General features: G+C 35.6%; 52 protein-coding genes, 4 tRNA genes, 1 pseudogene and 1 riboswitch (1 of these 58 only partly in view). Of the genes and pseudogenes, 28 read left to right on the top strand and 29 right to left on the bottom strand.

What is annotated here, in order from left to right; all coding sequences use genetic code 11:
- The first annotated feature begins 93 nt into the window (after positions 1 to 93).
- From QWZ06_RS24505 to QWZ06_RS24430, 16 genes are all read left to right on the top strand, one after another.
- Positions 94 to 456 carry a hypothetical protein gene (locus tag QWZ06_RS24505; protein WP_290301741.1) on the top strand — a complete coding sequence of 121 codons (363 nt, stop codon included), beginning with the start codon at positions 94 to 96 and terminating at the stop codon, positions 454 to 456.
- A 169-nt stretch (positions 457 to 625) separates the two neighbouring features.
- Positions 626 to 898, top strand: coding sequence for a YHS domain-containing protein (locus QWZ06_RS24500; RefSeq protein WP_290301740.1), 273 nt, complete (start codon positions 626 to 628; stop codon positions 896 to 898).
- Entirely contained in the window at positions 885 to 1562 is a 678-nt protein-coding gene (locus QWZ06_RS24495; RefSeq protein WP_290301739.1) for an SCO family protein, read from the top strand. The genes QWZ06_RS24500 and QWZ06_RS24495 overlap by 14 nt, the downstream gene beginning before the upstream one ends.
- A gap of 183 nt (positions 1563 to 1745) precedes the next feature.
- Positions 1746 to 2420, top strand: coding sequence for a superoxide dismutase (locus QWZ06_RS24490; RefSeq protein ID WP_290301738.1), 675 nt, complete (start codon positions 1746 to 1748; stop codon positions 2418 to 2420).
- Positions 2421 to 2423: 3 nt separating this feature from the next.
- Entirely contained in the window at positions 2424 to 2795 is a 372-nt protein-coding gene (locus QWZ06_RS24485; protein ID WP_290301737.1) for a hypothetical protein, read from the top strand.
- A 266-nt stretch (positions 2796 to 3061) separates the two neighbouring features.
- Positions 3062 to 3985, top strand: a complete 924-nt coding sequence (locus QWZ06_RS24480; RefSeq protein WP_290301736.1) for a hypothetical protein — start codon at positions 3062 to 3064, stop codon at positions 3983 to 3985.
- Between the two features lie 4 nt (positions 3986 to 3989).
- Positions 3990 to 5969 (top strand): TonB-dependent receptor plug domain-containing protein, encoded by a 1980-nt coding sequence (locus QWZ06_RS24475; RefSeq protein WP_290301735.1) that lies wholly within the window; start codon positions 3990 to 3992, stop codon positions 5967 to 5969.
- Between the two features lie 44 nt (positions 5970 to 6013).
- Positions 6014 to 6880 carry an MbnP family protein gene (locus QWZ06_RS24470; protein ID WP_290301734.1) on the top strand — a complete coding sequence of 289 codons (867 nt, stop codon included), beginning with the start codon at positions 6014 to 6016 and terminating at the stop codon, positions 6878 to 6880.
- Positions 6881 to 6896: 16 nt separating this feature from the next.
- Positions 6897 to 7916 (top strand): cytochrome-c peroxidase, encoded by a 1020-nt coding sequence (locus tag QWZ06_RS24465; protein ID WP_290302378.1) that lies wholly within the window; start codon positions 6897 to 6899, stop codon positions 7914 to 7916.
- Between the two features lie 130 nt (positions 7917 to 8046).
- A riboswitch (cobalamin riboswitch) is annotated at positions 8047 to 8233 on the top strand.
- A gap of 113 nt (positions 8234 to 8346) precedes the next feature.
- Positions 8347 to 10389: a TonB-dependent receptor plug domain-containing protein gene (locus QWZ06_RS24460; protein WP_290301733.1), complete on the top strand. Its 2043-nt coding sequence runs from the start codon at positions 8347 to 8349 to the stop codon at positions 10387 to 10389.
- A complete protein-coding gene (locus tag QWZ06_RS24455; protein WP_290301732.1) occupies positions 10386 to 11522 on the top strand; it encodes a YncE family protein in 1137 nt (378 codons plus the stop codon). Before QWZ06_RS24460 ends, QWZ06_RS24455 begins: the two co-directional genes overlap by 4 nt.
- 14 nt (positions 11523 to 11536) lie before the next feature.
- The gene (locus QWZ06_RS24450; protein ID WP_290301731.1) at positions 11537 to 12754 is read left to right on the top strand and encodes a cell surface protein; all 1218 of its coding nucleotides are present in this window, start codon (positions 11537 to 11539) and stop codon (positions 12752 to 12754) included.
- Positions 12755 to 12783: 29 nt separating this feature from the next.
- On the top strand, positions 12784 to 15066 hold the full coding sequence (locus QWZ06_RS24445) for a T9SS type A sorting domain-containing protein (RefSeq protein WP_290301730.1): 2283 nt from the start codon (positions 12784 to 12786) through the stop codon (positions 15064 to 15066).
- 307 nt (positions 15067 to 15373) lie between these two features.
- Positions 15374 to 16735, top strand: a complete 1362-nt coding sequence (locus tag QWZ06_RS24440; protein ID WP_290301728.1) for a hypothetical protein — start codon at positions 15374 to 15376, stop codon at positions 16733 to 16735.
- 608 nt (positions 16736 to 17343) lie between these two features.
- Positions 17344 to 18621, top strand: a complete 1278-nt coding sequence (locus tag QWZ06_RS24435) for a phage tail-like protein (protein WP_290301727.1) — start codon at positions 17344 to 17346, stop codon at positions 18619 to 18621.
- Positions 18622 to 18635: 14 nt separating this feature from the next.
- Positions 18636 to 19193 carry a phage tail-like protein gene (locus tag QWZ06_RS24430; protein ID WP_290301725.1) on the top strand — a complete coding sequence of 186 codons (558 nt, stop codon included), beginning with the start codon at positions 18636 to 18638 and terminating at the stop codon, positions 19191 to 19193.
- A gap of 76 nt (positions 19194 to 19269) precedes the next feature.
- Here QWZ06_RS24430 and QWZ06_RS24425 read toward each other — a convergent pair whose 3' ends face one another.
- The 15 genes from QWZ06_RS24425 to QWZ06_RS24355 form a co-directional block, all read right to left on the bottom strand.
- The gene (locus QWZ06_RS24425) at positions 19270 to 19494 is read right to left on the bottom strand and encodes a T9SS type A sorting domain-containing protein (protein WP_290302377.1); all 225 of its coding nucleotides are present in this window, start codon (positions 19492 to 19494) and stop codon (positions 19270 to 19272) included.
- A 29-nt stretch (positions 19495 to 19523) separates the two neighbouring features.
- Positions 19524 to 21161, bottom strand: coding sequence for a LamG-like jellyroll fold domain-containing protein (locus QWZ06_RS24420; RefSeq protein WP_290301723.1), 1638 nt, complete (start codon positions 21159 to 21161; stop codon positions 19524 to 19526).
- 109 nt (positions 21162 to 21270) lie between these two features.
- Positions 21271 to 22050 carry a T9SS type A sorting domain-containing protein gene (locus QWZ06_RS24415; protein WP_290301721.1) on the bottom strand — a complete coding sequence of 260 codons (780 nt, stop codon included), beginning with the start codon at positions 22048 to 22050 and terminating at the stop codon, positions 21271 to 21273.
- 257 nt (positions 22051 to 22307) lie between these two features.
- Positions 22308 to 23024 carry a hypothetical protein gene (locus QWZ06_RS24410; protein ID WP_290301719.1) on the bottom strand — a complete coding sequence of 239 codons (717 nt, stop codon included), beginning with the start codon at positions 23022 to 23024 and terminating at the stop codon, positions 22308 to 22310.
- A 508-nt stretch (positions 23025 to 23532) separates the two neighbouring features.
- Positions 23533 to 23607: transfer RNA gene (locus tag QWZ06_RS24405), tRNA-Glu, on the bottom strand.
- A 65-nt stretch (positions 23608 to 23672) separates the two neighbouring features.
- Positions 23673 to 23744: transfer RNA gene (locus QWZ06_RS24400), tRNA-Glu, on the bottom strand.
- Positions 23745 to 23826: 82 nt separating this feature from the next.
- Positions 23827 to 23898, bottom strand: a tRNA-Glu gene (locus QWZ06_RS24395).
- 10 nt (positions 23899 to 23908) lie between these two features.
- Positions 23909 to 24163, bottom strand: a complete 255-nt coding sequence (gene rpsT / locus QWZ06_RS24390) for a 30S ribosomal protein S20 (RefSeq protein ID WP_002983073.1) — start codon at positions 24161 to 24163, stop codon at positions 23909 to 23911.
- A gap of 66 nt (positions 24164 to 24229) precedes the next feature.
- Positions 24230 to 24550, bottom strand: a complete 321-nt coding sequence (locus QWZ06_RS24385) for a hypothetical protein (RefSeq protein WP_290301717.1) — start codon at positions 24548 to 24550, stop codon at positions 24230 to 24232.
- A 654-nt stretch (positions 24551 to 25204) separates the two neighbouring features.
- Positions 25205 to 25534 (bottom strand): DUF4280 domain-containing protein, encoded by a 330-nt coding sequence (locus QWZ06_RS24380; RefSeq protein ID WP_290301716.1) that lies wholly within the window; start codon positions 25532 to 25534, stop codon positions 25205 to 25207.
- 4 nt (positions 25535 to 25538) lie between these two features.
- The gene (locus tag QWZ06_RS24375; protein WP_290301715.1) at positions 25539 to 25799 is read right to left on the bottom strand and encodes a hypothetical protein; all 261 of its coding nucleotides are present in this window, start codon (positions 25797 to 25799) and stop codon (positions 25539 to 25541) included.
- Positions 25800 to 25801: 2 nt separating this feature from the next.
- A complete protein-coding gene (locus QWZ06_RS24370) occupies positions 25802 to 26815 on the bottom strand; it encodes a polysaccharide deacetylase family protein (protein WP_290301713.1) in 1014 nt (337 codons plus the stop codon).
- A gap of 10 nt (positions 26816 to 26825) precedes the next feature.
- The gene (locus QWZ06_RS24365) at positions 26826 to 28799 is read right to left on the bottom strand and encodes a type VI secretion system Vgr family protein (protein WP_435384147.1); all 1974 of its coding nucleotides are present in this window, start codon (positions 28797 to 28799) and stop codon (positions 26826 to 26828) included.
- A 674-nt stretch (positions 28800 to 29473) separates the two neighbouring features.
- A tRNA-Glu gene (locus QWZ06_RS24360) sits at positions 29474 to 29545 on the bottom strand.
- Between the two features lie 58 nt (positions 29546 to 29603).
- On the bottom strand, positions 29604 to 30890 hold the full coding sequence (locus QWZ06_RS24355) for an N-acetylmuramoyl-L-alanine amidase family protein (protein WP_290301711.1): 1287 nt from the start codon (positions 30888 to 30890) through the stop codon (positions 29604 to 29606).
- Between the two features lie 53 nt (positions 30891 to 30943).
- Between QWZ06_RS24355 and QWZ06_RS24350 the strand changes: the two genes are divergently transcribed.
- The 3 genes from QWZ06_RS24350 to QWZ06_RS24340 all read left to right on the top strand — a co-directional run bounded on the left by QWZ06_RS24350 (position 30944) and on the right by QWZ06_RS24340 (position 34494).
- The gene (locus QWZ06_RS24350; protein ID WP_290301709.1) at positions 30944 to 33529 is read left to right on the top strand and encodes a putative LPS assembly protein LptD; all 2586 of its coding nucleotides are present in this window, start codon (positions 30944 to 30946) and stop codon (positions 33527 to 33529) included.
- 129 nt (positions 33530 to 33658) lie between these two features.
- Positions 33659 to 34039: a RidA family protein gene (locus tag QWZ06_RS24345; protein WP_045491236.1), complete on the top strand. Its 381-nt coding sequence runs from the start codon at positions 33659 to 33661 to the stop codon at positions 34037 to 34039.
- Positions 34039 to 34494, top strand: coding sequence for a hypothetical protein (locus QWZ06_RS24340; RefSeq protein ID WP_290301708.1), 456 nt, complete (start codon positions 34039 to 34041; stop codon positions 34492 to 34494). The genes QWZ06_RS24345 and QWZ06_RS24340 overlap by 1 nt, the downstream gene beginning before the upstream one ends.
- Positions 34495 to 34571: 77 nt before the next feature.
- Here QWZ06_RS24340 and QWZ06_RS24335 read toward each other — a convergent pair whose 3' ends face one another.
- Positions 34572 to 36104 (bottom strand): trypsin-like peptidase domain-containing protein, encoded by a 1533-nt coding sequence (locus QWZ06_RS24335; protein WP_290301707.1) that lies wholly within the window; start codon positions 36102 to 36104, stop codon positions 34572 to 34574.
- Between the two features lie 349 nt (positions 36105 to 36453).
- On the opposite strand from QWZ06_RS24335, the pseudogene trhO reads away from it, so the two are divergent.
- Both trhO and QWZ06_RS24325 read left to right on the top strand, forming a co-directional pair.
- A pseudogene (gene trhO / locus QWZ06_RS24330) lies at positions 36454 to 37823 on the top strand (oxygen-dependent tRNA uridine(34) hydroxylase TrhO).
- 37 nt (positions 37824 to 37860) lie between these two features.
- Positions 37861 to 38436 carry a 5-formyltetrahydrofolate cyclo-ligase gene (locus tag QWZ06_RS24325; protein ID WP_290301706.1) on the top strand — a complete coding sequence of 192 codons (576 nt, stop codon included), beginning with the start codon at positions 37861 to 37863 and terminating at the stop codon, positions 38434 to 38436.
- Here the strand turns inward: QWZ06_RS24325 and QWZ06_RS24320 are convergent.
- Both QWZ06_RS24320 and QWZ06_RS24315 read right to left on the bottom strand, forming a co-directional pair.
- The gene (locus tag QWZ06_RS24320; protein WP_290301705.1) at positions 38385 to 38963 is read right to left on the bottom strand and encodes a hypothetical protein; all 579 of its coding nucleotides are present in this window, start codon (positions 38961 to 38963) and stop codon (positions 38385 to 38387) included. The two genes, QWZ06_RS24325 and QWZ06_RS24320, sit on opposite strands and share 52 nt — an antisense overlap.
- Positions 38947 to 40128: a hypothetical protein gene (locus tag QWZ06_RS24315; RefSeq protein WP_290301703.1), complete on the bottom strand. Its 1182-nt coding sequence runs from the start codon at positions 40126 to 40128 to the stop codon at positions 38947 to 38949. The genes QWZ06_RS24320 and QWZ06_RS24315 overlap by 17 nt, the downstream gene beginning before the upstream one ends.
- A 183-nt stretch (positions 40129 to 40311) precedes the next feature.
- Here QWZ06_RS24315 and QWZ06_RS24310 point away from each other — a divergent pair, with 183 nt between their 5' ends.
- On the top strand, positions 40312 to 40641 hold the full coding sequence (locus QWZ06_RS24310) for a hypothetical protein (protein ID WP_160136973.1): 330 nt from the start codon (positions 40312 to 40314) through the stop codon (positions 40639 to 40641).
- A 160-nt stretch (positions 40642 to 40801) separates the two neighbouring features.
- Here QWZ06_RS24310 and QWZ06_RS24305 read toward each other — a convergent pair whose 3' ends face one another.
- The 6 genes from QWZ06_RS24305 to QWZ06_RS24285 form a co-directional block, all read right to left on the bottom strand.
- Positions 40802 to 41569, bottom strand: coding sequence for a TrmH family RNA methyltransferase (locus QWZ06_RS24305; protein ID WP_290301700.1), 768 nt, complete (start codon positions 41567 to 41569; stop codon positions 40802 to 40804).
- A gap of 20 nt (positions 41570 to 41589) precedes the next feature.
- Positions 41590 to 41946 (bottom strand): CPBP family intramembrane glutamic endopeptidase, encoded by a 357-nt coding sequence (locus QWZ06_RS28045; protein ID WP_353960045.1) that lies wholly within the window; start codon positions 41944 to 41946, stop codon positions 41590 to 41592.
- Entirely contained in the window at positions 41937 to 42380 is a 444-nt protein-coding gene (locus QWZ06_RS24300; protein ID WP_290301699.1) for a hypothetical protein, read from the bottom strand. The genes QWZ06_RS28045 and QWZ06_RS24300 overlap by 10 nt, the downstream gene beginning before the upstream one ends.
- Positions 42381 to 42471: 91 nt before the next feature.
- Positions 42472 to 43320: a LytTR family DNA-binding domain-containing protein gene (locus tag QWZ06_RS24295; RefSeq protein WP_290301698.1), complete on the bottom strand. Its 849-nt coding sequence runs from the start codon at positions 43318 to 43320 to the stop codon at positions 42472 to 42474.
- 111 nt (positions 43321 to 43431) lie between these two features.
- Positions 43432 to 43848: a hypothetical protein gene (locus QWZ06_RS24290; RefSeq protein ID WP_290301697.1), complete on the bottom strand. Its 417-nt coding sequence runs from the start codon at positions 43846 to 43848 to the stop codon at positions 43432 to 43434.
- Positions 43849 to 43860: 12 nt separating this feature from the next.
- Positions 43861 to 45354: a DNA recombination protein RmuC gene (locus tag QWZ06_RS24285; protein WP_378169322.1), complete on the bottom strand. Its 1494-nt coding sequence runs from the start codon at positions 45352 to 45354 to the stop codon at positions 43861 to 43863.
- Between the two features lie 162 nt (positions 45355 to 45516).
- On the opposite strand from QWZ06_RS24285, the gene QWZ06_RS24280 reads away from it, so the two are divergent.
- The 5 genes from QWZ06_RS24280 (at position 45517) to QWZ06_RS24260 (ending at position 53556) form a co-directional block, all read left to right on the top strand.
- Positions 45517 to 46191, top strand: a complete 675-nt coding sequence (locus tag QWZ06_RS24280) for a response regulator transcription factor (protein WP_290302376.1) — start codon at positions 45517 to 45519, stop codon at positions 46189 to 46191.
- A gap of 1 nt (position 46192) precedes the next feature.
- On the top strand, positions 46193 to 47554 hold the full coding sequence (locus QWZ06_RS24275; protein ID WP_290301695.1) for a sensor histidine kinase: 1362 nt from the start codon (positions 46193 to 46195) through the stop codon (positions 47552 to 47554).
- A gap of 480 nt (positions 47555 to 48034) precedes the next feature.
- Complete coding sequence (locus QWZ06_RS24270; protein ID WP_290301694.1) at positions 48035 to 49309, top strand: TolC family protein; 1275 nt, start codon at positions 48035 to 48037, stop codon at positions 49307 to 49309.
- A gap of 33 nt (positions 49310 to 49342) precedes the next feature.
- Positions 49343 to 50458, top strand: a complete 1116-nt coding sequence (locus tag QWZ06_RS24265; RefSeq protein WP_290301693.1) for an efflux RND transporter periplasmic adaptor subunit — start codon at positions 49343 to 49345, stop codon at positions 50456 to 50458.
- A complete protein-coding gene (locus tag QWZ06_RS24260) occupies positions 50458 to 53556 on the top strand; it encodes an efflux RND transporter permease subunit (RefSeq protein WP_290301692.1) in 3099 nt (1032 codons plus the stop codon). The genes QWZ06_RS24265 and QWZ06_RS24260 overlap by 1 nt, the downstream gene beginning before the upstream one ends.
- A gap of 62 nt (positions 53557 to 53618) precedes the next feature.
- On the opposite strand, the gene QWZ06_RS24255 is transcribed toward QWZ06_RS24260, so the two are convergent.
- Complete coding sequence (locus tag QWZ06_RS24255; RefSeq protein WP_290301691.1) at positions 53619 to 54374, bottom strand: DUF5995 family protein; 756 nt, start codon at positions 54372 to 54374, stop codon at positions 53619 to 53621.
- 132 nt (positions 54375 to 54506) lie between these two features.
- A complete protein-coding gene (locus QWZ06_RS24250) occupies positions 54507 to 54743 on the bottom strand; it encodes a hypothetical protein (RefSeq protein WP_290301690.1) in 237 nt (78 codons plus the stop codon).
- 248 nt (positions 54744 to 54991) lie between these two features.
- Here QWZ06_RS24250 and QWZ06_RS24245 point away from each other — a divergent pair, with 248 nt between their 5' ends.
- Positions 54992 to 55159, top strand: a complete 168-nt coding sequence (locus QWZ06_RS24245) for a bacteriocin-like protein (protein WP_290301689.1) — start codon at positions 54992 to 54994, stop codon at positions 55157 to 55159.
- Between the two features lie 37 nt (positions 55160 to 55196).
- Here QWZ06_RS24245 and QWZ06_RS24240 read toward each other — a convergent pair whose 3' ends face one another.
- From QWZ06_RS24240 to pncB, 3 genes are all read right to left on the bottom strand, one after another.
- Positions 55197 to 55667 (bottom strand): YciI family protein, encoded by a 471-nt coding sequence (locus QWZ06_RS24240; RefSeq protein ID WP_290301688.1) that lies wholly within the window; start codon positions 55665 to 55667, stop codon positions 55197 to 55199.
- A gap of 90 nt (positions 55668 to 55757) precedes the next feature.
- Positions 55758 to 57362, bottom strand: a complete 1605-nt coding sequence (locus QWZ06_RS24235) for a GEVED domain-containing protein (RefSeq protein ID WP_290301687.1) — start codon at positions 57360 to 57362, stop codon at positions 55758 to 55760.
- Positions 57363 to 57646: 284 nt separating this feature from the next.
- Positions 57647 to 57671, bottom strand: partial view of a nicotinate phosphoribosyltransferase gene (gene pncB / locus QWZ06_RS24230; RefSeq protein ID WP_290301686.1) — the end only. 1154 nt of this gene lie beyond the right edge of the window; 25 of the gene's 1179 nt are visible here — the last part of the coding sequence; its start codon lies beyond the right edge, outside the window — the gene reads right to left on this strand; it ends in the stop codon at positions 57647 to 57649.

Genomic DNA, 57671 nt, shown 5'->3' with positions numbered 1-57671 from the left:
CCAACAAAATAGGAAAAACCATCAATGACATTCATCATAAATACAACAGAAAACAATTTTGAAGTAGTATATTTGTAACACAGAACTGAAGAATTGAGGTTATTCATATCCATATTTATCATTTTTACGGTTGCAATACGTCCCGTTTTGCCACTGGTAAACTATGCGGTAAACTATGATTATATTGTAAAAAACCTTTGTGAAAAAAGAGACATCCCACAGGCTACCTGTAAAGGGAAGTGTTATGTGGAGAAAGAACTGGCAAAAACAGAAAAACAGTCCAATACTTCACAGACAGTAAAAATTGCCGGACTGGATGTTTTTATCTCTCATGAAATTCTTTCTTTTTCAAACAAAAAAGATCCTGAACCGCTGGTAAAAGTTTCAGATTCAGGTTACTTTGATTCCCATTCTTCAGATTATTTTTCCAGAATATTTCACCCTCCTTTAGTTTAATTTTAATATTGAACTAAGATTTTAGTTTTAGATAAGGTCTATATAAACAATTCATTGCAGATTTAGAAGGAAATCTTCTATGCGATTTCAATGTGTCGTATAATTTATTTTGATGTATTGTTTAATCCCGTAATTTTATCAATAGTATTAATTTCAATTTATTATTAAAATGAAATCTCCAATTATTTTGATGGCTTTGCTGTCGATTACCTTATTTTCCTGTGCCAAAGAACCGCAGGTAAAACATACAAATAAAATGGACTCTTCCGGAGAGAATATAAAGAACGTGCAAGTCGTTAATGAAGAAGATCCAATTTGTCATATGAAAACAGCCGGATTTATAAAAGATACTGCAGTATATAAAAATAAAATATATGGCTTCTGCAGCTCTTACTGTAAAGATGAATTCAAGAAAAATCCTGCAAGTTATGTCCAAAAATAAACAGACTAATAACAAGAGTAAGGTCATTATCCCGATTGCTGTTATGGCCTTATTATTCCTGGGAATAGGAGTAGGGATGGGTTATTTTAAAAAGAATCTTTATACGGTGATGAAAGTTCCTGATTTTGAATTGACGGATCAAAATGGGAAAAAGATTACCAATAAAGATATGCTGGGAAAAGTATATCTGGTAGAGTTTTTCTTCAGTAAATGTCCTACGATATGTCCGGTAATGAATACCAATATGAAGGCGATTCAAAACCAGGTCAATACTCCTGATTTTGGAATTATCTCCATCAGTATCGATCCGGAAAATGATACTCCGGAAGCGTTAAAAGAACATGCCAAAAGAATTGGAGCTACATCTCCCAATTGGCATTTCCTAACAGGGGATAGATCCTATATTGGTCAACTTGCTGATCACTTCAATATCTACGTTGGAGATAAGGAAGATGATGCAGAAAGTCTTAATCACAGCGGTATGATCGCTCTTGTAGATGAAAAAGGAAATATCCGATGCAGATACAATAAAGAAAATATGCCGATCCTTTATTATTCAGGATTAAACTATGAAGATCCGGAAGGAAAAACTCCAAAGTTAACCGGAAAGTATCACCCGGACAGAGAGATTCTGATTGAGGACATTAAGAAATTATTGAATTAGGAGGGAAGACAGGAAGAGGGAAGCTGGAAGTACTTATAGTTTACTGTAATAATATCAGTCTTCTAAAAAGTAATAAGTGTAGAAAAGGAAAGGCTTTAATATTGGGACTTACATAACTTCGATCTTCCATCCTCAAACTTCCATCCTTCAAAAAAATATTGTTAAACCATATAACAAAACATTATGAAGATTATGAAAATAGCTGCTTTAGGAGCAGTATTTGCGGCTCAGTTTACACTGGCTCAGTTTAAGCAAACCCCTTTACCGTATGCTTACAATGCATTGGAAGGATCAATAGATGCACAGACTATGGAGATTCACTATTCAAAGCACGGTGCAGCGTATGCTGCCAATTTGAATAAGGCCATTGCCGGAACTCCACAGGAAAAGGAAACATTGATTCAAATCCTTTCCGAAACTTCCAAATTAAGCCCTGCGGTGAGAAATAATGCCGGCGGACATTACAACCACGAGCTTTTCTGGACGATCCTTACTCCGGAGAAGAATACTCAGCCTTCAGCAAAATTAGCAAAGGCGATTAACGAAGCTTTTGGAAGCCTGGATGCTTTTAAAGAAAAAATGAGTAAAGCGGGTGCAGACCGTTTCGGATCAGGATGGGCTTGGCTTTCTGTGGATAAAAACGGAAAACTTTTCGTTTCTTCTACGCCTAATCAGGACAATCCTTTGATGGATATCGTAGAAGAAAAAGGAACTCCTATTTTGGGAATCGATGTTTGGGAGCACGCTTATTACCTGAAATATCAGAACAAAAGAGCAGATTATCTTTCAGCGATCTGGAATGTGTTAAACTGGAAAGAAGTCAGCAAAAGATATGAGGCTGCTTTAAGCAAAAAATAATTCATGAAATTCATTTACAGCATACTTTTTATAGGCTATATGGTGTTCAGACCTCTGATACCACTGGCTGAGTATGCTGTAAATTATGATTATATCGTTAATACCCTTTGTGTCAATAAAACTAAACCTGAGCTTCATTGTAACGGAAAATGTTACCTGAGCAAAGAGTTGGCAAAAGCTAATAACGAGACAGAATCTACTCCTTTCAACAAAATAAAAAACTCAGGGCAGAAAATTCTTGATATCTATACACTGCCTGAGATTACAGAGGTTACTCTTACTGGAAAAATTACTTTTTTCAATTTCAACTTTATCTATGAAACAGCTTATTCTTTTCTGTTTCTGAATCACATTTTCAAACCACCGGTTTTTTAAGTTTTTCCTATAAAATACTACCCACAAAAGTCACAGAAGTTTATTTAAGAGAGTTTAAGTAAGCTAAAATATGTAGGTGTAAAAGCTCACAAAACTTGAAAATCAAAGATTTTCAAAAAGCTTAAGTGTACTTCTAAACGGTTTATTGGTCAGCTTTAAAATAACTTAAGTGTTATAAAACCTTTTGTGCCTTTTGTGGTAAAAAATATTGAATGTTTCCGCATTCAAAGTATTTCTATTGTATTCACCAACTAAAAAAATCAACAATGAAAATGTATCAACTTTTCATCATGAGTTTACTGTTGATGGCTGTTTCCTGCACCCTCGACAAAACTGATTATGAAAGCGAAATCAATACAGCCGTTCCGGAACACTATGAATTTAAAGAAGCGGCGGCTCTCAATAAAGATCAATATAAAATAAGCATTGAGACCTTAAACGGAACATTTTATCAGGGATATAATGAAATCAGAGTAAAGATGATCAATACTCAGACCAACGAAAATATTAATGCTTCGAACATTACTTTTTTACCCATCATGACAAAAGCTGATGGAAGTAAGACTTCATGTCCTTATCAATACGCTTTGGATTACAAACCGGAGGGTAAATATTATTCAGGATATTCTGTATTTACTGATAAAAGCAATTCTACAGTAAGCTGGAAACTTTATATGAGTTTCAAAGTGAAAGAGGAAACATATACGGTCAATAAAGATATTATGGTGAATGAACAGAGTAATAAAAACCTTAATATGACTTTGTTTACAGGAAATGATGGCGAACAATATTATATTGCACTTATTGCCCCTCAAAAACCCAGAGTGGCAGAAAATAAACTGGTCGCTGGAATTTATAAATACAATAAACCTACTGCTTCATCCGGAAGTTTTCCAGATCCTTCACAGTTTTCTTATTCGGAAGTGAAAGGATATACGTTGCAATTGGATCCGAGAATGCCGGAACCATCCATGGGAAACCATTCTTCTCCCAATAATCAGGATTTAATCCAGGGAAATGACGGATTGTATCATGGGATTGTCAACTATACCATGACAGGAAACTGGACTTTAAATTTTATCATGCTGAATAAAAATGGTAAGATCATTAAAGGTACTAAGGTTTCCACAGACTTTACCCCAGGTGTTCCGGGAGCTAAAAGTGAACTTTTTATCGATACCTTATTCTAAAGTAATGAAGCAGCTCGGAATTATATTGATCTTTTTGGGCGTTGTTATCAATGCACAACACCGAAAAGTAAAAAAAGACAGTATTGCTCATATCGCTGAGGTAAAAGTAAAAAGCAATAAAAAGAAGATCGAAACGGAAATGAAAATGGCCGTTTCAGTGGATGAATTTCTGGCATCTTCAGATAAAATCAGTTTTATAAAGCGTGGAGCGTATGCTTGGGAACCGTTGCTCAACAACATGAGTACGGAAAGATCTGTCATTACGCTTGATGGGATGCGCATCTTTGGAGCATGTACTGATAAAATGGATCCGGTTACCTCCTATATGGAAAGCAATAACCTTTCGGGGATAGATATAAAATCAGGCCAGGAAGGAAGCTCGCATGGAGCAACAGTAGCCGGAAGTATTGACTTGAAAAGAAAAAGTACCCCTTTTGATCTTGAAAAAAAATGGAATGGAGTCTATCAGACAGGTTTTGAATTCAATAATAAACAGTTTTTTAACCTTGGAAATATATCCTATTCCGGGAAGAAGCTTGTGGTAGACGGAAGTATTTCCTTCCGGAAAGCAGGTAATTATTATGATGGGAATGATGTTGAAGTAAATCACTCTCAATATAATAAGTTCAATACGGGAATTGGAATCGCTTACAAAACAAGTTCTTTATCTTCAGTGAAAGTGGATGCAATCTTTGATATGGCGAAAAATGTCGGATTTCCTGCATTACCAATGGATTTATGGCTTTCCAGAGCCATGATTACCTCAGCATCTTATAGACAATTGTTTAAAGAAGGATTAATTAAATCCTGGGATACAAAAATCTATTTCAATACCATCGAGCATTATATGGATGATACAAAGCGTCCTGAGAATCTGGTACACATGGATATGCCGGGATGGAGTACTACCTATGGACTTGTTTCTTCAATGAATCTCACAAAAGAATGGTATACCTCAGACATAGAACTTAATGCCTACAACAACACATCGATTGCAGAAATGCGCATGTATCCTCAGGATAGAAAGAACAGAACTATGTTTGCGTATAGTTGGCCTTGGGTGACGACGCGTTTTGCCAGTTTTTCGATGAATAATAAATGGGATATCTCTGATAGAAGCCGTTTGAGTTTCGGAGGATCATTAGGGCTGAATTATAATGAGTCTAAATATCCTGAATTCAACTGGATCTTCCATCCGGGAGCATCCCAGGAAAAAACAAGAATTCTTCCCAGCCTGCATGCAGGATATCAATTTACCAATCATCATTTTAATTTTTCTGTAGGAACGGGCTACGGTCATAGAGCGCCTTCCGTTTCAGAAGGGTATGGCTATTATATCTACAACAGTTTTGACCGCTATGACTATATCGGAAATCCTGACCTAAAAAATGAAATTTCTTATGAAACCAATGCCAGTGCAGGTTTTAAGAATGAAAAAATGAGTATTGAAGCCAAAGTAAATTACTTCTATATTCAGAATTATATTATCGGAAGAATTCTGAGTCTTGGAAGTCCTATGAATTACCAATCGGTAGGAGTGAAGGCTTATACTTCACTGGATCATGCCACACTCTTTAATATGTCTCTGAATGCCAATTACAGCATTATGCCGGATTTACACTGGAAAGGAACGCTGACGTATGCAAGAGGAAGGGATGATAAAGGAAAAAATCTGCCTTTCATCCGTCCTTTAAGCTATCTGACCTCTTTACATTATACCCATGGCAATTTTGGAATTCAGACTTCTGTAAATGGAGATTTTATCCAGCTCAATTACAGTCCTGAGTATGGTGAAGATCAGACGCCAGCCTATACCATATGGAACTTTTCCATGGATTATACTTTCAGAATCAAAAAACTTAGAACCGTTTTTCAGGTAGGAGCCGAAAACCTGTTAAACAAATATTACAGCACCTATGCAGATTGGGGAAATATCCCAAGAATGGGTCGTAATATTTATACGTCTTTAAAATTCAACTTTTAAAGATGCTAGAAACTTTAATTAAAACAACAACTAAAATTTTTAAAATGCAAAACTTAAAACAATATCTACTATTATCCGCTTTTTCATTAGGTGTAATTTCTTGCCAGAACAGTGATGAAAATCCTGTTGCCAATAATGTTACCCTTGAATTCAAGAATACATTTAAAAGTGAAACGATTGTTCTCGGAGGTGCTACTTCAAATACAGCTACCATCAATACCTCAGCAGAAGGGCAGGTTCATCATTTCTCAGAATTGAAATATGTAATCAGTAATATTCGTCTGGTAAAAGCAGATGGGAATGAAATTCCATATAAAGTTAATGATCTGGATCAGGGTGCTACCGTGATTGACCAATCAAAACCGGAAACGCTTCGTTACTTATTGAGTAATATACCTGCCGGAGAGTATAAAAAAATCAAATTCGGACTAGGAGTAAAAAAAGATCTGAATGTTTTGGATCAGGTGAGATTTCCAAAGTTCTATGCCACTGCAGGATCTAACGATACCCAAATGATGTGGGAATGGGGAGCCGGGTATCGTTTTACAAAAATTGAAGGCTTTTATGGAACAGATAACAAACAGATGTCCATTCACACCGGAAGTACCATAAAAGGATCGGAAGGAAACTTTACCCAGGGAGTAGATGCATATAGAGATGTCACTTTAGATCTTTCCCAACATGCGATTGTGGATAGCAAAGCGCCTAAAATTATTATTAAAGCAGATTTTGATAAACTGTTGACGGGGAAAATCAATACGATTGTATTGGTTACGGGAACAGGATCAGATGGCAATGCTACTCCGAATATTCATACTGCTAACCAAATGGTAAAATTTGTTGATAACCTCGGTGGAAACGGCTCAAGCGATATTTCCGGAATGTTTTCAGTGAGTGCTGTTGAAAACTAAACTTCTTTCTGCTGCAATGAAAAAAGGATTAAGCATTTTAGCCATTATTATTCTATTAATATCTTGTAATAACGATCGTTACGAACCTATTTCTGGCGATAATCCACAGGTCTCGCTCAATATTCCGTCTGGATTTCCGGAACTAAACAATTCGGTGAACTCTAACAGACCTACAAAATATGGGATAGAGTTGGGGGAAAAATTATTTAATGAGAAAAGGCTGAGTGCAGATAATAGTATTTCCTGCTCCAGTTGTCATATCCAGGGAAATGCCTTTGCAGATCATAATGCACGGGGAATAGGAATTCAGAATAGAGTAGGATTGCGAAATGTACCTGCTATTCAGAATATGTTGTTTATGAAGTTTTATAATTGGGATGGCAATATTCTTCAATTGGAAAATCAGCCATTGGTTCCTATTATCACTCATGAAGAAATGGGGTCTTCTATTCTGGAAGTGATAGGAAAAATAAGAGATGATATGATGTATAAAGATCTTTTTCGAAAAGCCTTTGGAGACGAAACCATTACTGCTGAAAGAATTTATAAAAGTATAGCCCAATATGAATACACTTTGATTTCTGCCAATAGCAAATATGATAAGGTAAAAAGAAAAGAAGGAGAAAATTTCACGGAAAACGAAGCATTGGGATATCAGACTTTTCAACAGAAATGTGTGAGTTGTCATAGTACAGAATTGTTTACCGATCAAAGTTTCAGAAATATCGGGTTTCCTGTAAATCCGGATACCAATGAAGCCGGACGGGGAAGAGTTACAGGAATCCCAGCAGATTATATGAGTTTTCGGGTTCCTTCTTTACGAAATGTAGAATATACTGCACCCTATGGAAGCTATGGACAATTCCCAACACTAAGAGCGGTTCTTGATTATTTTGATAAAGGAGTCTTATCTGCAGATAATCTTGATCCTGTTTTTAAAAATAATGGAAACAGAATTCCTCTCTCAGAACAGGAAAAGACCAATCTGATCCTATTTATGAAAACGCTGAGCGATCGTGAATTTGTGAAAAAATAATCATTGCTAAAAACAGAAAAATTCAACAAAAATTGATTGTCTAAATCCCGTCACATTATGGCGGGATTTTTCATGTTTACTGATTGATAATCATTTTATTCTGCATACCATCGTATCTGGGGGGAATTTTATATCTTTGCCGGAATTTGGTGAGCCATAATAAGCTCTTAAAAGGGAATCCGGTGAAAATCCGGAACAGACCCGCTGCTGTAAGCTCCGCACCAAAGTTTTTGAAGAATACATCCACTGTTTTTAGGAATGGGAAGGATTTCAAAAATGGAGTAAGTCAGAAGACCTGCCAGAAATAATAAACGTTTGACGCTTTCGTGGAATAAAGCTTAGGACAACAATGATTCTGTGCAGTGACAGCTGTGCTTTGTCGTTGCTTTTCTTATATCCATTAGCGTCATCATGATCCATGAATGAGCTAATGATAGCAAAACTAACTACATTTCAATTCCATAAAACTGTTTTCACGGTATTCGTGTTGACTTCTCAAATTCTATTTTCCCAAACCAGGAAAAAAGACAGTATTAAAGGAGAAGCCATAAAGACGGTCAATATTTACAAAAAGAACTTTAAAGAAATCTTGCCTGCGCAGGTCTTACAGGGTGAAGAGCTCGAAAGGCTCAACAGTCATTCTGTTGCTGATGCCTTACGGTATTTTTCCGGTGTCCAGATTAAAGATTATGGCGGCATGGGAGGTTTGAAGACGGTCAACATTCGAAGTATGGGAAGCCAGCATGTAGGTGTTTTCTATGATGGAATCCAGTTGGGGAATGCTCAAAACGGATTGGTAGATTTGGGAAGGTACTCTCTGGATGATCTGGAAGAGATCTCCTTGTACAATGGTCAGAAAAGTGAAATTTTTCAGCCCGCAAAAGACTTCGGATCATCAGGATCTATTTATTTGCAACCCAAAACGCCTGTATTCACAGGAAATAAGAAAACCAATCTTTTGATCAGAGCAAAAAGTGCTTCTATTGATTTATTTAATCCTTCTTTCCGTTTAGAGCAAAAGATTTCCAAAAGAATTTCAGCAAGTGTCAGTGCAGAATTCCTTCAAAGTGATGGTCTTTATAAATTCCATTATAGCAGGAAATATCCTAATGGAGCTACTGCTTCTGATACCATTTCCAAAAGATATGACTCCGACATTAAAGCAAAGCGCTTTGAAACTGCTCTTAATGGAACTTTAAATAACGGAAGCTGGAATATACGTGGGTATGGATATATTTCAAATCGAGGTATTCCGGCACCTATTGTGAAGAACCGTTTCAAAGCAAGAGGAGCAAGAATGCTTGATGAAAATTATTTTGTGCAGGCCAATTTCAGAAAAAAGCTGTTTCCTAAGCTTGAAACTCAGCTGAAGGCAAAGTTTGCTTATGATTATACTTATTTTAATGATACTGTATTGTCTCAGTCTGCGATGCCCGCCATCAATACTTATATTCAACGGGAGGTTTATCTTTCCTCTTCCAATGTATACTCCATCAATCCTAATTGGGATGTCAGTCTGAATGGAGATTTTCAGTACAATAATCTGGATGCTAATTTGTATAATTTTTCATATCCTACCCGCTATACTACGCTTGTAGCTTTAGCTTCTACCTATCAATGGAACAGGTTTAAGTTTTTAGGAAGCCTTTTAGGGACATTTACCTTTGAGGAAGTAAAAATGAATAAGCGCCCTGATGACAGGAGAGAATGGACACCCGCTTTCTTTATGAGCTATCAGCCGGAAGCAATACCAGAGCTGACCCTTAGAGCTTTCTATAAAAATATTTTCAGATTACCCACCTTTAATGACCTGTACTATACGAGTGTTGGAAATACCTATCTGCAACCTGAGTTTACTCATCAATATGACGTGGGGTTTACCTATCAGAAAAAATATGATCATTCCCTATTTAAAGGTCTTTATGTAAAAGTAGACGGCTATTATAACAGAGTAAAAGATAAAATTGTGGCTGTGCCAACCACCAATATGTTTCGTTGGATGATGGTGAACCTTGGGAAGGTTGAAATCATTGGAGCGGATGTAAACGTACAGGCTGAAATGATGTTGGGGAATGTGAAAATTAGACCATTATTATCGTATACCTATCAGAAGGCTCAGGACATAACAAATAATGCCGGAGAGAAAGAAACTTATTATGGAGAACAGATCCCTTATACACCATGGCATAGCGGATCCTTTACCCTAATGGCTGATTATAAAGACTGGAGCTTCAATTACAGTACAATCTACGTAGGAAAAAGATATGACGGGCAGCTGGATAATATTCAGTATAATTTTATTCAGCCTTGGTATACCCACGATCTTTCTATTCAGAGAAAACTGAGCCTGGCCGGACATCCTTTTAAAATCAATCTGGAAATGAATAATGTTTTTAACCAGTATTATGATGTGGTACTCAATTATCCTATGCCGGGAAGAAACTTCAGACTCACTTTAAACTTTAATTTATGAAAAAGCTAAATATTTATTTTCTGTTTTTGACATTGATTGCGCTTGTTTCCTGTCGTACCGATGATGTCATTATTCCTATGGAAGTTGTGGAAGGGCTTAACCCTGTTGAGAATACGGCAATAAAAGGATTCTATGTATTGAATGAAGGAAATATGGGCAGCAACAAATGCACTCTTGATTTTTTTGATTATACCAAAGGAACCTATTTTAGAAATATCTATTCAGAGATCAATCCCAATGTTTTAAAAGAACTGGGGGATGTAGGAAATGATATTAAAATCTACGGAAGTAAACTATACATTGTAGTTAATGTTTCCAATACTATCGAAGTGCTGGAGGCCAAAACCGCCAAGCATATCAAATCAATTTATTTACAGAATTGCAGATACATGACCTTTAAAGATGGAAAAGCATATGCCAGCAGTTATGCAGGACCTGTAGATATCAACCCGCTGGCTCCCAAAGGAAAAGTAGCAGAAATAGATACGGTATCCCTTACCATTCAGCGAACTGCAACAGTAGGATATCAGCCGGAAGAAATGGAAATTGTAGGGAATCAATTATTTGTTGCCAATTCCGGAGGATATATGGTACCAAATTATGACAGAACCGTTTCAGTAATTGATCTGAACACTTTTACTGAAAAGAAAAAAATTGATGTAGCCATCAACCTTCACCGTCTTAAAAAAGATAACTACGGAGATCTTTATGTGAGTTCAAGAGGAGATTATTATAATGTTCCTTCCAATTTATACCTGGTAGATGCAGCAACAGGAGTGATCAAGAAAGACTTTCATATTGCTGTGAGTGAAATGACCATTGTGAATGATAAACTGTATTACTATGGAAATGAATTCAACTATAACACCCATGCTTATGTAAAAACATTTGGAATCATAGATGTAAAAACCGAGCAGGTTATTTCCAATAAAATTATGGATAAGGAGTATGAATCAATCATTAAAACACCTTACGGAATTGCAGTAAATCCAATTACTGAAGACATCTATATGACAGATGCCCGAAACTATGTATCGATGGGATTTGTATACTGTTTTGATAAAAACGGACATTTTAAATGGAAAACTGAAGGCGGAAATATCCCTGCCCATTTTGCTTTTTTATATAAATAATAAAAACTGAGAACATGCATAAAAGAACGATTAATTATTTAACAACCGGTATTCTGTCTCTTCTGTTTGCAGGGGTCATAGCCTCTTGTAAACATGACGATGATGAGGTAGTTCCTCCTGTTACTGAAGTAATACCTCCTACATTTAAAGGTTTAGATACAGCTTATACTATTGAACGATTCAGGGTATTAAGCATTCCTACCAATATTTCAGGAAACATTACCTGGAGTATTAATGATTCTATTATTTCTAAAAATTCCGAACTGGAATTTATCAGTACTAAAAAAGCCACTTATCCTTTAACACTAAAAGTAGGTACTGATAAAGTATTTCATTCCAAAATTGTTGTCACTAAAGAAAAAGGAACGTTGAGTCAATATATTTCCAAAGTATTTGATTTCCGCCCGGCTGTAGGACAGTTTATGAATGAGATTCCTGAATTCGAACAGGGAAATACAACCGCAAATATGATCAAGAAAGCCAATGATTATCTCGTGGGTTCTAATCCTTCTATGGTAAGTCTTGGAGGCTTCGGGGGATATGTAGTATTTGGTTTTGATCATACCATTCCCAATATGGAAGGAAGAGATTTTAAGATCCTGGGAAATGCCTTCTTTGGAAATGAAGCCAATGATCCACGTTCCGGAAACTGTGAACCGGGAATTATTATGGTAGCGTATGATAAAAATAAAAACGGAAAACCTGATGATGACGAATGGTATGAAATTGCCGGAAGCGAATATTTTAAAAATACAACTGTAAAGAATTACAACATTACCTATTTCAAACCTAATGAAAATAAAACTCCGGTTCCTGGCAACAATCCATGGCAGACCGATATAGAATATATCAAATGGCAGGATAACCAAGGAAACACAGGATTTAAAACAAGAAATGCCTTTCATTCACAAAGCTATTATCCTTTATGGTTTTCAGATGCTTCTTACGGCTTTACAGGAACAAGGCTTAAAGATAATTATTACGATCAGAGTGGAGTAGGAAACTATTGGGTAGGAAAATCTTATGAATTTGGATATGCAGATAATGCTCCTAATAATGATGAAGCTTCCAATATTGATATTTCATGGGCAGTGGACAGAAATGGGAAATATGTAAAGCTCCCTGGAATTGATTTCGTAAAAGTGTACACAGGGGTCAATCAGGAAGCCGGATGGCTGGGAGAGGTTTCTACGGAAGTAGCAGGAGCCTACGATTTACATTTAAAAAAATAAAGAACGAACAATAAATTTAATTTATAAAAATGAAAAAGTTTTACCTTTTTACGCTGCTTTTTCTGTTTGCATTTTTCACGAATGCTCAGATAAAAGTGCAGGGTGTCCCACGAAATGATGTTTCGGGGAATACCCAATTGAATACCATCAATAAGAATATTACAACGAACATCAGTTTTTCTGATATTCAGTATTGGGTGGGGACAGGTTCTAACCAGGCTGCATTCGTAGTACAGTGGAATGATAGTAAAAATCCGGATGCTTTGGTATGGGGTTTCAAATGGGACGGAAATGCTACAGGCGAAGATATGCTTAAAGCGATTGCAAAGGCAGACAAAAGATTCTTTACATTGCTTTACCAGGGAACACAGTTCGGAACAGCAGTAGGAGGATTGGGGTTTGATCTGAATGGTCAGGATTCAAATGCACTTATTAAAAGCGGTAATGCAACCTATCCTTTATATCCCGTTAATGGTATTGTCAATACAACAGCGTATGATTTTGATGATTATGTTGCAAAAGATGTCAACGATCACTGGACATCTGCGTGGTATAACGGGTATTGGTCTTATTGGGTGAAAGATCCTACTGATCCTGATTTTGGATATTCAGGGTTAGGAGCTTCTTCTCGTGTTCTTCAAAACGGTTCATGGGATGTATGGAATTTTAGCCCGTCTTCAGGAGGAGTTCCTATTTCATCTACCTTAACACCAGTTTCACCTTATGTAAGTTCCACTAACTTTACCAACGGGTTCTTTATGGTGAATGAAGAATGGTTTGGACATACTAACGGATCTGTCAACTTTATAGAGAATAACGGACAAATCAATTACCGTGTTTACAGCAATGCCAATAACAATCATGCTTTTGGAGCAACAACTCAATTTGGAACAATCTATGGTGATAAATTCTACTTTGTATCCAAGCAAGCCGCAGACGGCGGAGATTCTCAGTATACTCCTGGCGGTAGATTAGTTATTGCCAATGCACAGACCATGCAGAAAATCGCAACCTTTAATACCATTGGAGGTGGAGACGGAAGATCATTCTTAGGAGTCAATGAGAACAAGGGATATATTGGAGCTTCCAATGGTATTTTCTTATTTGATATTGCAAATCTACAAGTTGGGAATATGATTGCAGCAACTGGTGGTGGAAGCCAGTATGCCGGACAGATCGGAAATATGATCCGTACTTCAAAATATGTTTTTGCCGTAAAACAGACTGCAGGGATTTTAGTGATTGATCCAACTACAGACACTGTTGTGAATACTATTGCCGGAGCTTTTATTTCTGTTACTCAAGCAAAAGACGGAAGTATTTGGGCGATTCAGAATCAGAAACTGGCAAATATTGATCCTACAACTCTTGCTGTACAATATTATAATATTCCAACTACAAAATATTCTGATACATGGGGGGCTTGGAATGCAGGAAGCTTTACCGCAAGTAATACAGAAAATACATTGTATTGGATCAAAGCCGGAACTGGATTTAACCCGGGAAATCAGGTTGTAAAATTTGATGTTACTACAAAAGTATTTAATGAAAGCTTTATTACATTACCAGGGCAAACAGGCACTTATAAACAGATTCCTTACGGTGCAGCACTTCGTGTAAACCCGGCTACAGGGAATCTTATTTTGAATACTACAGAAAGTGGATTTGGAGCGCATTATCAGAAAAACTGGATCCATACATTTGATAACAATGGGAATCTTATTGATACTAAAACATTGGCTGATTATTACTGGTTCCCTTCATTAGCAGTGTTCCCGGATAATACAGCGCCGGTTGTAAACAATACCTTCCCATCACAGGTTAATGCCACTGGAACTACATCTATTGATCTCAAGACAATGGTTTCTGATGAAGACAGCTTTGGATCATCTATTGTAAAATCTGTAAAATCAAACTCTAATCCATCGGTAGTTATTGCTGATATCAATGCTAATGAAGAATTGGTACTTACCCCAATAGCTTCAGGAACATCAGATATTGTAATTAGCTTCAACTCTAATGGAAAAGTAGTAGAAAGAACTCTTAGAGTAAACAGTACTACTTCTACATTAGCAACTGCTGAGGTGAAAAAACTGGAATTCGGTATCTATCCAAACCCTGTTACAGATATTTTGTATATCAAAACACAGGAGAAAGTAGTAAGCGTTGCCATTTATGATATTTCAGGTAAGCTTATCAATACCCAATTCAATAATGGACAGGTAAATGTAAGCAGCTTACCAAAAGGAATGTACATTCTAAAAGCAGTAACAGATAAAGCTGTATACCAACAAAAGCTAATTAAAAATTAATTTTAGCATAGCTAATTTTTGTTTCACCCTGACCCGGCCATATATTGGTCGGGTTTTTTTCGCAAAAAGGAACATATTTTACTGAGTATGTTATAGAAAAAGTGAAAATTTTATGTTTCTTCACTAGAAATCGCAGATAAGCAATCATAAAAAAATATAAGGTTATACCCTTTTATCTATTGAGGTTGTAGAATACATGTAGAATGTCTGGAGTACGATGGATATTAGCACTGTTGTATATAAGGCGTATGTGTTTTTTTGGAGGTTGAAGTACCTTAAATATACTTTTGCTGCAAAATCAAACCAAATGAAAAGCAGAAAAAATTATGTATTACCCTTGATATTCTTTGCAAATATTTTATTTTCCCAAGTAGGTATAGGTACAGCCAATCCCAGAGGAGCATTAGATATCAATAAAGAAACCACCAATAATATGGGGTTGGTCCTTCCTACCAATGCAGATCCTAAAAACATGATCAATCCTAAAGGAGGTGATATTGCGATAGGAACAATAATGTATGACTCCACACTCAGTTGTGTAAGAGTTTTTAAACCTACAGGATGGTCCAATTGTTTATGTGACCAATGTGGGCCTACTCCCGGCCCTGGTTTTACTTTAGATTGTTCCAGTGGTTCTCTTAGTGGGACTTTTACAGCTGGTACTCAATCCAATGGCACCAAAATAATTAATTATACCAACGCAACAGGACAATCTTATCCGGCGATAGCCTCTGCTTCTTCAGGAGTTTCAGGTCTTATGGCTTCAGCAGGTGCGGGAACCTTAGCCAATGGGAACGGAAGTATTTCTCTCAATATTTCGGGAACTCCATCGGGATCGGGGCTTGCTTCTTTTACAATTAATATTGCAGGTCAATCTTGTAGTTTTTCTGTGAATGTAAATGCAGGGGTGATTCCCAAAAGAATGATTTTATCTCTGGGTGGAGGTATGTATACGCCCAATCCTGGGAATACAACCGCCCCTACAAGTATATTACAGTCATTAGCGAATTTTGGCCCAACAGGAACGGTTCCTTCCCAAGGATTTGATATCAAGACTGTAGGAACAGCACAGGGAAATCTTGCCACAAACATAGCTACGTACAATCCTTACATGATTATTTTTACTTGGAATTACACATCTAACGCAGCAGATGCTGTTGCCCTTAAAAATTATCTCGATAAAGGAGGTCGGGCGATGATCTTTCTTCAGCAGGCGCAGCCTAATCAGTTGCTGAATCAGATCTTTGGGGGAACCACCACCAATAATGCAGCTACAGGGACTGGGCTTGTTAAGCCCATAGCCGATCTCAGTCATCCTATTCTTAATGGTCCTTTTGGAGATGCAAGAGGAAAGTTGGTAGGAGACGACAATGACGACTCTAGTTCTTATACCAATGCGAATATCAACAGTTCCAATGTTGACATTTTATCCACAAAAAATGGTCAGATAGTCGGTTTCGTTCATAAAACCTATAAATTATTCTTCTGGGGTGATGGTGGGTTTCCGCTAGGAGCAGCTGCTAATACTTCGACAACATCATATCCGGCGGGGGTAGATGCATCTGCTAGACCTATTCCAAAAAATAATTTTGGTACAGGTACTTCAGCTTCCTCAGCAGTCTATAATAGCATTGTATATGCTAATGCAGTAGCGTGGATGATGCAGTAAATCATGAATTTATATTTCTAGTTTAATATTTGTTTGGGCACTGAAAATTTTAAAACAGTTTTGGTTTAACATCACAAGTCTATTTTAATTGTACACAAGTGCAGATAAGACAGGTTCTAGTAACCTGTCTTATTTTTTGTTTATAGGTATTTGTTGACGATCCAATTATTACGTGTTGAATAGCATTGATCGTGCATTACACTCCATTAGAATGATTGTTAGGAAATTGTGTAGGATTTATGTAGGATATGTACTTCAAGTTTGTCATGCCTTTGAGGTAGCTATGGGATAGGTCGATTTTTGGGAGTGGGGAAAGCAAAATATACTTTTGCATGCAATAGCTAATAAAAATAATCAATGATGTAGTTTAAATGAAATTATTGTTATGGATTTTATAAAATATAGTTTAAAAATAAATTACATCTTTAATGTGGGAAATATTTTTAATACACAATTTTGCTATTCTTTTTCTTCTTATTAAGCATGATTTTTTTGATGTAATGTTGTTGATTTTTAGTGGAATACACATGGATGTATGCTTTCTGAATCCTATATATAAAACAAATTTATTTTGAATAAAAGTGTACTAATTTTAAAATGATAAAAACATGAAAAAAACCTTATTATTGATCTTTACTGCTCTGTATTGTATCTTAAGTTCCCAGGTAGGAGTTAATACAGCTACGCCTAATCCCAAATCCATACTGGATGTGGTTGCTACTGATAAAGGAGTCTTGTTGCCAAGACTTTCTACAGCAGATATCAGCAATATCACAGGTCTTGGAGCTACTGAGATAGGACTTACTGTTTTTAATACCACCTCAAAATGTTATAATATCTGGAATGGAAGCCAATGGTATGATGCCTGCGGAAATGTAGAAGGGCAGAGTATTTTTAGTATCAATTGTAGTACCGCTTCAGTATCTTCCAATCTTGTGGTAGGTGAACCCGCAAAGTCTACAATCTCTCTGGAAATTAATGCATCCACTACCGGAACATGGAGCTTGATAAGTAACACGGTCTCAGGAGTACGCTATACTGGGGCAGGAAATATTACCGCTCCCGGTCCTCAGGTCATTCGTGTAACAGCCATAGGAACGCCTACAGCTGCCAATAATGCGGCTGTGTTTACTTTTACGGATACTCAGACTCCGCCAAGTACCTGTTCTGTTACCGTTAAAATTATAGACCGTAGTACTAAAGTTTATACGGTAATGAGTTTAATACCGGAATACTGGAGCTCTTCATTAGGGCCAACTTCTACTTCATTTGTTTCTAATTTGAAAGGCGCATTGGCTAATAACTTTTCTCCGGCGGGAACCGTTAAAATTGCTGGATTCAATTACACAGAAGGGACGGCAAGCGAAAGTTTAGCAACTTTTACAGCTAAACTTAACTCCGCTGATATTCTATGGTGTGGATGGCCTCAAACCAATGATTGGCGTACAGCTAATGATAAAATACAAGCCATAAAAGCATGGATTGATAATAAAAAAGGAGTGGCTATTTTTCATGCAGATGACAGTGACCACGCTATTTTTGCCAATATTCTAGGATATGCAGGACCATTCTTTGGAAATCAACCGGGAGTATTTACCACTGAAAATGAGATCCCTCTTAACGGTAGTTTTGGAGACTTAAGATCACAGATATTTCCTGCAGCAAGTTCAGGTGCCAATCAGTCAGCCGTACTGGGAGATGGGAAAATATTGGCCTATGGAAGTGGTGTTAATAATACAGTGGCTTTAATTGTTCTGAAAGACAACTTCATTATTTTAGGAAATATTGACTGGGCAGGTAATTCTACCCTTACGGCCACTAATATTTTTGGAAAAATGTATATGAACATTTTTGAGTGGGCAATTAAAACGGGACCTGTTAATTAAAAACCATTTGTTGTATGAAAAGGCTTTTATTATTAATAGGAATGGCTGGATGTCATTTTTTCAGCGCTCAGGTAGGAGTGGGCACCGTATCTCCTAATCTAAAATCGGTACTTGACGTAAACGCAAGTAATAAAGGAATGATGTTCCCAAAGATCAACCTTGTTACCAGAAATGCAATGACTATGGGAGCACCGGAAAGCAGTATGTGGATTATGAATACAGATACGAAAATAGCCAATTTTTGGAATGGAACACAATGGCGAAATTTCCTGTCAGTGAAACCAGCTGTTTTTACCATGGATTGTACTTCAATTGTCAGTAGTAATTATTTAACAGTCAATAAGCCAGCTACAGGATTTATTCAAGTCGTCCTTACGGTAAGCGAACCGGGTGCTGTAAGTTTGCAGACCAATACCATAAATGGGGTTAGGTTTATCGGAGCTCAAGGGGTAAGTTCCGGGAGTGTTGTGTTTACATTGGATGCCGTGGGAACTCCTACTGCATCAGGAGATGTCAATTTTACCTTGGTAGGAGGTGGCGCAACATGTACAATTCCGGTGAGAATTCGTTAAAATTTAAAAAAAATTAAATAGATAAAAAGCCGGCTCCATTTTGGAGCCGGCTTCTTTTTGTTGTACAAGGAATCTTTTATCGGTTCAGAATAATTTTACGGGTATAGACCTTTTTATCCTTTGTCTGTAATGTCAGCATATAAACTCCTGCAGGTAATGAAGAGGGAAGATCAAATGTTTTTGATCTGAAAAGAGAATGGTATACTTCTGTTCCTGAGGTATTTCTGATGGAAATTTCAGAACCGATCATAAGGATATTGCCATCAAGAGTGATCTGACCGGAAGTAGGATTGGGAGATATGGTGAATATATAATCTTGAACGGTTGCTTTTAGTGTCGGGGATGAGTTAAAGTTGATGGTTGATTATAGGATTGTGCAAGATATGAGATCTCATCAGGAGCAAGTATTCGATTATAAAAAAGAAGTTCATCAATTTCAGAGCCATTATTTGGAAGTCGGATTACGATCTGAGCATTGGCGGTAGGAATTCTTTCTTCAGGATCTGTACAACCGATATAGTTTCCATTTTTGTACAGACATTGGTGAGTATAATATCCAGTATCAAAATAGGTTATCGTATAATGATTCCATTGATTAAGAAGGCTTGTGGAGTGTATAGTGAGCTCTTCTATATCTTTACTAGGATTAATAGCTGCTGGGTGAGACTTGACTTCTTCATTATTAATACGGGTTATAGTATTGAAGGCTTGTACTTCCACGCCTGATGAAGTTCCGTCCGTGCGTCCCCAAAATGCAATTGTTTTGGATTGTTGTAAGGAATCATGTTGTACAGAGGTTGATAAGTGTCCTGAGGTTATAGTTTTATTACAGATTATTCCATCGGGGAATGCCTTAGTGTTATTTGATATTTCATTTAAATCAAGACCATTAATAACATCTTTTGCATCTCCATTGAATGGATAATAAGAAACAGGATCGAGTGGTAAAGTGCCACATGTTGTGAATGTTCCAAGGGTGTAATAAGTATAGTATATTCTAAGCTCATCATCTAATCCGAGCAACCCACTGTAAAAGTATACTTTTACTCTATCAAAACGTTTGGGAGAAGTGAACTCTATAGAACCTGTTTGAGAATTGGGGAGAAGTTTCAACATGCTGTTGTCTACCTTTTTATAATCATTATTGGATGTATTGCCAAGAAATGTTTCTACATACATTCCACCGAGCAATTGAAGATTCAGGGCATCTTTATTTGTTCCTATTCCTATTACTATTTTTTTGAAGTTCGTGGGAGTGACTGCTGGATATATTAAGGTTTGTACAATTCTTCCTGCGATCCCAACCGGAATTTTTATGGAGGTAAAATCATATTCGTTGCTTCCTACAGCATTTTGTTGGTCTTTTATAGAGCATAATAGACAAACCCCCAAAGTTTGATTTGTTTGAGATGTTGCATAGGTTTTAGGAGTAGGGGTTTGATAAGCATAATATATTTTACGAGCACTGTCATCCACTACATCATGGAAATAGATTTTAATTCGATCATAACGTTTATAAGGAATAAATTCAATATTTCCTTTCGCTGTGCCTTCTATGGGTTTTAGCATATTTTGATTAACCTGTATCTGGTCGCCATTAGAGGTATCTCCTAAAAAAGATTCTATATAAACTCCTCCCAATGCTAAAACGTGTATAGGCATATTTTCAACTTCAATACCAACGACTGCTTTATTAAAATGAGCCTCTTTAGAAGTAGGAAAAATTAATGTTTGTTCAACCATACCGTTGCTATTGTAGGGAACTTTTATTGTTGTATAGTCGTTTTCGTTACTTCCTATCACATTTTGGGGAGCTTGGATGGAGCATTGCTGGCAAGTATTAATGACTTTGGTAATCTGACTGCTTGCGTAGGTTTTATTCTGAGCATTCACCAATATAGGAGTGATGAATAGTAAAATAGCAAGCCATGTTTTCTGTATCATGTCTTGTAAAGCCGTTTTTTTCATAGAATTAATATTTAAAGTGATGATATTAAAAAATAAAGCAATGTGCATTCGTAGGGATAGGTACAAAATAAAACCAGCAGACTTAAAGTCTGCTGGCTATATGTTTTTGTTATTTGATCATAATTTTTCGAGAATAAGTTTTGCCTTCTTTGGTCTGAAGGTTGAGGATGTAGAGACCACCCGGCTGCCTTGTTTCAAACGTATTGGATTTTAGTTTGGAACGGAATACCTCTTTTCCGGAAGTATTGATAAGACTTACTTCTGAACCGTCCAATACTAAATTTTTATCCAGTGTGATCTGCCCGTTTTCAGCATGAGCCATTAAGCTGATGAAAGGATCTCTGTACTGATATCCGTAATAAACTCTAAATTCTCCTCCTAAACTCAGTAAACCACCATTTACACTAATCTTAATACGGTCATAAGGCTTGTTCATGGTAAGTTCAATTTCACCTTTGCTTGGATCACCAGCCCCAAGCTTTAAAATGTCGTTGTTTAGGTTTTGGTAATCGTTGTTGGAAACATTTCCATTGAATGTCTCAATAGATACACCTCCTAATACTTGTGCGCTTAGAGGAGTTCCATTAGAACCAATACCTACAACCAATTTGTTTGTGTAAGCACTGTTAGGGAAGATCAAGGTTTGTTCAGTACGAGCTAATACACCAATTGAAACCTGTAGAACAGAATAATCAGTTTCATTAGAGCCAATGGCATTCAATGGATTTACTACTCCACAGCCTATACATACACCATATACTTTACTTTCCTGGGCGTTAGCATAGTATTTTACGATCTGAGCGAAAGATTTTCCGCCTGCCAAAAATAGCAATGAAGCAAAAACAACGGCTTTCACCGCGCGCGAACTCAATAATAAATTAGTTTTCATATATAAAAAATTTTGGTTTTCTAGTTTGATGTAAATTTATAAATAAAATAATTATGTTGCTTATTTTATTTGTTAATTTTGATATGTATTAATAATTTGTTTATATAAATTAAAAATATTATATATAAATTAATATTATTATGTCTTGTAAGCAAAAAAAACCGGCAGCTTTTAAAAAGACTGCCGGTTTTTTGATCGGTTATGTTATTTAATAATAATTTTTTTAGAATAAGTTTTTCCTTCTTTAGTCTGTACAGTCATGATGTAGACCCCTCCAGGCTGGTTAGACTCAAATGTATTGCTTCTAAGTTTGAACGGTAAACCTCTTTTCCTGAAGTGTTAGTTAAAGCAATTTCAGAACCTTCTACATTTACATTTCCACTTAAAGTTACTTGTCCATTCTGGCTATGGGCCAATAATTGAATCAGAGGATCTTGATAAGCATAATAAATTCTGAATCCACCACCAAGACTTAATACTCCTCCGGTTAATCCAATTCTGATTCCATCATAAGGTTTTGCAGGTTTAAATTCTACTGTACCTCTGTTAGGAGTTGCTCCCAGTTTTAAAAGACTTATGTCTATTGTTCTTCGATCTTCATTAGATGTTCCTCCGTTCATAGTTTCAAGGGTTACACCACTTAATAATTGTACAGATAAAGGAATGTTATCCGTTCCGATACCTACCACAAGTCTTGTGTCTGCTCTTAGATCCGGAAAAATTAATGTTTGCTGAATTCCTCCCAATAATGCTGTTCCTAATACCATTGTGGAATAATCATCTTCATTTCCTCCAACGGCATTTAATGGATTGTCTACTCGGCAGCCTAAGCATGCAACTCCAAATACACCTGAACTTTGTGCATGAGCATAGATCCTGTTTTGACCAAATAAAAATTGAGTGGAGAATAAAAGCAATGCAACTAGAGCACCTTTAAAAGAGAAATCATTTCTCAAAAGTAAATTAAATTTCATGTTATTGATTTTTGGATGAATAGTTTTATCCAAATTTAAGGAATAAAAGAAGAAGCGAAAAATAATATTTCCATTTTTGGTGATTTTTTTAATAAAATTTAATATTGCTCAAAATAAATGAACTTAAGTACAAATTTGAAGTATCATAAATAGTATATAAAAGAAATGTAATCATAAGGAATACTTCTTTACCCTTTTTCTTTATCATTCCGCAGGGATCTCGGCAATATTATATAGGAGGTCTGTATTTCCCTTTAGTCGCTTAGGTTGCTATGGGATGACAGTAGACAATGGAGAAAAATTAGAATATCAGATCAGATATAAAAACAGTTATTTGAAACGCAAATGAAAGAATAGTGGAGATCTTACCGCTTTTAGAATTTTTAAAACTAGGAAGGTAATTTCATCCAAAATACATTCTTATGATCTATAAATGAAGTGAAAAAATCCCTAAAAAGATAAGCTAGAAGTATAAAAACGAAAAAAGGACTTTCGAAAAAGTCCTTTTTGGTAGCCCGTAGGGGAATCGAACCCCTCTTACCAGAATGAAAATCTGAGGTCCTAACCGATAGACGAACGGGCCCTCTATCTTCCATTACCTAAGCAATGTGTTAGTATTTGTTTTTATAAGTGTCAACTCTTAGTTTGTAGCCCGTAGGGGAATCGAACCCCTCTTACCAGAATGAAAATCTGAGGTCCTAACCGATAGACGAACGGGCCGGTTAGATGTATTTAAGTATTAGCTTTGCAACTTTGTTTTTAAAAACCACTGTAAAAATTTCAGTGGCTTTTAAAAATTAAGTAGCCCGTAGGGGAATCGAACCCCTCTTACCAGAATGAAAATCTGAGGTCCTAACCGATAGACGAACGGGCCGCTATACTTATTACGCTAATTTATTAACGTGCTTTGTCAATTTGCTTTTTAAGTTAGCCGCTTTGTTTTTGTGGATAATATTTTTCTTAGCTAATTTATCCAATAAAGCGATAACTTTTGGCAGTTGCTCTGTTGCAGCAGCTTTGTTTTCCTCATTTCTTAAGGCTTTCAATGCTGTTCTAGCAGTCTTGTGATAATATCTATTACGAAGTCTTCTAGTTTCGTTCTGTCTGATTCTCTTTAGTGCTGATTTATGATTTGCCATATCGTTCAAATGTGAGTGCAAAACTATAAACTTTTTTTTAAACTACCAAATTTATTTTGAAAAATTTTAATTTTCTTCTGAAAGGTACTTTCTAAGCTTATCTATTGCTTGTTCTATTTTTAAATTTTCTTGTTCTTTTTCTATTTTTTTGATCGTATTTCCTAGCATGATCAGTGCGTTGTTCCATTCTCCAGTGGTGTTGGTGAAAGTAAGTCTGTCTATTGTTACTTCAAAAGCAACCCTTTCTCCGGTCCTATAAAGTCTGAAACTTATTTTATCATCCTTGCCTGCAATCCCGTCTTCATTGATTTGTAAATCATAACTTTTTGGGTTAGAGTGGATTTTCTTAAAAAGCAATTTCGCTTCTTGTATTTTTAAATCCGGCATGATATAAAATTTGATAGCCCGTAGATCACTACAGACATGGGTTTATCAATAATATTTTTCATCAGTGTAACCATATTTGACTGATCAATTACGGTTAAATTTATTAAAAAATTTTTGCAAATATAAGGCTTTTGTGAGATATATCGTAAATAGAATGATTTTTTAGAGAAAAAGTGATGATATTTTTATGGGTGTAATAATAAATATCAGTGTATCAGTATTCTATAATTTAATGATTTTTATGGCTGAAGACAAGAATTGGAACGAAACAACAAAGAATTAAGGATTGAAAAGGGAAAAAACAGGTGGTGTTACGTCCAATTTATAAATGAAAGCTTCTTTTTCTAACCCCAAATTGGACATAAAGATTGAACATAATTCATATTAAAAGATCACTTATTTATAGGAAAAAGGTTTCAAGTACATGAGTTGAAAAGAATGCTTAGCTACAGAGGTATTAGACAATACTTTTCAAAAGAAGAGTATAATAGGGGATTGTATAAAATAAAAAAAGGAGAAATGATACTGTCTCTTTTTACATCTCTATATACGTAATAACATAAAGTCATTATTTTACATTTTAATAAAATGATTTTCAGTTAGTTGTTAAAAACAAAAGGCAGATTAGGTTTTTAGCTAAAAACCAGACTCTTTTTACTCCTGAACAAAGTTCTGGGCTGACTTTACAACTGATATTTTACCACCAACGGAACACTGGCATGTAGAGCTATCTAATAGCTCTTTTTTACCCTCAATTTTAAAATTAGAGGTATTGTCCCATTTAACAGGTGAAGGTGTACAGGAAGACCTTAAAACACTACATAAACCAAAAGGTTTAATGTTAGTATTAGGTTGCTTATCTTCTTCTGTAGCCTGTAGTTTTCCATCAATGTTCATAAAGGATTGACTAGTTACTGTGAGTGGCGTTGATGAAGCTCCTTTATCACATTTTAGCTGGGTGGTATCTGTTATATATTGAGACATTCTTTTATTGTTTTTTATGACAATCTATTTCTTTCAATCCCACATACTCCCAGAAACCTCCAACCTTTCTATAAAACTGGATATCTTTACCAAAATAAGGATTTCCCGCCTCTGAGTCATAATCATACTCATATACGCCAAATTTAACCCAGCATAATGAGAGTTCTCCACAATGTCTATTAGTTTCAAAAGGATAAAAATACAATCCTACAATAAATAAAACAGTACAAAGAAGTAATAACATTCTTAAGAATATTTTTTTCATAGTTAGTATTTATCTAATGTTTTAAAATCAGCTTTTCGTTTTTGAAAATAATCAATAAGTTGTCCCAATTTGTTTATTTCATCTTTGTTTTTCAAATCTACAACTCCATTAACTAATTTTCCATTTCTAAATGCTCTTTCGTGCATTAACAAAATAACTTTTCCATTTTTCTTTCCAACAGCATCCCATAAACCTCCATAATACGACATATCTAATAGTTCATCACGAACAGTTTCCCAAGATTCTGAAACCCTATCAAATCCAATATACTGTTTCGAGTACATATCATAATAAGGATGGACATCATCATCATTGCCAAAATCCATAGTTTTATTAGTAACTTTTTCCTGAACCTTTGCAACAGAAGCATTTTTAAAATCCCAACTCTTAATATTCCATTCACAGTCCCAACCGTACACTTGATATTCTCTTTTTTCAAATAATTCTTTGGCTTCATCTTTTGTATCCTTACTATTATCGGAATCAATATCTACAAACTCTTTAGTGTGCCAAGTATTTCTTCCTGGAAATCTAGCCAATGGGACAGTCTGATTTTTAGATAAAGGAACATTCCTATTCTTTATAGCTCCTTTTCCATAAATTTCATCTAAGTAATATAAAATTTGTTCTTTACACTTTGTAAAATCAGTAAATACACTTCTTTTATCTTCCGGTTTACTTCCATCTCCTTTATATTTAATCCCTTCCTTATAGGCATTTTTATAAAAATCATTTACATGTGAATAGCTATGGTTACCTATAGCGTGATTTTCATATATATCTTTTAATACATCTAAAGATCTTTTTCTATCCTTACTTTTCTCAATAAAGTAATATAAATGTATCCCCGTTAAGAAAAATGTTCCTTTAATTCCTTTTTCCTTTAATAATTGTAAGACTTCTTCTGTTCCTGCCTGTATTCCATCATCAAAGGTTAAATAGATTTCTCTTTGTACAATCTTAACGGATTTAGAATCTTTTAATTCCCGTATAGCTAATTTTTTAGTATCTCCCATGACTTTACAATTAAGCTTGTTGTTTTTCTACTTTTACACTTCTCTTTAACTCTGCAAAGCCATCTTTTTTAACATTCCCCGTAAGAGTTATTTCCTTTTCTCCATTATTTATGTCTTTATCATCTACTTCGTATACAGTTAGTGTAATTGATTCCCCCTCTTCATAGTTTCTGGTATAAACCAATAAACTTATTTCTTCATCATAAGATGCTATTGCAATTTCTTTATTCATATCTGCATCCATCCATTGAGCACTCACTATTTGCTTTTCTTTAGTATAATCAAACTCACCATTTTGAGGAAGCTTATTCATTTGTGGAGCTTTATACTCAATTTTATCCTTAGCTGTCAGTAATGAGTTAGCACCATACACATGCATTCTGTCCTTTGCTCCGAACTCAGTCTGTCCATCGGTATAGCCTATGAATTTTTCTTTACCATAAAGGTCTAGGTGTGCTTTTGCTGATATTTCAGTATTAGTTCCAGCATTGATAATAGTTTTCTTACCACTGTCTTGGCTAATCTCTTGCTTGGCAATAATCTTAATGTTCTGCCCAACATTGGTATCCATGTTCTTTCCTGCTTTGGTTTTGATATTCTCTTCAATATCAAACTTCAGGTTCTTTGATTTTATGGTAATGGTTTCAGGAGCAGTAATGGTGATATTGCTTCCCTCTGTATCAAATCTCAGCTCATTTCCACTTTTATCGGTCAATAAAATACTTTCATCTTCTGTAAATACTAATCTGTGCCCACTTCGGGTCTGTAGGGATTTTACACGGTTATCCATACCACCTCCCAAGCCTACACCACCGTGAAACATTCCACCCATTGCAAAAGGAAAATCTGGATTATGGTATTCAAAGTTTACCATTACTTGGTCTCCAATTTCTGGAACAGCTACAAAACCTCTGTTCTGGCTTATAGCATCTGTTCCCCCTGCATCGGGGCTCATCATTCGGATAAAATGGGTGGTATCATTTAATTGCCAGTCAAACTGCACTTGTATTCTGCCTTGGTTCAAAGGGTCTACATTGGAGATAACCGTTGCCACCTGTGGTTCTGCTTTAGGCGTTATAAAAGCTGGTTTAGGCATGAAACCTGTTCCTTCAGCTATAGCTTCAAAACTTCCAGTGTAATATCCTCTTGCATCAACTTCGTGATTAACCTCTGTTATCATCAAAGTTGTAAAGTGAGAGGTCTCATTACTATCCTGTTTTCTCATGTCTATATCTGCCACACAACCTATGAATAAGAAAGGAACTGTTGTGCTTCCTGAAACGGTAAAAACTTCTACTGCTTTACTTCCTCTTGCACTCTTTTGGGAATCGTCCACATCCAGAAACATATTGGCATTGATGGGAGTGGGTGTAAGTGAACGGGTTTTAAAAATATTGTTATTCAGCTCATAGGCTTTGGATGATAGGTCTCCTAAATGCTTAATCTCATTGTTAGAGCCATTCATTTTAGCATGGCTACTGCTGTTATAACCAAAGTATTCGGGTTTTGTGTGAACTGCTTTTAACTCTACCTGTACATCATTAACATTGCTTCCATAAATAAGTTGGATGGGCTTTTCATGAGGGGGGAGCTTGCCAAAGTGTAGCACATCCCCATCATAGTAAAATTGCTCTCCGTAGGCTTCTGCTAATCTTGTCAGGTAATTGTAATGAGTTTCACAATATTGAGCACTGTAATTAATGTAGCTTTTATTCTGGGTATCTATTCTGAAATCAAATTGAATTGTTCCCAGTGTCTCTTTAATGATATTGTCAGCAATAATGGAAGTGTTGACAGACTGAGTACCTCCAAAACTCTGAGTATGTGGGGCTGAATCCATTAGTATAGTTGGGCTATATCCTTTGAGTACAATATTGCCTAAGCTCATTTTTTCCTGACTGAATGCCACTTTCGTAACAACACCAACAAACGTTCTTTCGGGGCTTTCGTTTTCAGCATCTTTGTATTTAAAAGTAACTGTCAGACGTTTTCCTAGAAATTGCTGTGCCTGTTCTAAGTTATGGCTCTGTACTTCATCAAGAGAGTCATGTGCTAAAGTAAGTTCAAAGTAGTGGTGTTTTCTGGCACTCTGCTGTAAACGGAAGTGTTTAAAGTGTCTGATAGGTTTCCATTAACCACAATGTCAAGCTTAACCACACGGTTAATGCCTGCAATATGGTTCTCGGAAATCCTCTCAGAATTTGAGACATTTTTTTTCATTTGTATATCTGTGTGTTTTTGATGTTATATCACTAAAGGTAGATAAAATATCATGCCAGATATAATGTTTTTTGTTAAATTTTTAAAAGTGTAGTAGAACTACGATTGAGTTTTAATCGTTAAGATAGCTAAAACCATATTAAGAGAACTTTGGTTTTATCCAGAATGTAAAGCCCTATTTTACTACTGAAACCACTTTATTTACGTAATTCAAGCTACCATATGAATAACAAGCCCCCTCCGTTGTTTCAGTCTTGGTAGTGCCCCCTCTTTTTGAATTAAGAATTTTCTGTGATTTGTAGCAGTAAGCTAACTTTGAAGTTTTAGAGATTTTCTAAAGTGAGATATGTTTTTTTTAAAGTGGGATAAAAGTGGGAAAATGTATAAAATAAAAACCTTTAACCAGCTAATTTTCAAGCCGTTAAAGGTTTTAATGAGTAGCCTATAGGGGAATCGAACCCCTGTTGCAAGAATGAAAATCTTGAGTCCTGACCACTAGACGAATAGGCCTGAATTTTGAGGTTGCAAAAGTAAAAAAAGCTTTTGAAACTTCAAAATTATTTTTTAACTATTTGTATACTTTTTGGATCACGGTATTCTTAATTCCTTTACCTTCAAGTTCTTTCTGTAACTTTGCAGCATCCTCTAAAGTATAAACCTTTCCATAAGTATAATAGAAAACACCACTGTCTTTCTCTCTTTCTACATCTTTAAGGTTTTGCAGGATATATGAGTTTCCGTTCAGTTTTTCTCCCGAATAGACTTCTATGGTATAATATCCCATGCTGATTCGCTGGTTAGGCATAAATCCTACTGCAAATGCATTTCTGAATCCAGCATCCTTAGCTGTTTTAAGATTAATGTCTTTTACAGAAGCCATATTGGTGACAGCATAGTAATATTTGTATTGCCCGTTTTCCTTGATGGTAAGAACATAATTCAGACCTTTAAGTGCCGGATCATTCTCGTTGTATTTTGTAGGAGAGCTCATCAGTAATATTCTGAAATCATTCTTCAATGGAGTTTCAGCCGGTTTTTCCGGTTCCTGCTTTTTCATAGCTATAGATCCTCCGGATTTTCTGTCAACCGCTTTTTTATAATCAATGATTGCATCATAGATACTCTCTGCAATTTCGCTTTGACCTTTCTCAGAAGCAATATAATGGCTTTCTTCCGGGTGGTTGATGAAACCTGTTTCAATCAAAACAGAAGGCATGGCGTTCATACGAAGAACGTGTAGGTTTTTCTGGAAAACTCCTCTGGAAGATCTTTTATCCTTATTCACAAAGTTATCCTCTACCAATCCGCCTAAAAGAAGACTGGATTCAAGGTATTTACTCTGTTGAAGTTTCAATGCAATTAAAGATTCCGGAGATTCCGGGTTATAAGATCCGAAGGTCTGCTTATCTTTTTCATCCAGAAAGATTACGTCATTCTCTCTTTTGGCAACTTCCAGGTTTTCGTTGTTCTGGTTAGGTCCCTGTACGTAAGTTTCCGTACCATAAGCTGTAGGTCTTGCAGAAGAATTACAGTGAATTGATACAAATAAATCTGCTTTACTCCTGTTGGCCAGGTTCGTTCTGTCGGATAAAGAAGGGTACTCGTCAATCTTTCGGGTATAGATTACCTTAAAGTCTCTGTTTTTTTCAAGCATGGCTCCTACCTTTAGCGTAATAGCCAATGTAATGTCCTTTTCTGCAATTCTTCCAATGTCAGAATAAGACCTGTTGGCTCCATGGTCACTACCTCCGTGTCCCGCATCAAGAACTATAGTAAACTTCTTTTGAGAGAAAAAAAAGTTGCTGATTAGGATAAGGAGAAATGATAAAATTATTTTAAAATTTTGTTTGTACATCTTACAGTTATAAAAATTATATTAATTTTGAGCCTTAATTATATAGAATAAAATTGGCCAAAACCGTCCTCAAAAATATATTACAAATTTTAATTATCCTAATTTTTAACAATTTTTTAGCACAAAAAACACCTGAAAAATTGCCTAAAAATGCGGTTAATGATACTATTTCCAAAAAGGATACCATTGTTGCAAAAAAAGAAGCTTTAGATGATGTACTTCATACAAAAGCCGATGATCAGCGGCGAGATATCCCTAAAAAAATGACATTCCTTAACAAGAATGCCCAGGTAAAATATCAAGATATGCAGATCGATGCGGATTATATTTCCATTGATGACAATAAAAATCTGATCTATGCCAGAGGGAAACAAGATTCTTTAGGAAAAATCATAGAGCCTGTAATTACTACACAGGCTGGGAAAAAATATGAAACCAACGAATTCAGCTATAATACAAAAACCAAGCAGGCTATTGCTTTCAATGCACGAACAGAAGAAAGTGAAGGGGTTATTGTAGCTCAGAAAACTAAAAAATACAACGATTCGGTATTCGCGATGAGAAAAGCGGATTATACAACCGATGAATATTTTGTAAAGAAAAAAGATACGGCGGCAGATTACTTTATGAGAGCTTCCAATATCAAGCTGATTAAATCAAAGACGAAATCTCAGATCGTTGCCGGACCTATTCAGATGTATATAGAACAGGTTCCTACACCACTTATTATGCCTTTTGCTATATTGCCGTTCTCAGACAAACGAGCAGCGGGTATTTTGATCCCGAGTTTCGGGGAGCGAGAAGATGTAGGGTTTTTCCTAAACGGTATTGGGTATTATCAGCCGATCGGTGAGCATTTTGACCTTAAAGTACTGGCGGATATTTATACCAAAGGAAGCTGGAACTTACGTCCACAAATGAATTACCAGAAAAAGTACCGCTATTCAGGAAGCTTTAATGCGGATGTCGGAACTATGGTAAGAGGAATTAAAGGATTGGATGATTATACCAGAAACAGTACCTATAGAATCAACTGGACACACGCTCAGGATTCAAAAGCTAACCCTTTCCTGACATTCAGTGCTGCGGTGGATATTGTAAGTACCAAGTTCTATAACAACCCGCTTAACAATAATTATATTTTCAACCAGAATGTATTGAATACCCAACAGAATTCAACGGTAACTCTTACCAAAAGATTTCTGAAACTTCCGATGACCATTACAGGAACGGCATCTTACTCTCAAAACTTTGCAACAGGGCTGGCGGATCTTCGTCTTCCACAAATGAACGTTGCAATAAACCAATTTTATCTGTTTAAATCAAAAACAGGAGTAAGACAGGGGCTTCTTGAAAATATTACAGTAAACACTGGTTTTAATCTTACCAACTTTGTGAATACTCAGGAAAATGAGTTGTTCAAAAAGGAAATGTGGGATAAAATGCAGACAGGTCTTAAAAATAATATCTCTTTAGCAACCAATACTACTTTAGCTAAATATTTTACATTCAGTTTAAGTGCGAATGTTGATAATGCTTTAACCACAAAAACGTTGAACAGATACTATGATCCTGTAAAGAATTTGACCGTAGATGAAATCAACAAAAAGTTTGCTGGATATTCTTCATTCTCTACTACTGCGAGTCTTCAGACGACTTTATATGGAATGATGAAGTTTAAAAAAGGATCTGCTATTGAAGCTGTGAGACATATGATGACTCCTAGTATCGGGTTTACTTATTCTCCGGATTTTTCAAGTCCTGGTTTCGGATATTATAAAAATTATTATAATGCAATAGGTGCTCTTACGCCTTATTCCATCTTTGAAAAAGGAATCGTGGGAAGCCCGTCAAGCGGATTAGTAGGAGCGTTGGGATTCAGTATTGGGAACAATATTGAAATGAAGGTGAAGTCTAAGAGCGATTCTACAGGAGTAAAGAAAATTAAAATCTTTGAATCCTTAAACCTTACAGGAAGCTACAACTTTGCTGCTAAAGATCACCCTTGGTCTATTCTTACGATCAACGGTCAATCTTCTTTCTTTAATAATAAACTTACGGTTAATACGAGTCTTTCTCTTGATCCTTATAAAATTCAGTTCCTTCCGGGACAGGATACGGGAATAAGAACAGAGCAATTTGGTGGTTTCAGTGTACAAGGATTCAATATTCAGGTATCTTATCCATTAAGCAGCGAAATCTTTGGCGAAAAAACCGATTATGCTAAGAAGTATAGCTCAAAAGGTGAGATTCGAAATGAAAACTATTATTTTGATGATGATCATTATGCACGTTTCGATCAAGCATGGACTTTGAACGTGAATGCCAACTATGCGTATTCCAGACAGCTGAAAAGAGAAGGGAATAAAATTGCTTCTGTAGGTCTTGAAGGAAGCGTTAAGCTTACCCCTTACTGGAATGTTACAGGAAGTACTCACTATGACTTGGTGACTAAAGAATTGGCATATACAAGGATCGGATTTTCAAGAGATCAACGAAGTTTTACCATTAATTTTAACTGGGTGCCATTCGGACAATATAAAGTATATGACTTCTTTATCGGGATCAAAGCCAATATCTTAAGTGACGCATTGAAGTATAAAGACAGAAGCTTTACACAGCCAAATTCACCTTTCTAATATCAGATTGGCATTTGACAATATAAATTTTATATTTGCAACCAAAATAAATCTAACAAGATTATCATGAAATTGCTTAACTTATGATGGGTAATGAAAGATAATTTTACAAAAAATAAATATCCGTATATGAAACAAATAATCAATACAGTTAATGCACCTGCAGCTATCGGCCCCTATTCACAAGCTAATATGGCAAACGGAGTTTTATACATTTCCGGACAAATTCCTGTAGATCCTGCAACGGGTAAGTTGGTAGAAGGAATTGAAAAGGAAACACATCAGGTAATGAAAAACCTTGAGGCTATCCTTACCGAAGCTGGAATGACTTTTAAAAATGTTGTAAAAGCAACGATCTTCCTTAAAAGTATGGATGACTTTGCTGTAATGAATGATATTTACGCTTCTTATTTAGACGCAGAAAGCTATCCTGCACGTGAAACAGTACAGGTTTCTTGTTTGCCTAAAAATGTGGATATTGAAATCTCTATGATCGCACACCAGGATTAATGAATTTTATAAGAAATACATTTGCGGTATTGATGGGTCTTGGAATAACAGGGCTTATAATTACTCTTGGTATAAGAGCTTTCCCGCAATGGGTTACTTTCGAAGCTTTTGCTCCGTTTGAGCATTGGCAAAGATTTCTCTTCAGCATGAAAGACGATAAGGCCTTTTTTGGCTTTCTTTTATTTATTTCCGGATTGGGAACTACTATTGGAGGAGTAGCAACGGCAATCATCGTTAAATACGCTAAAGTGGCCTATGCTATTCTGATTGGTTTCATTATGCTTTTTATTGCTATGCTGGATGTGATTATTTTTCCCTATCATCCAACGTTTTATAAGATTTCGATCTTTCTTACCTTTTTTCCGTTTTCCTGGATTGGTGGTAAAATTGTAGAAGTCATTTATGAACGAAATAAACAAAAGAGAATCGCTGAGAAAATGAATAAACCTAAATAAATAATAAAAAAACGCTGCAAATATTTGCAGCGTTTTTCTTTGTTGATATGAAAATAACTATTGTTTAGTTTTATTGATTAAGGCATTTTAAATCCTTTAGTGTACATTCTTCCGTAGTCGTCTACAAATTTCACTTGTACATTCCCTTGATACTTATTCAGGATATTTTCGATGTCTTTTTGTGAATTCACCGGTTTCCCATTGATTTCAATGATAATGTAGTTGTCTACGATTCCGATTTTAGCCATTTCGCTTCCTTCTGTTACGTTTTTAGTCACTACGCCACTATTCAGACCATATTCAGTTTTGAATCTTTCCGTAAGAGGATCAAACTCAGCTCCGATTTTTTCAGTTACGCTAAGGTCAGCTTTCGTTCTGGTAGAAGTACCTCCTTTTTGGTCTCTTAGCGTTACATTGGTTGTAGCTTCTTTACCATTTCTAGAATAGGTTACCTGAACTTTGTCACCAGGGCGTTTACTACCGATAGACATAGAAAGGTCAGCAAAATCTGAGATGTCGTAGTTGTCTATTTTGGTAATGATATCTCCTTTTTTCAGACCTGCATCTTCTGCACCACTGTTGTCACCAAATCCTGTTACATAAACACCAGCACCTGATTTGATATTGGTTTTGAATTGTTTATTATAAGCTTGAACTTGTTGGTCATTGGAAAGATCTAATGATGAAACACCTAAGAACCCTCTTTGTACGATACCAAACTTCTTAATATCTTCAACAATTTTTCTTGCTAAGTTGGCAGGAACAGCGAATCCATATCCTTGATAATATCCTGTTGTAGACTGGATTGCAGAGTTGATTCCGATAAGTTCACCATTGGTATTTACCAAAGCTCCTCCGGAGTTACCCGGATTAATGGCAGCATCCGTCTGAATAAAGCTTTCAATTGGATTGCTTGCTTTTCCTTGGCTTCCTAAGATACCGATTCCTCTTCCTTTTGCAGAAACAATACCTGCTGTTACGGTAGAATTTAATCCTAGTGGATTTCCTACGGCAAGTACCCATTGTCCAACTTCAATATTGTCTGAGTTAGCAAAGTTTAAGTAAGGAAGTCCTTTTTCTTCAATTTTTAATAAAGAAATATCAGTATTAGGGTCAGTACCTACTAAAGTTGCGATATATGATTTTTTGTTGCTCAGAACCACTTCAAGTTTATTGGCACCTGCTACTACGTGATTATTCGAGATGATATAACCGTCCGGGGAGATAATTACTCCTGAACCCATCCCTGAAGGCATATTGTCCGGAGCCTGTTGTTGTTGTTTTTGTCTTTGCTGGCCTCTTCCTCCAAACGGGTCTCCGAAGAAATAGTCGAACAGATCCTGTTCACTGGCTCTGCTTGCTGTTCTGCTTTGATAATTTTTAATGGTAACTACAGCAGGAACAGTTGTTTTAGCTGCCTTTACAAAATCATCACCTACTGCACCCGTATTCATTCCTGCGAAGGAGGTGTTTGCGGCTGATGTTGTGAAATAAGATTGATCTCCATTATTGGAGCCATGTCCGAAATATTGTATAGCTCCAACGGTAGTAGCTCCTGAGATAACTCCGACTACTGCAAATGGTAATAGTTTTTTTAAAGTACTCTTCATTGTATATCTTTCTTGTTTATTAATTAATTTCTATTTTTATGTTTTTGAGTAAACAAATTTAATGTTAAATAAGTAAGCAATTAGTATGCTATGTTTCAATTTTAACTAAAATTTAACGGCTATTGTGTCATTTTATGCATTATGTCATAATTGTTAAGCTTCAGATTAACAAAAATTAAAAAAAAATTAAATGAAATATGACAAAATGTTGCCCTTATAAAGATAGTATAAAATACAATTCCTGCCTTGTTACCCATCATTGTCAATTATCATTGAGCCGATAAAAAGCCGTTAATTTGAAAATGTTTATCTTTGCAAAAATATTTTTCTCACTTAAAACGTTTATAGCATGCAACTGTATAACACCTTAAGCGCAGAAGAAAGAGCTAGACTTATTGATGAAGCTGGTAAGGAACGTCTTACTTTATCTTTCTATGCGTACGCTAAAATTGAAGATCCCAAAAAATTTCGTGACGACTTATTCTTAGCCTGGAATGCCCTTGATGCCCTTGGCCGTATTTATGTTGCCCATGAAGGTATTAATGCTCAGATGAGTGTTCCTGCGGATCAATTTGAGGCTTTCCGCGATACATTAGAAGTTTACGACTTTATGCAAGGAATTCGTTTGAATGTTGCGGTAGAGCAAGACAATCATTCCTTTTTAAAGTTAACGATTAAAGTAAGACATAAAATTGTTGCTGACGGCCTTAATGATGATACTTTCGATGTTACCAACAAAGGGGTTCACCTGAAAGCCCAGGAATTTAATAATATGCTTGATGATCCTAATACGATTGTAGTGGATTTCAGAAATCACTACGAAAGTGAAGTAGGGCATTTTGAAGGTGCCATTACTCCTGATGTGGAAAACTTTAGAGAAAGTTTACCGATCATCAATGAACAATTACAAGATTTTAAAGAAGATAAGAATCTATTGATGTATTGTACCGGAGGTATCCGTTGTGAAAAAGCCAGTGCGTATTTCAAACATCAAGGTTTCAAAAATGTATTCCAATTAGAAGGTGGAATCATTGAATATACCCGTCAGATTAAAGATGAAGGGATAGAAAGTAAATTCATTGGTAAGAATTTCGTATTCGATCACCGTTTAGGAGAAAGAATTACAGATGACATTATTTCGCAATGCCACCAATGTGGAAACCTTGTGATAATCATACCAATTGTGCCAATGATGCTTGTCACTTGTTATTTATTCAGTGTGACGAATGTAAAGCTGCAATGGAAAACTGTTGTTCTACAGAATGTTTGGATACGATCCATTTACCTTGGGACGAACAAGTGCAATTAAGAAAGGGCTTACAAGTGGGGAATAAAGTGTTCAGAAAAGGAAAATCTGATGCTTTGAAGTTTAAAAACTCAGGTGATTTACCTAAGGCTCCTTTGGCAAAAGCAGAAACTAAAAATATCCGTCAGAAGATATCTGTTAAAAAAGTTTTGGTTGGAAAAGCAGAACATTATTTCTCAAAATCAAAAATCGGACAGTTTTTAATTGAAAATAAAGAACTGTCAGTAGGAGATAAGGTGTTGATCTCTGGACCTACAACAGGTGATCAGGAACTTACAATCACTCAGATTTATGCAAATGGCGGACCCTGTGAAACGGCAAAGCAGGGAGATCAAATCACTTTTGAGATTCCGTTTAGAGTTCGTTTATCTGATAAATTGTATAAGATTCTTGAACCTGCTGAAAACGTATAATCTAAAAGAATTCGTTCAGTAAAAATAATATACTCTTATGTTGAAAGCTGAGCTTAGAAAAAAATATATGCAAAAAAGAAAAGCCTTGTCTCGTGATGAGGCTTTCTTGTTATCTGAAAAGATCTTTCAAAACTTCATGGCTTACTTTGAGCCGCAGATCGCTCAAAAGATCCATATTTTCGTCCCTATTGAGAAGTTTAATGAGATTGATACCCAAATCTTCATCCAATATTTTTTAGAGCATAATATCAGGGTCTTTGTGCCTAAGATTATCGTTGATAAACTTATTAATATTGAAGTCTTCAGTGATACTGTCTTTGAAACCAATAGTTGGGGAATTTCAGAACCTGTTTCTAATGAAGATTCAGGAGAAACAAATTTTGATTATGTGATTACTCCGCTTTTGTATTGTGATAGAAAAGGGAATAGGGTAGGTTATGGAAAAGGTTTCTACGATGGCCTTTTTCAAAGTGTATCTCCGGAGACAAAAAAAATCGGGGTCAATTATTTTGACCCCGATGAATATATTGATGATGTCTGGGAAAATGATATTCCGCTAGACTATTTGGTAACCCCTACCGAGGTACTGTCTTTCTTAAGTGGTTTGGAATAGAAGTCTAAGAAATAAAACTTGAATTCCTTTTTTAGCTTTGATGTTGACAGCAATATATACTGAGCATTCTTTTCAAAGTTGCCTAATGATTTGTTTTTATCATCAAAATATTCAACATTGAACTTGGCATAATCGAGTGTATCTTTTTTGTAGAATTCCTTATAAACGTTAAGGTCATTTACTTTGGCCGTTTTTACTTTCATACTGTCCAGTTCTTTAAACATCCTTTTGAATGTCATAGAATCAGGCTTGTGGAAATAACTTTCCATTTGGGAATAGATAAAACTATCTACTTCTGTATTTCTATTACCATTAATGTATAGAGTAGACAGGTCAAGGAGTTCCTGAACCTTTTGTTTTGTAATAGAGTTAATAGCCTGCATACTATCCATCTGTACGGCAGGGTAGCTCTTTGTATTATTGCTGTTTCGTAGTTTGTCAAGGTCACTTGCTTCCGTTTTTTTATTACAGGCAACAAATAAAGTCAGGAGCACCGTGAAAATTAAAAAATTATTTATTCTTTTCATCTGTGGTGGTAATTTTGAATTTAATGGATATGATCTTACCGTTATTGTCTTTTTTCATTTCTATTACATTCAGATTTTTTAATGATGTAGTAGGAGTGGTAACGAGGGTAATATACTTTTGTTTGTCTAGTCTTTCAATACCATAGGTGTTGTTGTCATAAACCTGATAAATGATGGCATTATTGCTGATCAGGTTTTCCAGTTGATTTCTCTTTTGTTTGATCAGGGCTACCTGCTCTTCAGGATTCCCATTCTTAATATCTTTTACGGAGAAATAATAAACAGCCATTTTATAATCATCCGGCTTGAGTTCTATTTTTTCTTCTTCAGGGGCATTTTCTAGATTTCTGTTGACTTCCAATGGTTCATAGAAAGGAGCGCTGATTTTCATTTTCAGATTTTTATCTTTCGTAGAATATGAAAAACACTCTCCAGGTTTTATTTTATACATCAATGGCGATTCATTTTCCTTGATCACCATAATCTCTAAGGTATTGATCACAGAAACACCTCTGTCTTTATCAATAAAACAGTACGTATAACTTTTAGAAAAAAGTACATCTTTAAACCCAAGTAAACCGGTTATGGCAATTAAAACGGAAGTGATCAATGCCCAAGCGTTCTTTTTGAAGAAATTTTTCTTCGTTGTAACAGTTGAAATTTCAACTTCACTTGAGTTGATTGGATTTTTTTTAATTTGTTGATTTTCAGTGTTTGATTTTTGTAAATCAGTATTTTCGATGGGCTGAATTTCGGTTTTTTGAGGCTGAATTTCAGTTTTTGGAAGATCAGGAGCTGAAGAAACTGTTTTTTCTAATTCATTGATTTCTTCTTCCTCAAGATTTTCAATTTCCTGCAGCAATTCTCCAGCAAAAAGATGTTGTTTCTTGAAATCGTACCATGAGTCGTAACCCGCATAAATACTCAATAAATTGAGCATATCAATTCTGGGTAATTTGATAACTGGTGAAGTTTTGAAATAGGTATAAAATGACTTTTCGCTGATGTTTCCTTTGGCTTTTTTGCGCAGGTCTTCCTGAAAATATATGATATCTATACCCTTCCATTTGGATATGTCATCCTGAGAAGGGGTATGTTCTTTTAAATATTGACCCTGAACGTCCTTTTTTAGTTGTTCAAAGTGTAATAGATCTAAATCTGTCAATTTTTTTTAAAATAATTAAATTGTTGATTATCAGTTGTCTTTTTTTGTAAAACTATTTTACAAAGGTATTACAATTATTTTTCATAAACAAATTTCCTAACTGCTATACCTTTGTCTTGTTCAAATAACAGAACAGAAGAAAATTTTATAAAACAATATTAACAAAATTAAATTTAATTTATTATGAAAAAGTCATTATTCGTAGCTGCTATCGCTGCAATCTCTCTAGTTGCTTGTAAAAAAACTGACGCTACAGCTACTGAAGGTACAACTGATTCTGCTGCTGCTAACGTAGCTGATTCTGCTGCTGTAGTTACTGATTCTGCTGCTAAAGTTGTTGATTCTGCTGCAACTACTGCTGTAGAAGCTACTAAAGATGCTGCTGCTGCTACTACTGCTGCTGGAGCTGAAGTTGCTAAAGATGCTGCTAAAGGTGCTGCTGACGCTGCTAAAGGTGCTGCTGATGCTGCTAAAGGAGCTGCTGATGCTGCTAAAGATGCTGCTAAGAAATAATTCTAGCGTAAGCTTAAAAATAAAAGAACCGTTTCCCAGTGAAACGGTTTTTTTATGCTTTATTATCAACACCTCCCTTATCTGTCCTTGCAAATCCGAAAGTGAAGCAATCTATAGTATAGAAAACAAAAGTAATTACCCAAAGACAGCACTCTCGTGCTTATCCTTTCTTTTGCTTTAAAGATTCATAACAAGTTATCGCTACCGCATTACTTAAATTCAATGAATCGATACTTCCTGACATCGGAATCAATGTGTTTTTACCTTTTCCAATCCAGAAATCACTTAATCCGGAATGTTCTGTTCCAAATAATACAGCGGAACGTTGTGTGAAATCTCTTTTGTAAAGATCTTCAGCGGTCTCATCCATCAAAGTTGTATAGATGTTGAAGTTGTTTTTCTGAAGAAATTCTAATGTTTCTTCATTTTCAGCCTGATAAACCTCCATTCCGAACAGGCAACCTACACTGGATCTGATCACATTAGGATTATAAAAATCGGTTTTTCCATCCGCAACAATCAAAGCATCAATTCCAAAAGCTTCACAACTTCTCAAAATAGCCCCCAAATTACCCGGTTTTTCTACTCCTTCAACAATGATAATAGTAGAGTTTTCCTTTGGAACGTAAGATGAAAGTGGCGTTTCTTTTGTCTGATATATTCCAATAATACCTTCAGAACTTCCTCTGTAGGCTATTTTTTCATACACTTTGTCACTTACGAAATGAATTCTTCCGTCAGGAAGTTTTTCTTTGAATATATTTTCACAGATAAAGAATTCCACAGGTTCAAAGCCATATTGCATTGCTCTGGCATTTTCCTGTTGCCCTTCTACGACAAAAACGTTTGATTTTTTACGGAATCTATTGTCAGTAAGTAATTTAGTGACATTTTTTACTTTTTCGTTTTGAAAACTTTCTATCAACATTTTGCAAAATTATGCAAAATTTATGATTGAATTTCCCTGCTTTTAACAAAAAGAGTCTTCCATGTGATCTGAAATTGTTTTTTGTTCTTCTTTTTATCGTAAATCGTAATCCCAATAATCAATACAATAGACAGTAACTTATACAGATTACCAAAAGTATTTCCGGAAACATTATCTGAAACATTGAAGAGTTCCCAATACAGATTCATGAGGAAATGAAGAGATATAGCTGCCCAAATATTAAAATTTTGTTCAAAATAGACCCATGCAAAAAATACGGAGCCTAAAAAAGTAATGGCAAATATTTCAATCAGTTCTGTGATATTTTGACTTTGATATAAATGTACCTGGGCAAAGAGTAATGATCCTAATAGTATTGAAGATAGAACCCAAGTCTGGTAAATCTATATAATGTACCGATAAGAAAGCTTCTGAATATTATTTCTTCAAAAAAAGCAGAAGAGATCGTATTGATGAATAGAGATTCAAAATTGAATGTACTGATTATTCTGAAATGTATTGCATATCCGATCAGCATGGGTAAGGTTCCGATAAAAGCTAAGTAAAAACCTTTAGCAACTGAATGATTCAAGGAAAATAAATCAAGGATATTCTTTTTAGGAAATAGGATTTTTAAAGTAATGATTAATGGAATCAAAGTTATAGAGTAGGCTACTACATGGGCTAGAGCTTTACTGTGAAATAGATCCTTTGTGAAATTCTGAATGCTTTTAAAACAAAATAAATCAAAGAAATAATAGATGATAAATCCTAAAATCAGGATAGAAAAGAAGCGAATGTTTTTACTCATGTTAAATATTTTTGAGCAAAAGTGGAGCTTTGTGGAAAGTGAATCAAAATAATGTGATGGGTGTCAAGAAATAGTGACGATTGACAACCTTTTATTTCTTAAGCTCTTGTAATAAAGGGATAATGGCAGATATGAAGCTTCTTGAAACGGGAACTTCAAAGTCGATCTTGGGTAATGTTAGTTTGTAGCCCTGAGCGTTACCTTTTATATTTCTTACTTTTTCAAGGTTAATAATATAAGAGCGGTGGCATTTCTTGATGAGATCAGTTTCTGTTTGCTGTAAAATATTGGATAAGCTTATTCTCAATAGTCGTTTTTTTACTTCATCATTTTCTAAATAGTATAAAGTACAATAGTTTTCCATGGATTGAGCACATAAGAAATCAGCTGTAGAAATTGCTATTTCTGTGTTGTTCACCAGAATGGTCAATATTTCAGCCTTTGAATTTCCAGTGTTGTCATTTAAAATTGGGGCAATGTTTCGAGCAATATTTTCATGGCTTTTCTTTAAATAGATATACCTTGATAAGACATAAATAGTAGAAATAGGAATGCCTACTGCTAAGGAATAAAGGAACATGTATCCATAATTTTCAAAACTAAGAGAAACTCTGCTGATAACTAATGAATTGTAAAAATAGGCTAGGATAGATCCCAAGAATAATATGATCAGTATTTTTAATAATTCTGAACCTATATTCCAATCATTGAGACGGGAAGTGTAAAGGTTTGAAATAAAAAATACAGCTCCAAAAATGATCGTGTAAGGAAAAAGAAGGAGATATTTATGAGGATGGTGGAAGCTTTCAGTTCCAAAGGGTTGAAATATAATCAGAAAAAGGTATACAATAATTCCTGCTCCAAATGAAGAGAGTAGAATTTCTGCAAACGACTCAGACTTGGGGTAAGAATGTGATTTTAAAGAAGGCAGATATTTCATGAGATCATCCTGAATATTTTATATCAGCTTTTGTAAAATTATATAAAATTACTTATCAAATGAAGAGATTTCTTGTTGAACAAAAGATTGCCTCTTTTGGTTTTTAAAGCATTAATGCTGCTCCTGGATTTTCTCAGGTGTTTTGATAAGAATAATACTTCCAATCAATAGTGAAAAACAACTTGCGATCCAGAGAAAGTATCCCGGGCCATATCCTGTTATCGGGAATTTGTGCCCTGCTTCATTCACTGTAATTTCACCTACGGATAAATAACAAAAGGTGAGTCCAAATGCAATAAGGCTGATCACTGCTGATATTTTTGTTTTCTTCAGTAGTAAAAAGAATGCCCCGATGAAAAGCAGGGGATTGGCCATCCAGGCTATTCCGCCACCATCCATTTCTGCCCAGCCTAAAAGAGCACAAGCAAATCCACTCATTTCATGGTCTTGAGCATACACAGCGGTGAATGGAAGTGAGGTAAAATAAAGAATAAGACATATTAACAAGATGAGAGTTGGTTTTTTCATAGTATTTGTTTTTTATTCTATTATATTACTGTTGTCAATAAGGCTTTGAGGTAGATCTTTTTTATTTTTTATACCTAATGACTTCAGTTTCTGAGTCTGGATCACAAGATTATCATTTCCAGTGTAAAGTTGCTTGTAAGCATCATTGTAAACATTTTTGGCAAGGTCGAGATTACGGCCTACTTTTTCAAGATTATCCACAAATCCAACAAATTTATCATATAATCGGGCTCCCCTGTCAGCAATTTCAAGCGCATTTTTGTTCTGATATTCCCGTTTCCAAAGATCGGCAATCAGTTTTAAAGAAGTGATAAGATTGCTGGGATTTAATAACAAAATTCTTCTTTCATAGGCATAGTTCCAAAGATTTTGGTCTGCCTGCATAGCTGCAATATAAGCGGGTTCACTTGGGATGAACATCATCACAAAATCCAGTGATTTGCCATAGTCATCATAAGCTTTTTGACTAAGCTGCATAATGTGATTTTTGATAGAGCTCAAATGCTGATTAAGCTTCATGGTATAAACATCCTGATCGGTTTCATCTACCAATTCTGTGAAAGCGGTAAGAGAAACCTTAGAGTCAATAATAACATTTCTTTCATCCGGATATTTTACGACGGCATCAGGACGCATTTTTTTACCCGAAAATTCTGAGAATAATGCTTTGTTATCTTCATCGCGAAGCTCATGTTCCAGGAAATATTCCCTTCCTTTTACCAACCCTGATTTTTCCAGGATACTTTCCAGAATCATTTCGCCCCAATTTCCCTGGGTTTTACTTTCACCTTTCAAGGCTCGGGTTAATTTTTTTGCATCTTCAGAGATTTGCTGGTTCAGTTCCGCAAGTTCTTTTACTTTCTCAGCAAGAGAGAAACGCTCTTTATTTTCCTTTTCATAAGCCTCATTCACTCTGTTTTTCAAATCAGTGATTTTTTCCTGAAAAGGTTCAAGAATGTTTTTTAGATTATTTTGATTTAAGGTGGTGAATTTTTCTGTTTTTTCTTCTAAAATCTTATTGGCCAGATTTTCAAATTGCAGTTTAGATTCTTCCTGTATTTTGGTGATCTCTCCCTTTTGAGTATCCAGTAACTTTTGAAGGTTTTCATTCTGAGCAGAAAGTTCTGAGTTTTTAGCAAAAAAATCCTGTTTTTCAGCAATAAGAGTCTCTATTTGAAATTCCTGTTTTAAGGTTAATTGTTTTTGCTCCTGAAATTGACTGTTTAATGAAGAGTGTTGTGCCGAAAGTTTGGCAAATTCATTTTTCAGATCATTCAGAAGATCCTGATGTTGGATATTGAGTTCCTTTTCTTTGTTGAGATTATGATCGAGTTCCTGAACTCTTTTGTTTGCATTTTCAAGATCCGATTTGTTTTTGATGTGTAAGAAGTTAAGCTCATCATAAGAGCTTCTTGAAACCATAGACGATTTCAAGGCAAAGTATAAGATAATGGCTCCCAAGGCTCCGCCAACAATACATCCAATAATTAAATAGGTCATCTCCATTCTTCAAAATTAGCAAAAAAGGCTGGAAGTTAATACCAAGTTATGAATTTCCGGAAGAAGGTTCTTATCATTTACTCAAGCCTGGAAAAACTCGTGCATCCTTCTTCTGGCTTCTTCTCTTCGGCAAGAATCCTTATATTTATGGGAAATTTCAGAAACATTATGAATATCTTATTGGTAGAGGACGATCAGAGAATTAGCAGCTTCCTGTTGAAAGGACTTTCCGAAGCCGGTTATCATATGACGCTTGCTGATTCCGGTGAAAAAGCCAGAGAAATTCTTCATACTTATGATTTTGATATTATATTAATGGATATTATGCTTCCCGGGTTGGATGGAATGCAACTTACTCAAATGATAAGGTTTAAAGGGAATTACACTCCGATCTTGGTATTAAGTGCATTAAATAGTCCAGATGATAAAATTAAAATGCTGGATCTGGGAGCAGATGACTATTTGTCCAAACCTTTTCATTTTGAAGAATTGATCTCAAGGATTAAGGCGTTGACACGAAGAAATAAACTCAGTTACCAAAAAGAGGATCAATATCTGTCTTGTGGAAGTATCATCATAGATACAGATCTTCATAAGGTCACGCAGAATGATAAAGAGATTGAATTTTCTCCTACAGAATACAAACTTTTTACTTTTCTGATGGAGAATAAAAATAAAGTAGTGAGCAGAACCCAGATTTTGCATAATGTTTGGGGAATTGATTTTGATAATACTACGAATGTGGTGGATGTATATATTTCCTACGTTCGTAATAAAATTGATGAAACAGAACAGAAAATTATTCATACCGTTAAGGGAACAGGATATTTAATTAAAGATTAAAATGACACTTAGGAACAGGTTTACCCTTATTTCCAGTCTTTCATTCGGGATTGTTTCTATCATCACATCTGCGGTGATATTTTTTGCCTATTATGACAGTACGAAGATCTTTTATTTTGAAAAGCTTAGAAATGCAGCTCTGATTTCTGCGATTTATTATCTTGAAAAAGATGAATTACCAAAAGATAGACATGCTCAGATTAAACAGGAGTATAAGCATCTTATTCAAAATAATCAGGTAGCAGTTTATAATCAAAATAATGAGGTGACATTTGGGCAAAATCTGAACGATGAAAATATCAAACCCATTCATATACAAGCGGCAAGAAATAATAAAGGAACACAGTTTATGTCTGGTAATCAATTCTATTACGGGATTTTTTACCCTGATAATCAAGGGGACTTTGTGGTTTTTGTAAAATCTCCGAATGATTCATTTCAATCACAGATTTGGAGGCTTTCTATCATTATGCTTTCTGTGTTGATTATTGGGTTGCTGGCTATTTATTTTTTAAGCCGATATCTGTCAAAGATTGTTTATAAACCCATTTCTAATGTGGTAGAAAGAATCAATAAAGTGGAGTATAATAATATTTCTACAGCCATTACTTCCACCAATACCAATGATGAAATTGAGGATCTGATCAAATCTTATAATAAATTATTGGGCAGAATTTCTGAAAATGTACTGTTACAGCAGAATTTCATCAACTATGTATCTCATGAGTTTAAAACGCCTTTAGCTGCTATCTCCGGAAACCTTGAAGTATTTGCTCAAAAAGACAGAACTCCTGAAGAATATAAAAAAGTAGCCAAAGAATCTCTGGATAATGTTTATGAGATTGAAAATATTCTTAATAATCTTCTTCTGATGTCAGGAATGACCAAGCTTGAATCTTCTCATAAGCAGGTAAGAATAGATGAATTGATTTGGAAGATTTACGAAAAGCTGGAAGGTAAAGCAAAGGAAAATCATTCCAATATTAAAATACAGCTTCAAGTCACAAAATCTTCTCTATTAGAATTTCCCGGGAACGAAACACTTCTCTATTTAGCATTATATAATATTGTAGAAAATGCAATTAAGTATTCCCGTGACCATTCTGTAGATATCATTTTGTCTGAAAAGAATAATCAACTGAATATTGAGGTGAAAGACCAAGGAAAAGGAATTCCTACGGATGATCTGGCGAAAATTACCGAAACATTCTACAGAGGAAAGAACGTAGATGGAGTTAAAGGCAGCGGGATTGGACTGTCTTTGTCTAAAAGTATTTTTGACCACCATCATATTACTATGAAAATTGATTCTAAAGTAGATGTAGGGACGAATGTCATGCTTGTATTTCCTGTTACTCTTTAAAACTGGGTTTTGGCTAAAGCCATTGGAATTCTAATTTAAATATAAGTGGATTAAAGTCCGTTTCTATTGATGTTAATCTCTCGCGGATTTAGCAGATTCCGCAGATGTTTTCGAATATGGAAATCAACGATTTTCAAAAACTGATGTGTACTTCTTATACGATATGTATTTATCTTAAAATCACTTAAGTATTTAAAAACTTTTGTGGTTCATCAATTTTCTTAAAAAGCTAATTAAGTTTATTTTTCAGAGGTCTCGTAGATGTTCACAGGTAAATTCTTAACAATATAAAATTGTGCTATTTGTGAAGAGCATTTGTGTTAAAAAAGATCTGCATAACCTCCCTAATCTGCGAGGGACTTAAAATAAATCCCAACCTATTCTAATCAAACTCTAATGTTAGCCTAACTGAATTTTAATTTCATTCGAAATTGGCTCTAATATTAGGAGAATAGCTTTGTGGTCTTAAAATAAGAGACCTTGAAGAAGATTTTTTTTACACTTTTTTATATTCATTGTTTCAGTTTTTTTTCGGCACAGGTTTCAGATACTCTGAAGATCAGCAGAAAGGAAGCTGAGGCAATTTTTTTGGACAAAAACCTCGATATTATTGCCCAAAAACTGGAGATTTCTCAGGCGGAAGCCAGAGCACTTCAGGCAAAATACTGGCCTAATCCTAAGCTAAGCATTAGTGAGGTAAACCTCTGGAGAACTTATGATATTGAAGAGCAGCCCGCATTGATTGGAAATTGGGGAAAGAACACCCAGATCTCTGCCGAAATAGAACAGGTCATTCAGACTGCCGGGAAACGAAGAAAAAATATTGAATTGCAGAAAATTGAAGTAGAAGGCGAAAAATACGAATTACAGGAAGTATTGCGTGAGCTGAAAAAAACTTTGAGAAATTCAATTACCGATATTTTATATAATCAAGAACAGCAAAAGATATATCAGGGGCAGATCGCTTCCATCGAAAAATTAACCAAGTCTTACAATAACCAATTAACCTTGGGAAATATCAGTAAGGCTGAATATATCCGTTTGAAGGCACAAGAAATTGAATTTAAGAAAAAGCTTGTGTCATTGAAGCAGGAAATTGAAGATCAACAAGCGGAACTAAAAGCTTTACTGATGATTCCGGCTCATTCTTACCTTATGATTTCGGATTCGTTTACCATGCCGGAAAAGCAGCTTTCAGAACTTGAACTTACGCAATGGCTGGAAAAAGCAAAAGAAAATCGCCCGGACATTATGATCTCTAAAAATAAAGAGAAGCATGCCAGCAAAAATCTTGAAATTCAAAATGCAATGAAAACTCCAGATGTGGCCGTTTCCATTGGCTATGACCGTGGCGGAAATATTATGAAAGATTTTATTGGATTAGGAGTCTCAGTAGATCTTCCCATCTTCGACAGAAATAAAGGGAATATTCAGGAGGCTAAGCTCGAGATTGAAAAAAGTAAAAATGAAATCCGTAAAAATCAGCTGAAATCAGAGAATGAAATTGTCTCTGTTTTCAGAAACTATATCCGTACTCAAGAAGTCTCTGAAGAAATTGATGATTCCTACGAATCTACACTGGATGGTTTATTAGTGAGTCATGAAAAGAACTTCAGACTAAGAAATATCAGCATGCTGGAGTATATGGATTTTCTTGAAGCCTACATCAGCAACAAAATGATCATACTAGATACTAAAAAAGAGCTTAATCAATATTATGAAAACCTGCAATATGTGGTAGGACAGGATTTATAAACCACGACTCCAAAAAAATACAAACCTCTACTTATGAAAATGAACACTACTAAATATATCGCAGTAATTTATCTGTCAGCCCTGGTAACGCTTACGGGTTGTAAGGATGAAAAACCAACTCATGAAATTGAAAAAGGATATTGCCTCAACAAAGAACTTAAAAAAGATATTAAACTGGCTAAGGCGGAAATGCTTCCTATTGAAGAAAGTATAACCCTCACCGGAGAAGTGGAAAGTAACTCTGATAAAACAGTTCCCTTTGTAAGTCTCGTGGATGGAGTGGTAACTGATACCTATTTTTCTCTTGGAGATTATGTGAAAAAAGGGCAGGTTCTGGCTTCTGTAAAAAGTACAGCGGTTAATGAAATGCAGGATGACACTCAAACATTACAAGCCCAGCTTGCAGTAGCTAAAAGAAAATTAGCCTCTGTAGAAGCAATGTATAAAGATGATATTGCCTCTCAGAAAGATCTTCAGGAAGCAAGAGCTGAAGTGACAATCCTTCAGTCTAATATTTCAAAGACTCACAAGAATATGCAATTGTATTCTGCGGGGGGAAACACCATTCAGATTAAGGCACCTGCAGATGGATATGTTATTTCTAAAAATGTTTCTAAAGGAATGCCCGTAACAGCAGGGGGTGATCAGCTTTTTACCATTTCCAATCTGGATAAAGTCTGGGTGATGGCTAATGTATATGCTACCAATATGAGGCATGTTTATGTAGATCAGCCGGTAGTGGTAAAAACATTGGCTTATCCTGATGACAGTTTTGCAGGAAAGATCAATAATATATCTCAGGTTTTTAATGAAAATGAGAGGGTATTAAAAGCAAAAATTATCATGGATAATAACGGTATGAAGCTTAGACCGGGAATGTCTGCCGATGTTGTACTGCCAGTTAATTCACAAAATAAAAGCGCTTTGGCTATTCCTGCGAAAGCTTTGATCTTCGATAATAATCAAAGCTATGTTGTAGTATATAAAAAAGACTGCGAGCTGGAGATAAGACCTGTAACAGAGATTGCTTCAAATAGTCAGTATATATATGTAGAAGGAGATCTGAAGCAGGGAGAAAATGTAATTGCTTCCAATGGATTGTTGATTTATGAGAACCTGAAAAACCAATTAAATAATTCTAAGAAGTAATGCGAAAATTTGTACAGAATATAGTTTCCTTCTCTTTAAAAAACTCATTGATCGTTCTTTTGGGAACATTTATGTTGTTGCTTGGAGGAATCTATTCCTATATGCACACTCCGATTGAAGCATTTCCGGATGTTACCAATACCAGAGTGAGGGTCATTACTCAATGGCCGGGAAGAAGTGCTGAGGAAATAGAAAAGTTTGTCACATTACCAATTTCCAAGGAAATGAATGCTATTCCGAATAAAACTTCGGTACGGTCTATTTCCCTGTTCGGATTATCTGTGGTGACGGTGATTTTCGATGACCATGTCAATGATTTTTATGCACAGCAATATGCATCCAATAAGCTGGGAAATGTAAATCTTCCCTCGGGTGCAGAATACAGTATTGAGCCTCCATCAGGAGCTACCGGTGAGATTTACCGATATATTATCAAGAGTAAATTACCGATAAAAGAAGTCACTGCTATTCAGGATTGGGTGGTTGAAAGAGAGTTGTTGGCTGTTCCTGGCGTTGCTGATGTCGTGAGTTTTGGTGGTGAAGAAAAAACGTATGAAATAAAAATTAATCCTACAGAATTACACAATTACGACCTTTCCCCCCTGGATGTGTATGAAGCAGTTTCGAAGAGTAATATTAATGTAGGTGGTGATGTTGTAGCAAAAGGAGATCAGGCTTATGTGGTGCGGGGGATTGGTCTTTTGGAAAAGAAAGAGGATATTGAAAATATTAAGATTGAAGTAAAAGGTTCTACACCTATTCTGGTAAAACACGTTGCTGAAGTTAAAATATCAGCAAAACCAAGATTGGGACAGGTAGGATATAATAAAGAAAATGATGTTGTAGAAGGAATTGTTATCATGCTTCGTGGAGAAAATCCAAGTGAGGTAATTGCAAGACTTAAAGACAGAATAGAGGAATTGAATGGCGGAGAATTACCTGGAGATGTTCAGATTGTTCCCATCATTGATCGTACAGAATTGGTAAATACAACCGTTCATACTGTTTCCAAAAACCTGATTGAAGGAGTTATTCTGGTTTCCATTATTGTATTCATCTTTCTTTACAATTGGCGAACAACGTTTATTGTAGCATCAGTAATTCCATTGGCTTTCCTTTTTGCCATTATTATGCTGAAAATTCAAGGACTTCCGGCTAACCTTATTTCGATGGGAGCATTGGATTTCGGGCTGTTGTTGGAAGGAACTCTCGTCATCGTCGAACATGTGTTTGTCGCCCTAGAACTGAAGGCCAAGAAGATTGGATTAAAGAGATTCAATAAAATTTCCAAACTGGGAATCATTAAGAAAAGTGCAGGAAGTGTGGCAAGCTATATTTTCTTTGCCTTATTGATCCTGATTGTAGCTTTGATGCCTATCTTCTCTTTCCAGAAAGTGGAAGGTAAAATGTTCTCTCCTTTAGCCTTTACATTAGGATATGCGCTGCTAGGTTCATTAATCCTGAGCTTGACCTATGTTCCGGCAATGTGTAAGCTTTTGTTAACTAAAAATATTGAAGAAAAAGAAAACTTTATTTCAAGATTCTTTAAGGTAAATATTTATAGAATTTATGAATTCAGTGTTCGTTATAAGAAAGGATTTATGATCGGTTTTGTAGCCTTGCTTGCACTTTGTGGGTGGAGATTTTCCAACTACGGTTCAGAATTCTTACCTAAGCTGAATGAAGGTGCTATTTATGTACGTGCCACTCTTCCAAATAGTGTGAATCTGGATGAATCTGTTCGGTTAACCAAAGAGATGAAGGAGATTTTAATGAAGTATGATGAAGTGAAATTCGTAATGACACAGACAGGACGTCCTAATGACGGAACAGACCCTACAGGATTCTTTAATATTGAGTTTAATATCCAGCTGAAACCGGAAAATGAATGGAAGAAAAAGATATCCAAAGATGAGCTTCTTGAAGAAATGAGAGTCTCCCTTGAAAAATATCCGGGAATTAATTTTGGATTCAGTCAGCCGATTCAGGATAATGTGGAAGAATATGTAGCCGGAGTAAAAGCACCACTGGTGATTAAAATATTCGGAAACAATTTATTTGAACTTGAAAATTATGCCAATCAGGTTGCTAATTCTATCAGAACGGTTCCTGGAATTTCAGATGTAAATGTCTTTAAAAATATTGGCCTTCCTGAATTGAGGATACAGCTCCACGATTCCAAAATGGCAAAATACGGAATTTCCACAGCAGATGCCCAAGCGGTGATTGAAATGACCATTGGCGGACAGGCTGCTACCAAGTTCTATGAAGAAGAAAGAATGTTTGATGTGATGCTGAGATTCGAAAAACAATATCGTGACACCCCTGAAAAAATGGGAAATATTCTGATCCCAACTCAGGATAATAAAAAAGTTCCATTAAAGGAAATTGCAACGATTGACTATCATACCGGGCCATCATTCATTTATCGTGAAGGAAACAGCAGATACATTGGGGTAGGATTTAATATTGAAGGGCGTGACCTGGGAAGCACTATTAAGGAAGCAAAAGAAAAAGTGGATAAAGAGGTGAAACTTCCGAAAAGCCACAAGATGACTTGGGCAGGCGAATTCGAAAGTAAAGAAAGAGCAGCTAAGCAATTGGCGATGGTTGTTCCTATTTCGCTTGTGCTTATTCTGATGCTGTTGTATTTCAACTTTGGGAATGTAAAAGATACCCTGATCTCTTCTATTACATTAGCCTTTGCATTCATCGGCGGATTTTTATCCCTTTGGTTTACAGGAACCATTTTTGGAATCTCAGCGGGAATCGGTTTTATTATCCTTTTCGGTGTCGCTACTATTGATGGGATCGTTCTGATCGGTGTGATGAAAGAGAATCTCCAGAATAGAATGTCACTTAAAGAATCCATTTCTGAAGGAGTGAAAAGCAGAATTCGTCCGGTAGTGATGATTGCATTAATGGGATCTATGGGACTTCTTCCGGCAGCAATGTCCAACGGAATGGGATCCGAAATTCAAAAACCTTTGGCCATTATGATTGTTGGTGGATTAATTATCTGTATGCTGCTTTCATTTACCATATTACCAATTGTGTTCTATTATGCTTACCGTAAAAAGAATAAGGAAACACTATAGTTTCTTTTCATTTGTTCATTATTTGGCTGGGATCCGTGAGGAAGATCCCAGCCTTTTTTGGCTTAAAAGGATTTCGTAGATTCCAGAATTTCGATATTCTTTACCACATCATTGCTTTCACATTTCTTCAGTTCTTTGAGAAGAGTAGGAGTAAGGATTTTGGGGTTTAAGATCTGTGTAGCGACTTTTGCAGCTGCATAATCTACAATATTAATGACCTGTTCTCTTAGAAAATTAGGCGTATTGGATGCAATCACAGCTGTTGCCCATGAAGTATCTCTGGCTTTGGAAATAGCAAAATCCAAAATGGCATTGTCTTTTCCGTTGGAAATCTGATCAATGAGTTGTACGGGATAGCATATTTGGTTCAGAGAATCCTGTACTTTCTGATTAATAGAGGCAATAACAGTATTAATATTTCCAAAGTCCATTTTTAAAGGATTAATTTTCCGGTAGGGCATAATGGAAGCGGCAGAGATTCCCAGATCCAAATTAATATGAGCATTCATTCCCAGAAAAATATGCTGTAAGATGAGAAGATCTTTATTCGTTGTGGCTTCAAAAGCAATATACCAGGAATTAGTACATTTTTTACCATGAGTGTAGCTTTCCCATGCTTCAAGGTATCGTTGTGCAAAAGCGATGTCAAGCAGTATCATTCTGGGATTATCTTCAAACTTTTTTTGTTGTATCCCTTTTAAAACCTGCGCCGTCATAATTCGGTAAGTACAGGCAAAATATCCTGCGGGGCTTTTGTTCTCTTTGCACCAGATGATAATTTCATCAAGTTTTTTCAGAACTTCTTCAATGGTTTTCATGGTGGTTTTTTGTTTATTTAAAGATAGTAAAAACCTGCGATCGGTAATGTATCGCTTTTGGACACCTATAGAAGAACCTTTGGATATTAAAAAAGTGAGCCTAAAAGCTCACCTTATTTATTATTACCCGAATTAAGGAGTAACTATAATTGGATCTGGAAAAGGTTCAAGAACCAATGGTTTGCATCTTGCAGCAGGTTCACATCTTCCGCCCATACATATAAAATTAGTCATAGTCGTTGAGCCGTCAGGACATCTGATCATGCCTTCACCAGGGCATCCTCCGGGACATTCTGGCAGATGCAAATACCCTCCGATTACTTCTTTCAGCTCTGGTCTCGAAAGTTTTGAAGTTTTCATTTTTTTCATGGAATTAATTTTTTTAGTTTAACAATGGTTTTAGTTTGCTTACAAACAGTCTTGTAAGTTCATTTTGTTATATGCTAAAATAATTATATTAATTCATTAAAACAATAGATATAATGATATATTTATTGATAATTATTTGAAATTTAGCTGATTAAAAAATAAATTGTATATTTATTTCCAATTAAAGAGAAATAAAAGACGAATCCGAAAATCTTAAGAGTAGGAAATTAAAACCAAACTAAATACCTATGAAAAATTTAAAAAACTTAAACAGAAAAGAGTTGAAAACTGTTTTAGGAGGTGCAGCAGTAGCATGCGAAACACCTGTAGATGGAGGTTGCCCTGCCGGCTATACATTCTGTAGTAACCCTTATTGTTGCTATCCACCTAGAAAACCATTTATTTGTTTTGACTAACAATACAAAATCCCTCCATTAGAGGGATTTTATTTTTTTAAGGATTTTCTTTTGAAATTTCTTCATGATGCTTAAGATATAGAGGTAATGCCGCTGAGCCATACCAGGGGAAGATCTCATAACTGAAAACTCCTGCCTGAACTGCAGGGTCTGTTTTTACCCATTGTTCTGCTTCTTCCTTAGATTTTGTATTGAAAATAAACATACCACGGTAGTTTTCTTTGTTCTTTTCGAGGAAAGGTCCGGCTACAATTATCTTCCCCTCATCAGCCAGTTTTCCAATATTGGTCATGTGTCCCTTCATCAGATTGCTCATTTTGGCTTTGTCCTCAATTTTTGCAGTACCAGTAGTCAGCATCACAATAGTATAAGGTTTCATACCATATTGATCTGCTCCAAGTGAAGTAGCCAGCTCCTGGTTGAACTTTGGTTTTTCTTTCTTCTTTTCCTGTGCAAAAGATAGTGTGAAGAGAAGTAAAGCGATGGCGAATAGAGCTTTTGATATCATAGTATTTTATTTTATAAATAGAGTAGACGAAGTATACAAAATAAAAGCGACAGATGTACTGTCGCTTTTTCAATTTATTTTAGAATATGTTTATTTCTTAATGGCTTTCAATGTTTTTACATTTCCATCTTCCATTTGAAGACCGATTAGATAAAGACCTGAACCTAGATCAGAAAGGTTAATTTCATTGCTGGCTTTAAGTGTTTTTAGCTGTCTTCCGGCAATGTCAGTTACAGTGATCGCTTTTACTCCTTTTATGTCGGATATTTTTAAAATATCTTTAAATGGATTAGGGTAGATCGAGATCTCTGATTTTTTATTTATACCAGTTTCTGAGGTTGCAAGTACAACATCATTTACCGTAATAGTATAATCTTCTACTTGTCCTTCACTTACATCACTGCATGGATCTGATAATTCTGTTCTCACAGAAGTGGTTGAGCTGTTAAATTGATACTTCACTCTCATTCTGGTATTGCCTAACGTAGCGGTAGCGGGTACTGGAATGTTTTTATTGACTATAATTGAGCTACCTGTTCCTGCTGCTCCCCCCGCAAAATCGGAAGTTACAAAATAGGCTTCTCCAGGATCGGCAAAGCTTCCATTTTGATTCCAGTCAATAAATACTGTAAATCCAAAACGGTTATTAGTTCCTAAACCGGCTCCTTCAAGAACGAGCGGATAACTGGTTCCTCTGGAAACTGTTGCTACTTTATTGGTAAAATCCTCATGCGCAATAGTTGTAGATGTAGATGGACTGTTCAAGTTACTGTACTGAACCTTAGTGATGCCATAAATTCCCATTTTAGCAACAAGAGGACCACAGTAAGGAGCAATAGAATTAGTTCCTGTTGTAAAAGATATTTCCTGACATCCTGTAGCGTCTCCTAAAGCATTACTTGGAGTAACAGATGCGTAAAGGGTTGTATTTACTGGGAATAAACCTGATAGAGCAGGGGTGAAGGATGTATTGGAGGTAGTTCCTGAATAGATATTTGAACTTCCTGATGTGGTACCAATTTTTAATTTATAAGATTCAGCTCCTGCTACAGCGCCCCAAGTAATCTGTGGACGTACCGAAACACCTGTTGCTGCGTTTGTAGGACTGCTTATCGTAGTACATGCCGGAGCGGCAGTTACTTCTTGTTTAATACGTACATTGTCTATAAAACTATAAAAATCATAGGTTGAACCACTCGTTCCTATAGTTTGTATTCTTAGCATGAAGTTTCCATTCACATTAGCCGATTCAGGAATAGTGCCTGTAAATGTTGCACAGGTTGTATCGGTAGTTGCCAATGTAATAGTACCGCTAACAGGGGTGTAAGACGTGCCCCCATTAGTAGAATAAGCCACACTTAAGGTGCCTCCTATACTGCTGCTATCATCATAGGCAAGGATAGAATAAGAAAATGTAATGTCAATTTTTTTACCATTAGCAGTCATAGTTGCTGGTTTGGTATAAACTAAATTGACAGTTCTTCCAGCAAGAGAAGAACCTCCCCATATTTCAGCTCCTATAAATGCAGAACCATCACAAGCAGCGGTGCCTGTATAAACACCTGAGGTATCCGTATATCCCCCGCTTATTGCGAATCCGGGATAAGTAGGGTTTTCAAAGCTTTCTGTAACTAAAATCTGTGCACTGCCCATAATTGACAATGCGGCGAAACTCAAGAATAGTAATTTTTTCATAAAATAAAGTTTTTTGTTTTACCGAATGTAACAATATTTAATGAAATTAACAAATAAATAACATTTTTAATTATTGATAATCAAATAGATGTAGTTTTGTTGTTTTTTTTATTGAGTTTTTAATATTTAGTGTTTTTTGTCTACTACTGTGAATTACTGTGATAGTTCGGTTGTTTTCGTGATTTTTCAATAACTATCACAGTAATAGTTGTTTTGTAAATTTTGAGTGAGCGAGTGGGTATGAAGTTGATTGTTGAAATTTTTACTTAGATTTAGTTTTATAACTAATCTTTTATTCTTAAAAATTCT

The sequence above is a fragment of the Chryseobacterium tructae genome (genome assembly GCF_030409875.1).
GTDB lineage: Bacteria > Bacteroidota > Bacteroidia > Flavobacteriales > Weeksellaceae > Chryseobacterium > Chryseobacterium tructae.
The sequence above is the reverse complement of the archived record's forward strand: the minus strand, read 5'-3'. Positions and strand labels throughout refer to the sequence as shown.

Excerpts from the sequence above, each read along its gene's own strand:
- QWZ06_RS24325 (WP_290301706.1), top strand. The coding sequence starts at position 37,861 with ATGTTGAAAGCTGAGCTTAGAAAAAAATATATGCAAAAAAGAAAAGCC.
- QWZ06_RS24445 (WP_290301730.1), top strand. The coding sequence starts at position 12,784 with ATGAAAAAGTTTTACCTTTTTACGCTGCTTTTTCTGTTTGCATTTTTC.
- QWZ06_RS24480 (WP_290301736.1), top strand. The coding sequence starts at position 3,062 with ATGAAAATGTATCAACTTTTCATCATGAGTTTACTGTTGATGGCTGTT.
- QWZ06_RS24250 (WP_290301690.1), bottom strand. The coding sequence starts at position 54,743 with ATGAAAAAAATGAAAACTTCAAAACTTTCGAGACCAGAGCTGAAAGAA.
- QWZ06_RS24495 (WP_290301739.1), top strand. The coding sequence starts at position 885 with ATGTCCAAAAATAAACAGACTAATAACAAGAGTAAGGTCATTATCCCG.
- QWZ06_RS24435 (WP_290301727.1), top strand. The coding sequence starts at position 17,344 with ATGAAAAAAACCTTATTATTGATCTTTACTGCTCTGTATTGTATCTTA.
- QWZ06_RS24475 (WP_290301735.1), top strand. The coding sequence starts at position 3,990 with ATGAAGCAGCTCGGAATTATATTGATCTTTTTGGGCGTTGTTATCAAT.
- QWZ06_RS24380 (WP_290301716.1), bottom strand. The coding sequence starts at position 25,534 with ATGTCTCAATATATAACAGATACCACCCAGCTAAAATGTGATAAAGGA.
- QWZ06_RS24285 (WP_378169322.1), bottom strand. The coding sequence starts at position 45,354 with ATGGAGATGACCTATTTAATTATTGGATGTATTGTTGGCGGAGCCTTG.
- QWZ06_RS24460 (WP_290301733.1), top strand. The coding sequence starts at position 8,347 with ATGATAGCAAAACTAACTACATTTCAATTCCATAAAACTGTTTTCACG.
- QWZ06_RS24500 (WP_290301740.1), top strand. The coding sequence starts at position 626 with ATGAAATCTCCAATTATTTTGATGGCTTTGCTGTCGATTACCTTATTT.
- QWZ06_RS24235 (WP_290301687.1), bottom strand. The coding sequence starts at position 57,362 with ATGAAAAAATTACTATTCTTGAGTTTCGCCGCATTGTCAATTATGGGC.
- QWZ06_RS24385 (WP_290301717.1), bottom strand. The coding sequence starts at position 24,550 with ATGCCGGATTTAAAAATACAAGAAGCGAAATTGCTTTTTAAGAAAATC.
- QWZ06_RS24290 (WP_290301697.1), bottom strand. The coding sequence starts at position 43,848 with ATGAAAAAACCAACTCTCATCTTGTTAATATGTCTTATTCTTTATTTT.
- QWZ06_RS24275 (WP_290301695.1), top strand. The coding sequence starts at position 46,193 with ATGACACTTAGGAACAGGTTTACCCTTATTTCCAGTCTTTCATTCGGG.
- QWZ06_RS24265 (WP_290301693.1), top strand. The coding sequence starts at position 49,343 with ATGAAAATGAACACTACTAAATATATCGCAGTAATTTATCTGTCAGCC.
- QWZ06_RS24415 (WP_290301721.1), bottom strand. The coding sequence starts at position 22,050 with ATGAAAACTAATTTATTATTGAGTTCGCGCGCGGTGAAAGCCGTTGTT.
- QWZ06_RS24370 (WP_290301713.1), bottom strand. The coding sequence starts at position 26,815 with ATGGGAGATACTAAAAAATTAGCTATACGGGAATTAAAAGATTCTAAA.
- QWZ06_RS24320 (WP_290301705.1), bottom strand. The coding sequence starts at position 38,963 with ATGAAAAGAATAAATAATTTTTTAATTTTCACGGTGCTCCTGACTTTA.
- QWZ06_RS24355 (WP_290301711.1), bottom strand. The coding sequence starts at position 30,890 with ATGTACAAACAAAATTTTAAAATAATTTTATCATTTCTCCTTATCCTA.
- QWZ06_RS24260 (WP_290301692.1), top strand. The coding sequence starts at position 50,458 with ATGCGAAAATTTGTACAGAATATAGTTTCCTTCTCTTTAAAAAACTCA.
- QWZ06_RS24470 (WP_290301734.1), top strand. The coding sequence starts at position 6,014 with ATGCAAAACTTAAAACAATATCTACTATTATCCGCTTTTTCATTAGGT.
- QWZ06_RS24490 (WP_290301738.1), top strand. The coding sequence starts at position 1,746 with ATGAAGATTATGAAAATAGCTGCTTTAGGAGCAGTATTTGCGGCTCAG.
- QWZ06_RS24300 (WP_290301699.1), bottom strand. The coding sequence starts at position 42,380 with ATGAGTAAAAACATTCGCTTCTTTTCTATCCTGATTTTAGGATTTATC.
- QWZ06_RS24255 (WP_290301691.1), bottom strand. The coding sequence starts at position 54,374 with ATGAAAACCATTGAAGAAGTTCTGAAAAAACTTGATGAAATTATCATC.
- QWZ06_RS24305 (WP_290301700.1), bottom strand. The coding sequence starts at position 41,569 with ATGTTGATAGAAAGTTTTCAAAACGAAAAAGTAAAAAATGTCACTAAA.
- QWZ06_RS24420 (WP_290301723.1), bottom strand. The coding sequence starts at position 21,161 with ATGAAAAAAACGGCTTTACAAGACATGATACAGAAAACATGGCTTGCT.
- QWZ06_RS24240 (WP_290301688.1), bottom strand. The coding sequence starts at position 55,667 with ATGATATCAAAAGCTCTATTCGCCATCGCTTTACTTCTCTTCACACTA.
- rpsT (WP_002983073.1), bottom strand. The coding sequence starts at position 24,163 with ATGGCAAATCATAAATCAGCACTAAAGAGAATCAGACAGAACGAAACT.
- QWZ06_RS24245 (WP_290301689.1), top strand. The coding sequence starts at position 54,992 with ATGAAAAATTTAAAAAACTTAAACAGAAAAGAGTTGAAAACTGTTTTA.
- QWZ06_RS24375 (WP_290301715.1), bottom strand. The coding sequence starts at position 25,799 with ATGAAAAAAATATTCTTAAGAATGTTATTACTTCTTTGTACTGTTTTA.
- QWZ06_RS24465 (WP_290302378.1), top strand. The coding sequence starts at position 6,897 with ATGAAAAAAGGATTAAGCATTTTAGCCATTATTATTCTATTAATATCT.
- QWZ06_RS24280 (WP_290302376.1), top strand. The coding sequence starts at position 45,517 with ATGAATATCTTATTGGTAGAGGACGATCAGAGAATTAGCAGCTTCCTG.
- QWZ06_RS24430 (WP_290301725.1), top strand. The coding sequence starts at position 18,636 with ATGAAAAGGCTTTTATTATTAATAGGAATGGCTGGATGTCATTTTTTC.
- QWZ06_RS24440 (WP_290301728.1), top strand. The coding sequence starts at position 15,374 with ATGAAAAGCAGAAAAAATTATGTATTACCCTTGATATTCTTTGCAAAT.
- QWZ06_RS24455 (WP_290301732.1), top strand. The coding sequence starts at position 10,386 with ATGAAAAAGCTAAATATTTATTTTCTGTTTTTGACATTGATTGCGCTT.
- QWZ06_RS24295 (WP_290301698.1), bottom strand. The coding sequence starts at position 43,320 with ATGAAATATCTGCCTTCTTTAAAATCACATTCTTACCCCAAGTCTGAG.
- QWZ06_RS24335 (WP_290301707.1), bottom strand. The coding sequence starts at position 36,104 with ATGAAGAGTACTTTAAAAAAACTATTACCATTTGCAGTAGTCGGAGTT.
- QWZ06_RS24410 (WP_290301719.1), bottom strand. The coding sequence starts at position 23,024 with ATGAAATTTAATTTACTTTTGAGAAATGATTTCTCTTTTAAAGGTGCT.
- QWZ06_RS24345 (WP_045491236.1), top strand. The coding sequence starts at position 33,659 with ATGAAACAAATAATCAATACAGTTAATGCACCTGCAGCTATCGGCCCC.
- QWZ06_RS24340 (WP_290301708.1), top strand. The coding sequence starts at position 34,039 with ATGAATTTTATAAGAAATACATTTGCGGTATTGATGGGTCTTGGAATA.
- QWZ06_RS24310 (WP_160136973.1), top strand. The coding sequence starts at position 40,312 with ATGAAAAAGTCATTATTCGTAGCTGCTATCGCTGCAATCTCTCTAGTT.
- QWZ06_RS24485 (WP_290301737.1), top strand. The coding sequence starts at position 2,424 with ATGAAATTCATTTACAGCATACTTTTTATAGGCTATATGGTGTTCAGA.
- QWZ06_RS24450 (WP_290301731.1), top strand. The coding sequence starts at position 11,537 with ATGCATAAAAGAACGATTAATTATTTAACAACCGGTATTCTGTCTCTT.